Source organism: Mycobacterium sp. WUMAC-067 (assembly GCF_020217485.1).
Classification (GTDB): Bacteria; Actinomycetota; Actinomycetes; order Mycobacteriales; family Mycobacteriaceae; genus Mycobacterium.
In genome coordinates this window covers 115344-172015 of the sequence record NZ_JAEKMI010000004.1, presented here as the reverse complement: position 1 = coordinate 172015, position 56672 = coordinate 115344, and the positions used below count along the sequence as shown (strand labels likewise).

Annotated in this window: 55 protein-coding genes, 1 tRNA gene and 1 pseudogene (2 of these 57 cut by a window edge); 25 read left to right on the top strand and 32 right to left on the bottom strand. The window is 67.8% G+C overall.

The window, feature by feature from the left end:
- A protein-coding gene (locus JF781_RS04415; protein WP_225341145.1) for a non-ribosomal peptide synthase/polyketide synthase crosses the window boundary here: on the bottom strand, positions 1-586 show its start. It extends 30716 nt beyond the left edge of the window; only the first 586 of its 31302 coding nucleotides appear in the window; it begins with the start codon at positions 584-586; the stop codon falls past the left edge of the window.
- An 18-nt stretch (positions 587-604) separates the two neighbouring features.
- A complete protein-coding gene (locus tag JF781_RS04410; protein ID WP_225328532.1) occupies positions 605-826 on the bottom strand; it encodes an MbtH family protein in 222 nt (73 codons plus the stop codon).
- A 1031-nt stretch (positions 827-1857) separates the two neighbouring features.
- Between JF781_RS04410 and JF781_RS04405 the strand changes: the two genes are divergently transcribed.
- Positions 1858-2649: a GAP family protein gene (locus JF781_RS04405; RefSeq protein WP_238955957.1), complete on the top strand. Its 792-nt coding sequence runs from the start codon at positions 1858-1860 to the stop codon at positions 2647-2649.
- A 30-nt stretch (positions 2650-2679) separates the two neighbouring features.
- Here the strand turns inward: JF781_RS04405 and JF781_RS04400 are convergent, their stop codons facing one another.
- Positions 2680-3426 (bottom strand): ANTAR domain-containing protein, encoded by a 747-nt coding sequence (locus JF781_RS04400; RefSeq protein WP_225328530.1) that lies wholly within the window; start codon positions 3424-3426, stop codon positions 2680-2682.
- Positions 3427-3565: 139 nt separating this feature from the next.
- Here JF781_RS04400 and JF781_RS04395 point away from each other — a divergent pair, with 139 nt between their 5' ends.
- The 4 genes from JF781_RS04395 to JF781_RS04385 all read left to right on the top strand — a co-directional run bounded on the left by JF781_RS04395 (position 3566) and on the right by JF781_RS04385 (position 5805).
- Complete coding sequence (locus JF781_RS04395) at positions 3566-4357, top strand: transglutaminase family protein (RefSeq protein ID WP_225328529.1); 792 nt, start codon at positions 3566-3568, stop codon at positions 4355-4357.
- 247 nt (positions 4358-4604) lie between these two features.
- Positions 4605-5072, top strand: a complete 468-nt coding sequence (locus JF781_RS04390) for a DUF5994 family protein (protein WP_225328528.1) — start codon at positions 4605-4607, stop codon at positions 5070-5072.
- A gap of 234 nt (positions 5073-5306) precedes the next feature.
- Positions 5307-5441, top strand: a complete 135-nt coding sequence (locus tag JF781_RS28405; RefSeq protein WP_255641019.1) for a hypothetical protein — start codon at positions 5307-5309, stop codon at positions 5439-5441.
- Positions 5442-5601: 160 nt separating this feature from the next.
- Complete coding sequence (locus JF781_RS04385) at positions 5602-5805, top strand: cold-shock protein (protein ID WP_225328527.1); 204 nt, start codon at positions 5602-5604, stop codon at positions 5803-5805.
- Between the two features lie 151 nt (positions 5806-5956).
- Here JF781_RS04385 and JF781_RS04380 read toward each other — a convergent pair whose 3' ends face one another.
- On the bottom strand, positions 5957-7195 hold the full coding sequence (locus JF781_RS04380; protein WP_225328526.1) for a fatty acid desaturase: 1239 nt from the start codon (positions 7193-7195) through the stop codon (positions 5957-5959).
- Between the two features lie 427 nt (positions 7196-7622).
- Here JF781_RS04380 and JF781_RS04375 point away from each other — a divergent pair, with 427 nt between their 5' ends.
- The 3 genes from JF781_RS04375 to JF781_RS28400 all read left to right on the top strand — a co-directional run bounded on the left by JF781_RS04375 (position 7623) and on the right by JF781_RS28400 (position 9887).
- The gene (locus JF781_RS04375) at positions 7623-9179 is read left to right on the top strand and encodes a succinic semialdehyde dehydrogenase (protein ID WP_225328525.1); all 1557 of its coding nucleotides are present in this window, start codon (positions 7623-7625) and stop codon (positions 9177-9179) included.
- Between the two features lie 85 nt (positions 9180-9264).
- The gene (locus JF781_RS04370; RefSeq protein WP_225328524.1) at positions 9265-9699 is read left to right on the top strand and encodes a DUF4383 domain-containing protein; all 435 of its coding nucleotides are present in this window, start codon (positions 9265-9267) and stop codon (positions 9697-9699) included.
- A gap of 53 nt (positions 9700-9752) precedes the next feature.
- Entirely contained in the window at positions 9753-9887 is a 135-nt protein-coding gene (locus tag JF781_RS28400) for a hypothetical protein (RefSeq protein WP_008257331.1), read from the top strand.
- Between the two features lie 11 nt (positions 9888-9898).
- Here JF781_RS28400 and JF781_RS04365 read toward each other — a convergent pair whose 3' ends face one another.
- Positions 9899-10243: a hypothetical protein gene (locus JF781_RS04365; protein WP_308011559.1), complete on the bottom strand. Its 345-nt coding sequence runs from the start codon at positions 10241-10243 to the stop codon at positions 9899-9901.
- A gap of 341 nt (positions 10244-10584) precedes the next feature.
- Here JF781_RS04365 and JF781_RS04360 point away from each other — a divergent pair, with 341 nt between their 5' ends.
- The 3 genes from JF781_RS04360 to JF781_RS04350 all read left to right on the top strand — a co-directional run bounded on the left by JF781_RS04360 (position 10585) and on the right by JF781_RS04350 (position 13774).
- On the top strand, positions 10585-10854 hold the full coding sequence (locus tag JF781_RS04360; protein WP_023869322.1) for a DUF1778 domain-containing protein: 270 nt from the start codon (positions 10585-10587) through the stop codon (positions 10852-10854).
- Between the two features lie 3 nt (positions 10855-10857).
- Positions 10858-11370 (top strand): GNAT family N-acetyltransferase, encoded by a 513-nt coding sequence (locus tag JF781_RS04355; RefSeq protein ID WP_225328522.1) that lies wholly within the window; start codon positions 10858-10860, stop codon positions 11368-11370.
- A gap of 118 nt (positions 11371-11488) precedes the next feature.
- Positions 11489-13774 carry a DEAD/DEAH box helicase gene (locus JF781_RS04350; RefSeq protein ID WP_225341144.1) on the top strand — a complete coding sequence of 762 codons (2286 nt, stop codon included), beginning with the start codon at positions 11489-11491 and terminating at the stop codon, positions 13772-13774.
- Positions 13775-13820: 46 nt separating this feature from the next.
- On the opposite strand, the pseudogene JF781_RS28680 reads toward JF781_RS04350, so the two are convergent.
- A pseudogene (locus JF781_RS28680) lies at positions 13821-15649 on the bottom strand (IS481 family transposase).
- Positions 15650-15761: 112 nt separating this feature from the next.
- Between JF781_RS28680 and JF781_RS04335 the strand changes: the two are divergent.
- Positions 15762-16070: a tyrosine-type recombinase/integrase gene (locus JF781_RS04335; RefSeq protein ID WP_225328519.1), complete on the top strand. Its 309-nt coding sequence runs from the start codon at positions 15762-15764 to the stop codon at positions 16068-16070.
- 37 nt (positions 16071-16107) lie between these two features.
- On the opposite strand, the gene JF781_RS04330 is transcribed toward JF781_RS04335, so the two are convergent.
- The 7 genes from JF781_RS04330 to JF781_RS04300 form a co-directional block, all read right to left on the bottom strand.
- A tRNA-Pro gene (locus tag JF781_RS04330) sits at positions 16108-16184 on the bottom strand.
- A gap of 196 nt (positions 16185-16380) precedes the next feature.
- A complete protein-coding gene (der, locus tag JF781_RS04325; protein ID WP_225328518.1) occupies positions 16381-17781 on the bottom strand; it encodes a ribosome biogenesis GTPase Der in 1401 nt (466 codons plus the stop codon).
- Complete coding sequence (gene cmk / locus JF781_RS04320) at positions 17778-18449, bottom strand: (d)CMP kinase (RefSeq protein ID WP_225328517.1); 672 nt, start codon at positions 18447-18449, stop codon at positions 17778-17780. The genes der and cmk overlap by 4 nt, the downstream gene beginning before the upstream one ends.
- The gene (locus tag JF781_RS04315) at positions 18446-19189 is read right to left on the bottom strand and encodes a pseudouridine synthase (protein ID WP_014380296.1); all 744 of its coding nucleotides are present in this window, start codon (positions 19187-19189) and stop codon (positions 18446-18448) included. Before JF781_RS04315 ends, cmk begins: the two co-directional genes overlap by 4 nt.
- Positions 19189-20016 (bottom strand): SMC-Scp complex subunit ScpB, encoded by an 828-nt coding sequence (gene scpB / locus JF781_RS04310; protein WP_225328516.1) that lies wholly within the window; start codon positions 20014-20016, stop codon positions 19189-19191. Before scpB ends, JF781_RS04315 begins: the two co-directional genes overlap by 1 nt.
- Positions 20013-20831, bottom strand: coding sequence for a segregation/condensation protein A (locus JF781_RS04305; protein ID WP_225328515.1), 819 nt, complete (start codon positions 20829-20831; stop codon positions 20013-20015). Before JF781_RS04305 ends, scpB begins: the two co-directional genes overlap by 4 nt.
- Positions 20828-21691, bottom strand: a complete 864-nt coding sequence (locus JF781_RS04300; RefSeq protein ID WP_225328514.1) for a ParA family protein — start codon at positions 21689-21691, stop codon at positions 20828-20830. The genes JF781_RS04305 and JF781_RS04300 overlap by 4 nt, the downstream gene beginning before the upstream one ends.
- A gap of 236 nt (positions 21692-21927) precedes the next feature.
- Between JF781_RS04300 and JF781_RS04295 the strand changes: the two genes are divergently transcribed.
- Complete coding sequence (locus tag JF781_RS04295; RefSeq protein WP_225328513.1) at positions 21928-22677, top strand: O-methyltransferase; 750 nt, start codon at positions 21928-21930, stop codon at positions 22675-22677.
- 32 nt (positions 22678-22709) lie between these two features.
- Here the strand turns inward: JF781_RS04295 and xerD are convergent, their stop codons facing one another.
- From xerD to JF781_RS04225, 14 genes are all read right to left on the bottom strand, one after another.
- Positions 22710-23651, bottom strand: a complete 942-nt coding sequence (gene xerD / locus JF781_RS04290) for a site-specific tyrosine recombinase XerD (RefSeq protein WP_225328512.1) — start codon at positions 23649-23651, stop codon at positions 22710-22712.
- The gene (locus JF781_RS04285) at positions 23648-24271 is read right to left on the bottom strand and encodes an NUDIX hydrolase (RefSeq protein ID WP_225328511.1); all 624 of its coding nucleotides are present in this window, start codon (positions 24269-24271) and stop codon (positions 23648-23650) included. The genes xerD and JF781_RS04285 overlap by 4 nt, the downstream gene beginning before the upstream one ends.
- Positions 24264-26015, bottom strand: coding sequence for a CTP synthase (locus tag JF781_RS04280; RefSeq protein WP_225328510.1), 1752 nt, complete (start codon positions 26013-26015; stop codon positions 24264-24266). The genes JF781_RS04285 and JF781_RS04280 overlap by 8 nt, the downstream gene beginning before the upstream one ends.
- Positions 26016-26139: 124 nt before the next feature.
- Positions 26140-27093, bottom strand: a complete 954-nt coding sequence (locus JF781_RS04275; protein WP_225328509.1) for a copper transporter — start codon at positions 27091-27093, stop codon at positions 26140-26142.
- A complete protein-coding gene (steA, locus tag JF781_RS04270; RefSeq protein ID WP_225328508.1) occupies positions 27094-28275 on the bottom strand; it encodes a putative cytokinetic ring protein SteA in 1182 nt (393 codons plus the stop codon).
- A gap of 192 nt (positions 28276-28467) precedes the next feature.
- Positions 28468-30240, bottom strand: a complete 1773-nt coding sequence (gene recN / locus JF781_RS04265; protein WP_225328507.1) for a DNA repair protein RecN — start codon at positions 30238-30240, stop codon at positions 28468-28470.
- Between the two features lie 25 nt (positions 30241-30265).
- Entirely contained in the window at positions 30266-31192 is a 927-nt protein-coding gene (locus JF781_RS04260) for an NAD kinase (RefSeq protein WP_225328506.1), read from the bottom strand.
- Positions 31189-31998, bottom strand: coding sequence for a TlyA family RNA methyltransferase (locus JF781_RS04255; RefSeq protein WP_225328505.1), 810 nt, complete (start codon positions 31996-31998; stop codon positions 31189-31191). Before JF781_RS04255 ends, JF781_RS04260 begins: the two co-directional genes overlap by 4 nt.
- A gap of 8 nt (positions 31999-32006) precedes the next feature.
- Positions 32007-32192: a hypothetical protein gene (locus JF781_RS04250; protein ID WP_225328504.1), complete on the bottom strand. Its 186-nt coding sequence runs from the start codon at positions 32190-32192 to the stop codon at positions 32007-32009.
- Positions 32193-32215: 23 nt separating this feature from the next.
- Positions 32216-33223, bottom strand: a complete 1008-nt coding sequence (locus tag JF781_RS04245) for an HAD-IIA family hydrolase (RefSeq protein WP_225328503.1) — start codon at positions 33221-33223, stop codon at positions 32216-32218.
- 18 nt (positions 33224-33241) lie between these two features.
- Positions 33242-34042, bottom strand: coding sequence for a tetratricopeptide repeat protein (locus JF781_RS04240; protein WP_225341143.1), 801 nt, complete (start codon positions 34040-34042; stop codon positions 33242-33244).
- Positions 34043-34070: 28 nt separating this feature from the next.
- Positions 34071-34445, bottom strand: coding sequence for a DUF732 domain-containing protein (locus JF781_RS04235; protein WP_225327545.1), 375 nt, complete (start codon positions 34443-34445; stop codon positions 34071-34073).
- A gap of 99 nt (positions 34446-34544) precedes the next feature.
- Positions 34545-35807 carry a tyrosine--tRNA ligase gene (gene tyrS / locus JF781_RS04230; RefSeq protein ID WP_225327551.1) on the bottom strand — a complete coding sequence of 421 codons (1263 nt, stop codon included), beginning with the start codon at positions 35805-35807 and terminating at the stop codon, positions 34545-34547.
- A gap of 93 nt (positions 35808-35900) precedes the next feature.
- Positions 35901-36545: a DNA-3-methyladenine glycosylase gene (locus JF781_RS04225; RefSeq protein ID WP_225327544.1), complete on the bottom strand. Its 645-nt coding sequence runs from the start codon at positions 36543-36545 to the stop codon at positions 35901-35903.
- Between the two features lie 95 nt (positions 36546-36640).
- Between JF781_RS04225 and JF781_RS04220 the strand changes: the two genes are divergently transcribed.
- The 4 genes from JF781_RS04220 (at position 36641) to JF781_RS04205 (ending at position 40219) form a co-directional block, all read left to right on the top strand.
- The gene (locus JF781_RS04220) at positions 36641-37918 is read left to right on the top strand and encodes an ammonium transporter (protein ID WP_225327543.1); all 1278 of its coding nucleotides are present in this window, start codon (positions 36641-36643) and stop codon (positions 37916-37918) included.
- Positions 37919-38060: 142 nt separating this feature from the next.
- A complete protein-coding gene (locus tag JF781_RS04215) occupies positions 38061-38825 on the top strand; it encodes an ABC transporter ATP-binding protein (protein ID WP_225327542.1) in 765 nt (254 codons plus the stop codon).
- Positions 38759-39577, top strand: coding sequence for an ABC transporter permease (locus tag JF781_RS04210; RefSeq protein WP_225327541.1), 819 nt, complete (start codon positions 38759-38761; stop codon positions 39575-39577). Before JF781_RS04215 ends, JF781_RS04210 begins: the two co-directional genes overlap by 67 nt.
- Positions 39578-39595: 18 nt before the next feature.
- Positions 39596-40219 carry a TetR/AcrR family transcriptional regulator gene (locus JF781_RS04205; RefSeq protein WP_225327540.1) on the top strand — a complete coding sequence of 208 codons (624 nt, stop codon included), beginning with the start codon at positions 39596-39598 and terminating at the stop codon, positions 40217-40219.
- On the opposite strand, the gene JF781_RS04200 is transcribed toward JF781_RS04205, so the two are convergent.
- Complete coding sequence (locus JF781_RS04200) at positions 40185-40412, bottom strand: Trm112 family protein (protein ID WP_225327539.1); 228 nt, start codon at positions 40410-40412, stop codon at positions 40185-40187. The genes JF781_RS04205 and JF781_RS04200 overlap by 35 nt on opposite strands.
- On the bottom strand, positions 40409-43456 hold the full coding sequence (locus tag JF781_RS04195; protein ID WP_225327538.1) for an acyl-CoA synthetase: 3048 nt from the start codon (positions 43454-43456) through the stop codon (positions 40409-40411). The genes JF781_RS04200 and JF781_RS04195 overlap by 4 nt, the downstream gene beginning before the upstream one ends.
- 511 nt (positions 43457-43967) lie before the next feature.
- Between JF781_RS04195 and JF781_RS04190 the strand changes: the two genes are divergently transcribed.
- The 8 genes from JF781_RS04190 (at position 43968) to JF781_RS04155 (ending at position 53521) form a co-directional block, all read left to right on the top strand.
- Positions 43968-44474: a hypothetical protein gene (locus JF781_RS04190; protein WP_067168027.1), complete on the top strand. Its 507-nt coding sequence runs from the start codon at positions 43968-43970 to the stop codon at positions 44472-44474.
- 17 nt (positions 44475-44491) lie between these two features.
- Positions 44492-45238 (top strand): gluconate 2-dehydrogenase subunit 3 family protein, encoded by a 747-nt coding sequence (locus JF781_RS04185; RefSeq protein WP_225327537.1) that lies wholly within the window; start codon positions 44492-44494, stop codon positions 45236-45238.
- On the top strand, positions 45238-46935 hold the full coding sequence (locus tag JF781_RS04180; protein ID WP_225327536.1) for a GMC family oxidoreductase: 1698 nt from the start codon (positions 45238-45240) through the stop codon (positions 46933-46935). The genes JF781_RS04185 and JF781_RS04180 overlap by 1 nt, the downstream gene beginning before the upstream one ends.
- Positions 46928-48718 (top strand): glycoside hydrolase family 15 protein, encoded by a 1791-nt coding sequence (locus JF781_RS04175; protein ID WP_225327535.1) that lies wholly within the window; start codon positions 46928-46930, stop codon positions 48716-48718. Before JF781_RS04180 ends, JF781_RS04175 begins: the two co-directional genes overlap by 8 nt.
- 36 nt (positions 48719-48754) lie before the next feature.
- Positions 48755-49771: an SDR family oxidoreductase gene (locus JF781_RS04170; RefSeq protein WP_225327534.1), complete on the top strand. Its 1017-nt coding sequence runs from the start codon at positions 48755-48757 to the stop codon at positions 49769-49771.
- Positions 49768-50886, top strand: a complete 1119-nt coding sequence (locus JF781_RS04165) for an enolase C-terminal domain-like protein (RefSeq protein WP_225327533.1) — start codon at positions 49768-49770, stop codon at positions 50884-50886. Before JF781_RS04170 ends, JF781_RS04165 begins: the two co-directional genes overlap by 4 nt.
- Before the next feature lie 89 nt (positions 50887-50975).
- Positions 50976-51662 carry a PAS and ANTAR domain-containing protein gene (locus JF781_RS04160; protein ID WP_225327532.1) on the top strand — a complete coding sequence of 229 codons (687 nt, stop codon included), beginning with the start codon at positions 50976-50978 and terminating at the stop codon, positions 51660-51662.
- Between the two features lie 32 nt (positions 51663-51694).
- The gene (locus JF781_RS04155) at positions 51695-53521 is read left to right on the top strand and encodes an ABC-F family ATP-binding cassette domain-containing protein (protein ID WP_225327531.1); all 1827 of its coding nucleotides are present in this window, start codon (positions 51695-51697) and stop codon (positions 53519-53521) included.
- A gap of 205 nt (positions 53522-53726) precedes the next feature.
- Here the strand turns inward: JF781_RS04155 and JF781_RS04150 are convergent, their stop codons facing one another.
- The 3 genes from JF781_RS04150 to JF781_RS04140 form a co-directional block, all read right to left on the bottom strand.
- Entirely contained in the window at positions 53727-54977 is a 1251-nt protein-coding gene (locus JF781_RS04150; protein WP_225327530.1) for an HNH endonuclease signature motif containing protein, read from the bottom strand.
- A gap of 57 nt (positions 54978-55034) precedes the next feature.
- A complete protein-coding gene (locus JF781_RS04145; RefSeq protein WP_225327529.1) occupies positions 55035-56096 on the bottom strand; it encodes a type III polyketide synthase in 1062 nt (353 codons plus the stop codon).
- A gap of 160 nt (positions 56097-56256) precedes the next feature.
- Positions 56257-56672, bottom strand: the final stretch of a protein-coding gene (locus tag JF781_RS04140) for a type I polyketide synthase (RefSeq protein ID WP_225327528.1). 2692 nt of this gene lie beyond the right edge of the window; 416 of the gene's 3108 nt are visible here — the last part of the coding sequence; its start codon lies off the right edge, out of view; it ends in the stop codon at positions 56257-56259.

The following is a 56672-nucleotide window of genomic DNA, read 5'->3' as shown; positions in this document are numbered from 1 at the left end:
AGTCCAGCTCGCCGCTCACGAGGTCGTGCAACGAGCCGAAGAAGGCGGGTGGAACCGGTTTGCCGGCGGCCAGCGCGGAGTAGACGGCGGCGATCCGTCGGCCGATCAGCGCGATGCCCATGCCGTCGATGGCGATGTGATGGCACACCGAGAACCAGTAGTACTGGTCAGGACCCGTACGGAATAAAGCGAATTTGATCTTCGGGCCGGTCAGCGGCATCGGCGTCCGCTGGATCGATGATGCGGTCTCTCGGACTTCCCGCTCCGGATCCTGCGATTCGGTCAGGTCGTAGAAGACCAGATCGACATCGTCGTAGTCGACGGCCTTCTGGAAGACCTGGCCATCGGCCTCGAAGAAGGAGGCCCGCAGGCTTTCGGCCTCGTTGACCACGTGCCGCATGGCCTGATGCAACAGACCGGGGTCGATCGCCCCGTCGATACGGACCAGCACGCCCAGCTGCCACGCCGCATCGAAGTGGCCGGTCTGCTGTGCCAGCCAGATATCGAGCTGGCCTCGCGTCACCGGGAGTGCCCGGTCACCACCACGCGCCACTGAACCCCCCCAAGCTCTACCGAAGTCCTTCATATGACATCGGTCTAAACATCACAAACCGGCGCGGGTCGGCGTGTCGCGGAGGCTTTTCGCCCGGATATCGGGCCAGTGTTCATCGATGTAGTGCAGGCATGCGGCGCGGTCGGCTTCCCCAAAAACTACTCTCCAACCGGCGGGAACGGTAGTGAAAGTTGGCCAAAGGCTGTGCTGTTCTTCGTTATTGACTAGGACGAAAAAACTGCCGCCGTCGTCATCGAACGGATTGAGCTGCATTGGATGGACCCCCTAACACCGAAACGAAAACTCCAAAGCGCGCCAGGCCGCACGAACGTCCGTGCAGCACTTAAGGATTGAGCCGTCAGGCTCGTTCAGTATCTCGACCGGCGGATGCGGTCGAACGCGGCGCCCGTGAGTTTGGACGCGGTGGCAACTGAGCCATGACGGCCATGGCAGACCCCCTACCCGGGGTGGCCCTACGACCGTCAATGTCGCCATTCACGCTCGCGGTGTACCCCGACCGCGCGGTTCGAAACATTTGAATTGCGTTCTTACGTAAGACATTAACAGCGACCATTGTTGCACTCGTGTCTCGCTGTCCAGCAAAACAACGTTGAGCGCCGTTGCCGACGACATCGCCGCGACATGTGTGCCATAGCGCCTCCTTTCACACACCCCTATCGAAAGTACTGGATTTGCCGGCGTGCAGACCCGGACATCGCTTACGCAATCGCAAAATATTTGCCTTCCGGCCCCTCGGTCCGCTCGACGCGACGGCGCACGCCGTGAAATATCCGATTATGCCGCCGCAAGTGCGTTCCCAATCACGCGCTCAGCAGCATATTCACGGCGCAAGCGTTCGGAGCATGACATCGATGCCCGGCCGACCGGACCGCTCGCCCCCACCGTGCAAAAACGTACGGACGCTTGCTAAGCCGATACCGACGGCATGACGATCGACATGGCGCGACCTTGCTTCGCCGTAGCTGTCGTGAGTCGGTTTGCCGCGGCGTTGGTTCAACGAGAGGCGCTCTGCGTTTCGTGGTTGGCGAAGCGCACCCGCCGCTGGCTACATCCGGGTCCCGATTCGCCGAGCCCTGACGGCCGGCGGGACCGGACAACCCGCGCGCGGGCTGCTTGTGATTGATCTCACGGCCGCCCGCCGGCTTCGCCGAATCCGTTGACCAAGATCAACATTGAGCACGCACAGCCGGTCCATAGCTTGGGCGGACGGCGGCCTCGGGGAGCCGGGCCGGGATCGTCCCGTCGGCGTTTAAGCGTCGACGGGCGCGGGTAGAGCTGCGGCCATGTGGGGGTCAGTGCTGGGCTTGGGAATCCTGGCTGCGCTCAACCCGGTTCGTCTCGGGCTCGCCCTCCTGATGATCTCGCGGCCACGGCCGGGACCGAGCCTGCTCGCCTACTGGGTCGGCGGGTTGACGGTATGCGTGCCCGAGCTCGTGCTCCCCCTGATGCTGCTGAACTTCACCCCCTTGTTCGGCCACGTTGCGCATGGTTCGTCTTCTCCTTCCACGGGGGCGACCCTCGGGAAAGTTCAAATCGGCCTCGGCGTGATCGGGCTGTCGATTGCGGCGGCGATGACGGTGCGCTTCGTGACGCGCGAGCGGACGGCGCAACTCTCCCCGGACGACCGATCGTCGGCACCGTCGTCGGCCTCGGGGGCCCCCATCGCCATGCCGCGGCTGCTGACCCGCGTGCAAGACGTCTCGAGCGACGACGGCTCTCCCTTCCGGCGCCTGCTCGGCCGCATCCACGACGCATGGGAGAGCGGGTCGTCGTGGGTCGCGTGGGTGATCGGCCTGATCTCGGTGCCGGTCGACGGCGTCCTCTTCATTGTCGCGATCATCGCGGCGTCGGGCGCGTCGCTCACCGCGCAGATCGGCGCCTCCGTCGCGTTCATCGCCCTGATGTACGCCGTCGTCGAGGTGATCCTCGTGGGCTATGTGGCGACGCCGGCAAAGACCCAATCCCTGCTGCGGGTGCTGCACGACTGGGTGCGCACCTATCACCGCCAGATCCTGGTCATCCTCTTCACGGTGGTCGGGGTGTCACAGCTGGCCCAGGGCCTGCACATCGTCTGAGCCACGAGTGCGTCGGGCCGCGCCGACGGCTCAGCCCGAACGCGGCGGGCGTTTCGTCTGGACCAGCTTGCGAGCGATCGGCTCGACCCGGGTGTTCGTCTCCTGCGACAGCCGGGTCAACAGGTCGAACGCGCGTTCGGCGTCGATATTGAATCGTTCCATCAGCACGCCCTTGGCCTGCCCGATCACGTCCCGGGTCTCGATCGCGCGCAGCAGTTGCTTGTTCTCGAGAGCCAGCGACTGCTGGCGTTGGAGGTGAAGGCGGGCTTCGACGGCGCTGACCGCCTCGAATGTGTGCAGCAGCTCGGCCGGATCCCAGGAGTCACCGTGCTCGACCTCGCGTGCCACCTCGGCAAGGAGCTGCCGGCTTTGGGAGACTTCCTTCACGGAGTGCACCACCCCCACCAGCTCGCCGTGGTCGAGCAGCGGCGAGTTGGTGGGGCTCCACACCTTGGGCAGGAATTCGTCGGGCGCGGCGGGGTCCGGAATGTCGTAGCGTTGCAGCCGCATCTTGTGGGTGTGACCGCTGCGCATCGCGATTTCCAGGGACGACGCAAGGTTCGACGTCCCATTCGCCTGCGGATCCTTGGGGTTGTCGGGGAATGCGTCAAACAGGTATTGCCCGGACAACTCGCCGTGTTCCCGCAGCGCCACGCGCTCGTAGCCTCGACTCGCCGCCCGGATCCGCAGGTCGCGATCAAGAAGCACGCAACAGACGCCCGAGACCCCTTGGACCATTTCTCGGGCTATCGCATCGAACTGATCTTGGCTGTGCACCGTTTATGCCACTACCCGTTTGTAGAAACGCTCAACCGCCGACGATCGCCTCGCTGCCGACCGCCGCTGCGTCATCCGCGCCGGCGCCCGGCTGGCGATCTGGTCGGGTCGGGCGCACTATCTCGCTATGAGACGAGAAGTGGGCGCCGAGATTGAAGTCGAAATCACCGCGGCCACGACGCTGGAGTTCCAGATTGCCGTAGCGCCGCACCCGCATGCCGAGGTCTTCGAGTCGCTGCGCTTCGTCTTGAACGGAGAGCGAATCTGGCCCTTGGAGGTCAGCGGATTGCACGGCAACCGCATCCATAAATTCGACGCGCAGGTCGGCACGCTGCGCGTGGACTACGCAGCGACGATCGTGGGGCACACCGATCCGGCTCCGGTGACCGAATACGACCAGTCGATGTACCTGCGGCCGAGTCGTTACGCCGAGGCCGACAAGTTTTATGGTTTCGCCGCTACAGAATTCGGCAACGACCGCGATTCGACGGCCCTGCTGGAGCACGTCAGTTCCTGGGTGGGCACCAGACTCAACTATGTACCCGGCTCGAGCGATCCGATTGACGGGGCGGTGGACACCCTGCTCGCCGGCGAAGGTGTGTGCCGTGACTACGCGCATCTGGTCGTGGCACTCCTGCGAGCGGTCAGCGTGCCGGCCCGCTTGGTATCCGTCTACGCGCCGGGCGTGAATCCGATGGACTTCCACGCGGTCGCCGAAGCTTTCGTCGAGGGGCAATGGCGGGTGGTCGACGCGACGCTGCTGGCGCCACGACAGGCACTGGTGCGCATAGCCACCGGTCGCGACGCGGCCGACACGGCCTTCCTGGATAACCACAAAGGCGCGATCACGCTGGATCGGCTGGTGGTGAGCGCCCTGGTGGACGGCGAATTGCCCCGCGACTCGATCGACCAACTGGTTTCGATCCGCTGAGGTCAGCCGCAAACCGGAACTCCGGGCATCGTATTCACGCTGAAATCCGCTGTGCCACGGCATGTTTGCGCCACGGCGACGGTGAGAGCGCCTCGCGAGCCGGTGGCAATGACGATTCGCGCTCGCGTTCGGACACGACCGGAGTAGGGTAAGACCATCGGCGATACCTCGAACGTGACGATTCAAAGCCATGTCATCGTCGATTCGAGTGATTGGCCCGCTTGGCGGCCAAGACGGGAGCGTCACTATGGCGCCGCATGACGACCACACCAATGCCGGGGGCCGGCACGCCCCGCCGCTACACACACCGCGCCTGCGCCTGAAACCGAAGTCGCCCCGCAGCGGGTATGTCGATGGAGCGTGGTGGCCGCACAGTGACGACCTGACGGCGGAGCTGCCAGATCTACTCGCAGTGCTATCGGTTCGGCTTGGTCCGGTGGGCCGTGTCATCTACAACCTCGCCGAATGGGCAACGGCACCAGCAAAATTGGCGTTCGGTCCGCAGACGGTACGGCTCGACGGGTACCACCGCCAGCCGGTCCACACCGTCGAGGTGCTCGGGCTCAATCGCCAGAGAATCACCCTCCTGGTGGTTTCACCGCACACTGACGAACACCATGCGCACGCCGTCATGATGACCGCGGCCGGCCCGAACAACAGCTTGACCGTCGCGAGCCTGATGATCAGCGGGGAAAAAGTCGGCGCCCGCGAGTAGACCATGTCGGCCACAGCACGCATCAGCGCCTGATTCGACTGAAACCTGATTTATCCTGATTTCGCGGTGCATTTTCGCCGGTTATGCATGTTGCGGGCGGCGCGACTTATTTTGATGTGGAAATTTAGGTCGGATTAGTTGGCGGCCGCTTTGGTGGCGGAGGCCCGGGCGCGCAGGAGGGGTGTACGCTCGGTTAAACCGGGACCTGCCAGGCCCCCAAATCAAAGGGCCGCGATGTCTGATAAATCTCCCCGGCAAACCATGGGCAAGAAATCGGGTAAATCCCTGAAAGAGAAACGCGCCGCGAAGCGCGGCAAGGCCGCCGAGATCTCGCAGGCGGAACCCCTGCTGGTCACCAAGAAGCGCTGAGGCGACGATCTTCCTCGATACCGCCCCGGCCATGCGTGATTGCATGCCACAGGGCCCCCGTATGCCCGGCAATTAACGCCCGCTATTTTGTCGCTGGATTGTGTTACGGTTGACCCGGATGTAGCTAAATACATCCGCTCCGAAAGAAAGCGAAGTTCGTATGACACAGGGAACTGTGAAATGGTTCAACAGCGAGAAGGGCTTCGGATTTATCGCCCCTGACGGCGGTGAAAAGGATGTATTTGTCCACCATTCTGAGATCCAGGAAAGCGGCTTCCGCACCCTCGAGGAGAATCAGCGCGTCCAGTTCGAGATCAGCCAGGGGCCTAAAGGCCCCCAGGCGGTGGGAGTGACCGCCGTCTAGCGGTGGAGCACGAAAACCCCTGGGGCTGACCGCTATTCACACGGCCCAGGGGCCGGGCGATGCTGTTTCTCGGCCCCGGGGTTCGTGCGTCCGTCGAGATACGCGGCGCGCCAATCCAAAAGCCGCCTGGTATTGCGGTCTGCTCGGCGCGCTAGGCGGTCCGGCCCCTCGGCTGGCCTCGTCTACTGCGGGTGAGCATCGCCGTCGCCAACCCGCGTCGCCTCACGTCATCGTCCGCGATTGCTACTTGCGGCCGGCCCGCGGCGTCACGAAATCTATGCTCGGATGCTGTCTCTGGCGCGTCGTCGGCGGTCGCGGACAAAAATCGGTCGGGCAGCGCCAATTTGCAGATTGTGCGGACGGTGAGCAGGTACTGCCGGAGCAGCGGACCGGTGGTGTAGGGCAAGTCGTATGTGACGCACAGCGCGCGTACCCGTTGGGCGATCTCGGGGTAACGATTGCTCGGCAGATCGGGAAACAGATGGTGTTCGATTTGATAGCAGAGGTTTCCGCTCATGAACGCCAACGCCGGACCGGCTCGGAAGTTGGCGGTCCCGAGCATCTGCCGGAGATACCATTCGGGTTTCGTCTCGTTCTCCACGACCGACGGGGTGAACTTTTCCGCGCCGTCCGCGAAGTGACCGCAGACGATGACCGCGTACGCCCACACGTTGCGTAACCCGTTGGCCACCACGTTCGCACCGAGTGTGCGGCGCCATCGCCGTCGGCCCAGCGCGGGAAAGAAGACATAATCCTTAGCGGCCTGGCGAGCCATCTTGCGGATCATCACCCGTTTGTGGGCAGATCTACCGGCCTCTGTTGTCTCGCGATCCCGCACCGCGTACAGGCCATGCAGCGCGACGCCCCATTCGAATGCCAGCGCCAGCAACACCGCGCGCAACGGCTGCGCCAGGGCGCTCGGCTCCCACTCCTGATCACGCGTGACCCGCAGGACTCCGAATCCGAGGTCGTCGTCCATGCCCACGACGTTGGTGTACACGTGGTGCAGGTGGTTGTGAGAGGACTGCCAGTGCTTCGAGGGACCGACCATGTCCCATTCCCAGGTACTGGAATGGATTTCCGGATCGTTCATCCAATCCCACTGACCGTGGCTGATGTTGTGGCTGAGTTCCATGTTCTCGATGCACTTGGCCGCCGCGAGCGCTGCGGTTCCGACAGCCCATCCGGTCTTCTTTTTGCTGCCGATGAGGGTCAGTCTGGCCGCGACCTCCAGGCATCGCTGAAAGGCGATGGCGCGCCGGATGTAGTCACGGTCCTTGGCGCCGCGCGACCTTTCGACGTCGCAACGGATGGTGTCCAGCGCGGCCGCGAAGTTCTCGAGGTCTTCATCGCTCAGGTGGGCGTATTCAGGTACTTCGGTAATCGCCATGGAATCAGTGAGATTCGGGCTGGACGGAGGCATGCGGACAGGGCGGGTTTACGAACCGCGGCAAAGGGGGTCACGTCCGATCTTGTGGATGGTTTACGCGCGAGTGGCGAGGATCGACGCGAGGTCAGATAAGCGGCGAACTTCTCGATCTAGAAAACCGGCCCGCGGGTATGGGGCGGCACGGCGACGCGTCCGGTACCCACCGGTCCGGTGGACGGCCGTATCATATGTGTGAGAGCACCTGCCTGATCGGCTCGTGGGTTGGTCGATACCTGAGGCTACATGACTTCTCAGACCCTTCGGACTCACCAGCGTCTTCCTCACGGCGATAGCAGCTCAAAACAAGCCCACGGGCACCGGACACGCCTGACATCGCAGAGCCAATAGTCTGGTGTTTTGGACGCCTGCGCTTTTGAGAGGTGACGACATGCCCGCACCGTCAGCCGAGGTCTTCGACCGCCTGCGCCAGTTGGCCGCGATCAAGGACGCCACCGCACGCCAGACCAAGACGATCGACGAAGTCTTCACCGGCAAGCCGCTGACCACCATCCCCATCGGCACGGCCGAAGACGTCGAAGCCGCGTTCGGCGACGCGCGCGCGGCGCAGGCCGACTGGGCGAACCGCCCGGTCAGCGAGCGCATCGATGTCATCAGCCGGTATCGCGACCTGGTCGTCGAGAACCGCGAGTTCCTGATGGATCTGCTGCAGGCCGAGGCGGGCAAGGCCCGATGGGCGGCGCAGGAGGAGATCGTCGACCTGGTGGCGAACGCGAATTACTACGCGCGGGTCTCGGCGGACCTGCTGAAGCCGCGCACGGTGCAGGCGCTGCTCCCGGGAATCGGCAAGACCACGGTGGGTTATCAACCCAAGGGCGTGGTCGGGGTGATTTCGCCCTGGAACTACCCGATGACCCTGACGGCGTCGGACTCGGTGCCCGCGCTGCTGGCCGGTAACGCGGTGGTGCTCAAGCCCGACAGCCAGACCCCGTATTGCGCGCTCGCGTGCGCCGAACTGCTCTATGAGGCCGGCCTGCCGCGGGCGCTCTACGCGATCGTGCCCGGGCCGGGCTCGGTGGTCGGCACCGCGATCATCGACAACTGCGACTACCTGATGTTCACCGGCTCGACCGCCACCGGCAAGCAACTCGCGGAGCACGCGGGCCGCCGGCTGATCGGCTTCTCCGCCGAACTCGGGGGCAAGAACGCGATGATCGTCACGCGCGGCGCCAACCTCGACAAGGCCGCCAAGGCGGCCACCCGCGCGTGCTTCTCGAACGCGGGCCAGTTGTGCATCTCCATCGAGCGGATCTACGTCGAGAAGGACATCGCCGACGATTTCATCGGCAAGTTCGGCGCCGCGGTGCGCAACATGAAGCTGGGCTCCGCGTATGACTTCTCGATCGACATGGGAAGTCTGATCTCCGCGGGTCAGCTGGACACCGTGACGGACCATGTGGACGACGCGAAAGCCAAGGGCGCCAAGGTGATTGCCGGCGGAAAGGCCCGACCGGACGTTGGGCCGCTGTTCTACGAGCCCACGGTGCTGACCGACGTCACGCCGGAGATGGAGTGCGCGGCCAACGAGACGTTCGGCCCGGTCGTCTCGATCTATCCGGTGGCCGACGTGGATGAGGCCGTCGAGAAGGCCAACGCCACCGAGTACGGGCTGAACGCCAGCGTGTGGGCGGGCTCGTCCGCGGAAGGCCAGCAAATCGCCTCCCGGCTGCGGTCGGGGACCGTGAACGTCAACGAGGGTTATGCGTTCGCGTGGGGCAGCCTCGGCGCACCGATGGGCGGGATGGGCCAGTCCGGCGTCGGGCGCCGCCACGGTCCCGAGGGCCTGTTGAAGTACACCGAATCTCAGACGATCGCGACCGCACGCGTGTTCAATCTTGATCCGCCGCTTGGCATTCCGTCGACCCTCTGGCAGAAGTCGCTGCTGCCCATCGTGCGGACGGTGATGAAGATTCCCGGGCGGAACTGACGCTCGCCGATTCCAGCGCCCCATTGCCAGGCGCTACTACAGCACGTAGTATTCGGGCATCTTGCCGCGCACAAGGGGGTGCCATGTGAGGTGGAGTTTCGCCCAGGTCGGGCTGCTGATCATTTGCGTTTTCCACGTCATTCAGGCGGTGATCGGCTTCATCATGAATCCCAGCTTCGCGATCGGGCCCACCGCACCGACGGTCCAGCTGTTCGGAATGGACTACAACGGGTGGCACGCCGTCGCCGGCCTCGCCTTGTTCGCTCCCGGCCTGGTCTTCGCGATGCGCAAGTCGTGGTCGGTGTTGTATCTGCTGCTCGCCGCGATAGCCGGTGCGCTGCCGGGCATTTGGGCCTTCTTTTCCCATCGGGTCGCGTTCGTGTTCACGTTTCCCAACAACGTCACCGACGCGGTGGTGCACCTGGTAACCGCGGCGATCATGGTGGCGGTGGCGGGCGTGCAGATCCGGATGGACGGCGGGCTCAAGCGTTCGCTCGCCGACCTCCGGAAGGCACCGTAGGTCTTCAAATCGCGCCGTTGCGGGTAGTCCTTCGGTCGACGAAGGAGATTGCGATGGGCAAGCACTCGGAAAAAGATGACGACGAGCCTAAGGGCGGCCGCCCCGGCCCCGCGGACCACGGCCACGAAGGTGGCATGGCGACCCGCGAGAACGCGCCGGAACTCACCGAGCCGGACCGTGAGGACTGACGGGGTAGAACCTACTTGGAGCGGTTGCGGCCTTCCTCGTAGCGGAAGGATGCCACCAACCCCACGGCCAGCAGGAACAGCAACGGCACGAACACCATCGGATACGCGGCGACCGCGGCCATGGCGATGAGCGAGCCGGGCACCCCCAACGTCAACGCGGCCGTCGGGTGCTTCTCGCCCAGGCTGACGATCCTCGCGGGCGCCGCAAGGGCGACCGCGGCCTGCTGATACCGATCCGGCCAATCCCCGTAGTACGAGCAGCGGGTCTCTAGCCCGCAGCCCACGCAGTTGCGCCCGTAGGAGTAGCGGGTTTTGAGGCCGCAGCCCATGCAGGTGTGGGTGATCATCCGGCCCATGCTCTCATCGCGGCCAGTGGCCGCCGCGGGCGAGGCGTTCGACGCGCCCGCCGCGCTCCCATTCGTAGACCTGTGTCGGGCTGACAGGATTTGAACCTGCAACCACTTGACCCCCAGGAAGTGGGGTAGCGCGTTTTCCGAGGTCGCCGGCGGTTTCCGCCGCCATCGCATCGAGCTTCAAGTTAATGGACGTGCAGGCCGTTCGGCATCGCGCATCGCGTGTGGTCCTTGGGTGGTCCCCAGTGCCGATCGCAGCCGTGGCTAGCCCTGTACGTACATCCGCCGTACAATCAGCTAGTCGACAGTGCAGGCAGAGATAGCTTGAGGGGAAGGATGTCGCTGTGGCAGTCAAAACGAAGCGCATCGAGCTTCGCGCGGAGCAAGCGACCTTGGACCGCATCCAGCGCGCCGCCAACCTTGTCCATGAGCAGACCTCGGAGTTCGTGCGGAAAGCTGCGATGCAACGGGCCGAAGACATCCTGCGCCAAGAGCTGGTAACGGCAATGGAGCCCGAACAGTTCGACAAACTGATGTCCTCGCTGGATGCTGCCGACGATGCGCCGCGGCTGGCGGCAGCAGCACGCAAACCAGCGGTCTTCACAAGGCGTTGAACAGTGTTCGAGTCCGCCCGACTCGCTGACGCCCACACGCTGGAAGGGTTCGACTGCGGTAAGGAGTCGCTGAATACCTGGCTCATCGCCCATGCCCGTCGCGCGGACAGCAGCGGGGTCGCGCACGTCTACGTGTGGACCCCGCTCGGCGAACCGAAAGTCAGTGCCTATTTCGCCATCTGCCCCACCGAAGTAGTACGCAACGACGACGGCGTCTCGGGATCCATGGCCGGTGGCTATTCCCGCGTACCCGGATACTTGATTGCCCGCCTGGCGATCGACACGTCGCTGCGGGGTCAGGGATATGGCGAGCAACTGCTTCTGGACGCACTGGGCAAAGCCGTCGCCGCATCGGAAATCGGCGGCGGCCGGCTCATCGTCGTTGATGCTATAGACGACGAGGCGCAATCCTTCTACGAGCACTACCATTTCGTCCCCATCACGAACCGCGAGCGTCGTCTGGTCATGAAGGTATCCACAGCGGCGAAAGCGCTCGGGGAGCGCTGGCGGCAGTAGACCCTTCCGCCGAAGAGTATGCTGCACAAAGGAGTTGGCCGTTAGCGGTGTCGAGAGTTTCCCCGGTGAGTTAGACACGCTGCGTGCCGACAACGCGCGTTTGCGTCATCTCCTTCAATTGAGTGAGGAACAGGCACGCGCGGCCTCCAGTGACCAGGCGACGCTGACGGGTGCGCCGGCCTCACCGGTGACCATGGGCTCCAGCTCCGCTCATAAGGTGCGGTTCTTCTTCGATTTGTTCCGTTGTCGCACCGATGTTTACGCGCTGCGCTGGGAAAATCGTCGAGATGGCCGTTCAGGTTGGATGCCGGCGATCAAAGGATATTGGCGCAAGGGTATGAACCGGGCCGACGCGCCTTACCTACCACTGACCCCCGAGGTCGTTGATGCCCACCTGCGAGGCGAAACACATATCGGCCTATATCCACTCAGCGATGACGACACCTGCTGGTGGGTCGCGGCCGATTTCGATAAGGAAGCCGCGATGCTCGACGCGCTCGCGTACATGAAAGCGGCTCGGTCCTATGGTATTCCGGCTGCGCTGGAGGTATCACAATCCGGGCGCGGAGCTCACGTGTGGATCTTCTTTGCTCATGCGATCTCGGCGTCGGTCGCCCGCAGCATCGCGACAAGTCTGCTCAGTGAGGCATTTCGCCTGCGTGGCAGCATGCATCTGAGTAGTTATGACCGCTTGTTCCCGTCCCAGGACGTACACACCGGGCGAGGGGTGGGCAATCTGATTGCCGCACCCATGAACGGTAAGCGCCGTCAACACGGCACCACCGTCTTCCTCGATCCCGCTACCCTTGAGCCCTACGAGGATCAGTGGGCATACCTGTCAAGCATCGCCAGATTGTCCACCAAAGAAGTGATCGCGTTGGCGCGTCAACTTCCCGAGCCGCAGATCGGCCATCGCGTCCGGCGTTTGCAGCTGCCGACGTCGTCGCGGATCATCCCGCGGCCGGCGGCAATCGTGCGCGCCGAGTTCACTTCACGACTCACTTTGACTGCTAACGATCTTGGCCCAGCAATGATCTCGGCTATTAAACATGCCGCGTCGATTCGCAATCCGGAATTCGATGCCCGCCAACGTGCTCGCCGCAGCACTTGGGACACACCGCGGTTCCTCTACAGCTACGACGAAACCGCTGAAGGTGATCTCGTCCTGCCGCGCGGCCTCCATCCGCTGCTCACTGAACTCGTCGAATCGGCCGACAGCACGCTACGCATTGACGATAAACGCGTCGCCGGACAAAACCATAACTTCACCTGCGGTACGCCGTTGCGCACCGCGCAGACCAGCGCACTGCGCCAACTCCTCGAACAAGACACCAGCGTCCTTGTCGCACCACCGGGTACCGGCAAGACGGTGATAGCCTGCGCGGCAATCGAATCGCGGTCCACCTCCACTCTGGTCCTCGTCGATCGCAAAGCCCTGGCCGACCAATGGCGCGACCGGATCAGCAGCCACCTCAGTTTCAAGTGCGGTCAAATCGGCGGTGGGCGATCGAAAACCACAGGCATTCTTGATATCGCCTTACTGCCAACGCTTGCCCGCCGCGACAACGTCGAGGAAATCACCGCCAACTACGGATTCGTAATCGTGGACGAATGCCACCACGTCGCAGCGAACGCATTCTTCGGCGTCCTGAGCCGCATGGCCGCGCGGTACTGGCTCGGCCTGACCGCCACCCCGGAACGCCGCGACGGGCTCGAAGACCTGATCTATCACCAACTCGGATCACACCACGTAGCGATCGACCAGTCGGGTACTGGACAACTTCCGGTCGACAGCTCCGACCTCTTTACGCCCCACCCAGTTCTGCACCTGCACCCGACCAAATTCCGTTACCGCGGCGACGCCGACCCCGCCGCACCCGGTGGAATGGCCGAAATCTATCGAGCTCTCGTCGCCGATCACGCACGACTCGACCAAATCGTGGCCGACGTCCTGACCGCCGCCGAAACCGGCGCCAACATCCTGGTGCTCACCACATGGGTCGAGCACCTCAACGCCATCACTGATCGACTACGTACCGCCGGAAAAACTGTCACCGTGCTCAGCGGCGGCATGAAGGCTCGCGAACGCCGCCAGATCGCCGACCAACTTGCCAACCACACGCCCGATTCGGATCCACTCCTCATCGTCGGCACCAGTTCGTTCATCGGGGAAGGCTTCGACTGCCGCGCTCTCGACACACTGTTCCTGGCCGCGCCAATCACCTTCAAGAATCGCCTGGTGCAATACATCGGTCGCGTCACCCGTCCCTACCCCTCGAAGACCACCGCAACCGTGCACGACTACCACGACGAACTCACTCCCGTCATCGCCTCATCGCTAAAGAAACGAGCACCCGGCTACCTCAAGATGGGCTTCCCCGACCCGCGCAAGGTGAGCGGATAGAACAGCGCGCCACCCCACTTGACCAGCGGTCTGTCGGTGTAAGGACTCAGGACATTCTTGACGGGTTGTCGTCAGGAGATGCTTGACGACTTTGGCCGTTAGCTCCTGCCCCTGTGACGTGAAACCGAGTGATGGGTTTGAGGTTTCGCCGCGGGCGTACGGCGATCTCTTCTTCGCCGTGCAGGACGCGTAGATGGGTGTCCTCGATGATGACGGTGACGATCTTGCCGCGGTGGCGTGGGCCAAGCTTGATGTTCTGACCGGCGACCATGATGCGGCCGCTTTCGTGAACCTTTCGCTGGGCACGAAGCGAGCCCGGTGGCAACGGTGGCGGTGGCAGCGGGGTGGATGGTGTTCGCGCACCCGTCAGACGGCCGAGCTGATTGGCGCCAACGGGGCAAGGCCAGGTGCCGACGAGCGCGTTGTCGATCACGGCGTGCATCAGGTGCCCATCCAGTCGCAGCGTCACACGCCGCCCCGCCCAGGCGAACCCGATCAGATGCGTGGAGCCGGCGATGGAGACCATGCCGTCCTTGGTGACCGTCCTGTCGATCTCCACTGCGTCGCCGGGCCGGACCACGGCCGTGCCGTTGGCGCGCCGCAGCGCGGGCCGGTCGGGCTCGGGGCCTGCTGGTCGCGCGCCACGCATCGCCAGGTGGGTCAAGTCCTCGGGCATCAAACGAGACCGCACCGTGCGTAGGACCTCACCGTCGAGGCTCACATGGATGCTGCGCAGGTCGGCCCACACGCTCAGGGTGCGTCCGGCCAGGCTCTTGTGCACCGACACCGACTGACGCCCGGAGCGGATCTTGACCTCGCCGCTGGGCGGGACCCGCACCTCGAACTCCACTGCCGTACTGGCCGTCGGTAGCTGACGGGCGGTGCGATGACATCGATGATCAGCGACGCCGATGGCGCGTCCTGCACCTCGGTCGAACGGTTCGCAGCCTCGAGGCGGGTCGGGCCGTTGGGCCGAAACAGGCTAGCGGGCACCGCCATATCCAGGGCCTGGTGCGGGCGTTGATGGTTATAGGCGTGCACCCAGGCGTCGACGGCTTCCTGCGCGGCAGCGATCGACTCGAACGGCGCCACGTGGTCGAAGAACTCCGTGCGCAAGGTCTTGTGGAAACGTTCGATCTTGCCGGTCGTGGTCGGTGATCGGGGCTTGGTCAGCCGCTGTTTGATGCCGTTGTCACGGCAAATCTTTTCGAAGAGCACCTCAACCGGAAGCGGCTTGATGTACCGGCCGGTGAACTGACCACCGTTGTCGCTCAACACTTCCGAGGGCACTCCGTAGCGGCGCATCGCGGCGATGAACGCCTCTGCCACCTCCCGCGCCGAGGGGGTGGTCAGCACGGTGGCAAGCACCACGAACCGGGAATGATCGTCGATACCGGTCAGCAGCTTGCATTCGCGCCCATCGGCTAACGGCACCCCGCCGACGATGTCGAGCTGCCACAGATGCATCGGCGCTTGCCGTTGCCAGCGTTTGTAGGTGCGTTTGTGCTGCTGCGCTTGTGGATCGATCAGCCCATTGCGAACCAACACTCGATGCACCGTCGCCCGTGACGGCACCCGCTCCAAGCCGTGATTACCCAGCTCATGGCTGATCCGGCGCGCGCCCCAGCGTGGATGCTCGCGGCGCATCCGACAAATCAACGCCTCGACGTCGGCGTCGAGCTTGGTCGGGCTGGTATGCGGGCGGCGCGACCGATCAGCAAGCCCGGCCATGCCCTCCTGCTTGAACCGGTCCCGCCACGTGTCCACCGACTGACGCGTCGTGCCATAGCGCGCCGCCACCTCACCGATCGGGGAGCCGCCCAACACCTCACAAACCGCCCGATACCGGTACTCCACCAACGCCTCTTGATCCACAACCCGCCCAACCCCGACACCGACAAAGCCGGACGAAACAAGATCATGATCAAGGCCGAAACGTCAAGCGTCACTTGAGAACAGACCGTCAAGCATCTCTTGAGACCAAACATTGACAGGCCCCAGGGGCGGAAGGATCACCACAGCCACGCTGCGCGACGCCACTTCTTGGGACGCCGTGGTCACCCAGCTCGGCTACGAAAAGCTCACGCGCCATGGCTTACGGCATACGGGACTGACGTGGATGGCCGATGCAGGTGTCCCGGTACACATCCTCCGCAAGATCGCCGGTCACGGAGCGCTGACAACGACCCAGCGCTATCTGCACCCCGACCGGCAATCCGCCATCAATGCGGGCGACCTGCTTGAGCGGCACTTGTGGTCCCCAAGTGGTCCCCAACTCCGCGTCATCTCATCCTGACCTAATCGCGTCACCGCAGATCAAGACACGTCCTTTCTGGTCGGGCTGACAGGATTTGAACCTGCGACCACTTGACCCCCAGTCAAGTGCGCTACCAAACTGCGCCACAGCCCGCGCGCCAGTGGTTCCACCGGCAGCAGGTCGAAAGCCTACCGCAAGCGCTCCGCCAATCCGCCAGGCGCCCATTCGTGGAAGGCCCGGTATCTCTCGGCACCATGAGGTGATGCGCAAACGTGCTAGCGCATGCGCTATCGGATTCGAGAGTCACCACTCGGTTCGGGAGAGGCGCCACCTTCCAAACGCCCAGCGCTCAGCGCCGCCGGGCACCCCGCTTTTCGCGCACCCGCACGTTGATCCGGATCGGCGACCCCTCGAAACCGAAGGTCTCGCGCAACCGGCGCTCCAGGAAACGCCGATACCCCGCCTCGAGAAACCCGGTGGTGAACAACACGAACGTCGGGGGCCGGGCGGTGGCCTGGGTGGCGAACAGGATGCGCGGCTGCTTGCCGCCGCGCACCGGGGGCGGGGTGGCGGCCACCACCTCTTTCAGCCAGGAATTGAGTGGGCCTGTGGCGATCCGCGCGTCCCACGACGCCAGTGAGGTCTCCATCGCCGGCACCAGCTTTTGCACGGCGCGGCCGGTCTTGGCCGAGATGTTGACGCGCGGCGCCCACCGCAACTGCGCCAGCTCGCGGTCGATCTCACGCTCCAGCAACTCGCGCCGGTCCTCGTCGACCAGATCCCACTTGTTGAAGGCCAGCACCAAAGCCCGGCCGGCTTCGATGACCATCGACAGCACCCGCTGATCCTGTTCGGTCAGCGGGTCCGACGCATCGATCAGCACGATCACCACCTCGGCCGCGTCGATGGCCGAGTGCGTGCGCACCGAGGCGTAGAACTCGTGTCCGCTGGCCTGACCGACCTTGCGCCGCAACCCGGCGGTGTCGACGAACCGCCACACCCGGTCGCCCAGCTCGATGAGCGAGTCCACCGGGTCCACCGTCGTCCCCGCGACATCGTGCACCACCGAGCGCTGATCGCCGGCCAGCTTGTTCAGCAGCGAGCTCTTGCCGACGTTGGGTTTACCGACCAGCGCCACCCGGCGCGGCCCACCGGGTTTGGGCCCCACCTCCGACACCGCGGGCAGCGCGGCCAGCACCTCGTCGAGCAGGTCGGCGACCCCGCGGCCGTGGATCGCGCTGACCGCGTGCGGCTCACCGAGCCCCAGCGACCACAACATCGCCGCGTCCGCTTCGGCCTTGTCGCTGTCAACTTTGTTGGCCGCCAAGAACACTGGCTTTCCCGACCGCAGCAGGATCCGGGCGGCGGCTTCATCGGCCGAGGTGGCGCCGACGACGGCGTCCACCACCAGGATCACCGCATCCGCGGTGCGCATGGCCACCGAGGCCTGCTCGGCCACCAGCTGTTGCAGCCCCTTCGCGTCCGGCTCCCATCCCCCGGTGTCCTGCACGACGAACCGCCGGCCGGTCCACAGCGCGTCGTAGGAGACCCGGTCGCGGGTGACGCCCGGGATGTCCTGAACCACCGCTTCGCGACGGCCCAGAATCCGGTTCACCAGCGTCGACTTGCCGACGTTGGGCCGGCCGACCACCGCCACCACGGGCGCCGGGCCGGCCTCCTCCTGTTCGTCGAGGCCGAATTCGACGGATTCCCAGTCGCTTTCGTCGCTCCACGTGCCGTCCTGAGTCACCGCACCGCCCCGCTTCGCTGCTTGACCAAGTCCCGTAGGTGGGTGATCACCTGCGCCTCGGTCATCTCACTGGTGTCGACGATCACCGCGTCGGGGGCCGCCCGCAGCGGCGACACCGCCCGGGTGGAATCCAGATGGTCGCGGCGGCGGACGTCGGCGAGCACGGCGTCGTAGTCGTCTGCCAGCCCGGCCGCCACGTTCTGATCGTTGCGCCGACGCGCCCGCGTTTCGGCGGACGCGGTCAAAAATATCTTTACCGGTGCGTCGGGCAGGACGACGGTGCCGATGTCGCGGCCCTCGACGACGACATCGCCCGGCCCAGCGGCCATCTCACGCTGCAGCTCGACCAGCCGGGCGCGCACCGCGGGCACCGCCGACACCGCCGAGACGGCGCCGGTGACGGCATCCCCCCGAATCTCGGTCGAAACATCCTCTCCGCCAAGGAAACACCGATCGCCGTCCACCGACAGCTGCGCTGTCGACCCGATCCGGCCGACCGCGTCGGCGTCGCCCGGATCGACGCCCGCACGCAACGCGGCCAGCGTCACCATCCGGTACATCGCCCCGGTGTCGAGGTAGCGGGCTCCTAAGGCGCGCGCCAATCCCTTTGACACCGAAGACTTTCCGGTCCCCGCCGGGCCGTCGATGGCCACCACAACCCCACTCACAGGCCCACCGCCTTGTAGAGCTGCCCGATCTCGTCGCGACCCAGCGCCCGGAAGCTGCCCGGCCGCTGCTTGCCGAGCGACACGGGTCCAATGTCGGTGCGCACCAACGCTTCCACCGGGAATCCGGCGGCCGCCAGGAGCCGACGCACGATGCGATTGCGGCCCTCGTGCAACGTGACCCGCACCAGCGTCTTGCCCGGGATCGCATCCACCACCGCGAACTCGTCGACCCGCGCGGGCCCGTCGTCCAACTCGATCCCGGCGCGCAGCGCCTTGCCGACCCCGCGGGGCACCGACCCGGTCACCGTGGCCAGATAGGTCTTGGGCACCTCGTGGGAGGGATGCATCAGCCGGTGCGCGAGTTCGCCGTCATTGGTCAGCAGGATCAGCCCTTCGGTGTCGGCGTCCAACCGACCGACGTGAAACAGGTTCTTGTTACCGCGAACTCGGCGTTCGATCAGATCACCGATACACGGCCGGCCGCGGTCGTCCGACATGGTCGAGTGCACGCCGCGCGGCTTGTTCAGCGCCAGATACACCTGCGAATCGTCCAGGACGATCCGGGCCCCGTCGACACGGATCACCGAGGCGTCCGGGTCGACGCGGGTGCCCAATTCGGTCACCACCTGCCCGTCGACCTCGACGCGGCCCTCGATGATCAACTTCTCGGCGGCCCGCCGCGACGCAATTCCGGCTTGGGACAACACCTTTTGCAGCCGGATCCCCTCAGCTTCGACCATCAATCCTGGTCCACGTCGAATGTCAGCGCCGGGTCGGCCGCCTGGCCACCGGAAAGTTTGATGAAACGTGGCTCGCTGTCCAGGGATTCGCTGAGGTCCTCGATCGTGTCCACGTCGGGCAGCAGCGGCGCGATGTCGGGCAGGTCGGCGAGCGACGTCAGCCCCAGGCGCTCCAAGAAGAGCTCGGTGGTGGCGAACGTCGTCGCGCCGCTGTCGTCGTCCACCCCGGCTTCGGTGATCAGGCCGCGCGCCAGCAGCGTGCGCATCACGGCGTCGACGTTGACGCCGCGGACCGCGCTCACCCGCGCGCGTGTCACGGGCTGGCGGTAGGCGACCACGGCCAGTGTCTCCAGCGCGGCCCGGGTGAGCTTGGACCGCGCCCCGTCCAGCAGCAGCTTCTCCACATACGGCGCGAACCGGGCGCGGGTGTACATGCGCCAGCCCTCGCTGTTCTTCCGCAGGTCGATCCCGCTGTCGCGGGCGGTCAGTTCCTCGGCCAGCTCCTGCAGCCTGGTGGCGATCCGATACACCGGCTGTTGCGTGGCCGACGCCAGCGCCTCCGCGGTGACCGGCGTGTCCACCACCAGCAGCAGCGCCTCCAGCACGGAGCCGAGTTCCTCGGACTCCATCGGCGCGGCCTCGGCGATGTCCGGGATGCCGACGTCGAGGTCGGAATCCAGGTCGACGTCGGGATCGATGTCGTCGCTGGGTTCGGCACCGTTCAGATGCCGTTCCTCCGCATCGCTGCGCTCTGCGTCGTCACCGGCAGTGCCGAAGCGCCGTTCCTCCGCATCGCTGCGCTCTGCGTCGTCACCGGCGCCGTTCATGATTCGTCCCGCACTTCTACCAAGGCTTCACTGACCGGACGTTCCCCGGTCCACGAAATTTGGAGCACGCCAAGCGGCTCTGACTGGTCGAATGCTACCGCCCGCGACCGATACAGTTCGAGAAGCGCCAGGAACCGCCCGACCACCTCCATCGACGCCTCACAGTCGGCCACCAGCTCGGAGAACGTCGCCCACGCCCCGCTGCCCCGCGCCTGAAGGATCGCCAACAGCTTCTTGGCCTGCTCGGGAACCGAGACCTGCACCTCGTGCAGGTGGGCCACCGACACCGTCGGGACGGGCCGCGGGCTGAACGCGATCGCCGCGATCTGGGCGAAGCGGTCGGCGTCGACGCCGATCATCACCTCGGGTAGCAGCTCGGTGAACCGGTCCTCCAGCGACACGGCGCGCGGGTAGCTGCGCAGCGCGGTGGCCTCCAGCTCGGCGAACATCTCGGCGACGTGTTTGAACGCGCGGTACTGCAGCAACCGGGCGAACAAAAGGTCGCGCACCTCCAGCAGCGCCAGGTCCTCGTCGTCGTCGACCTGCCCGGCCGGCAGCAACCGGGCGGCCTTCAAGTCGAGCAGGGTGGCGGCCACCACCAGGAACGCGGTGGTCTCCTCGAGCTCCATCTGGGGACCGATTTCGCGGGTGTAGGCGATGAAGTCGTCGGTGACCTGGTGCAGCGCCACCTCGGTCACGTCGAGGCGATGGGCGAAGATCAGCTGCAGCAGCAGATCGAACGGCCCCTCGAAATTGGTCAGGCGGACCTGAAAGCCATTCTGTTGGGGCGCCTCACCATTTGCGGTCGCGTTCACGCGCCGAATCGGTCGATGAACTCGCGGGCCAGCGCGCGATAGGCGACGGCCCCGGTGGATCGCGGGGCCCACGTGGTGATGGGTTCGCCGGCCACGCTGGTCTCCGGGAACCGGACGGTTCGGGTGATGACGGTGTCGAACACCAGGTCGCCGAACCGCTCCACCACCCGGGCCATCACTTCGCGCGAGTTGACCGTGCGCGGGTCGTACCGCGTCAGCAGGATCCCGCTGATCTCCAGCTTCGGGTTGAGCCGGTCGCGTACCTTGTCGACGGTGTCGGTGAGCAGCGCCAGGCCGCGCAGCGAGAAGTACTCGCACTCGGTGGGAATCACCACCCCGTCGGAACAGGCCAGGCCGTTGACGGTGAGCAGGCCCAGCGACGGCTGGCAGTCGATCAGCACGTAGTCGTAGCGATCCAGCACCGGGTGCAGCGCCCGGCCCAGCGTCTGCTCGCGTCCCACCTCGTTGACCAGCTGGATCTCGGCTGCCGACAGGTCGATGTTGGACGGCACCAGATCCATGTGCTTGACCCGGGTTTGCAGCAGCACGTCGTCGATCGACACCCGCGGCTCCACCAGCACGTTGTGGATGGTCTTTTCCAGCTCGTAGTGCGGGACGCCCAGGCCGGCGGACAGCGCGCCCTGCGGATCCATGTCCACCAACAGCACCCGGCGGCCGTACTCGGCGAGCGCGGCACCCAGGTTGATGGTCGACGTGGTTTTCCCGACGCCACCCTTCTGGTTGCACATGGCGACGACTTTGGCCGGGCCGTGCGAGGTGCGCGGCTGTGGCTCCGGGATCGCCCGCGGCGGCCGCCCGGTCAGGCCGAGCTCGACGCCGTTGTCCGGCTGCTCGGTCATGGCGGGGGTGTTCGGGAGGTGAACATCGACCGAAAGTCTAACGGGTCCGCGCGCCGAAACCCGGCGACCCGCAGGCAATTAACCAGCCAATACGAGGGGAAATCGGTGGTGAAACGCACATCCCGACAGCCTATTCACTCCAGTCACAGCAGCACCAGTTTGGGGGGGCGATGCGCCTGCCGAAAAATGCTGTCGCCGGTGCTAGCACTGTCGGCGATCGGCCTATCGTGGCCCCTATGGATCTCAAGCGACGGATACCCCTGCTGCGGTGGTCGGTCTGGCGGATGGCCCCCGGGGTCAAGAACATCAACACCACGGGTCAGATCGGTGACGGGCGCGAAGCGGCCGCCGTCGAGTACGTCCTGCGCAACGCCCGGGCGGGCGACGTCGACGACGTGCTGGCCACCATCGACAAGTTCGCCTACGAGAAGTCGATGCTGATCAACGTCGGCGACGAGAAGGGGCTGCTGCTCGACGCCGCCGTGCGGCGCGCCGATCCGGCGCTGGCCCTCGAATTGGGCACTTACTGCGGCTACGGCGCGCTGCGCATCGCCCGGGCCGCGCCGAAGGCGAAGGTGTACTCGGTCGAACTCGCCGAGGCCAACGCGGCCAACGCCCGCCAGATCTGGGCGCATGCCGGCGTCGCCGACCGCGTGACCTGTGTGGTCGGGACCGTCGGCGACGGTGGCCGCACCCTGGATGCGCTGGCCGATCACGGGTTTGCCGCCGGCGCACTCGATTTCGTGTTCCTCGATCACGACAAGGACGCCTACCTGGACGACCTGAAGAGCATCCTCGATCGGGGCTGGCTGCATCCGGGGTCGATCGTGGTCGCCGACAACGTGCGGGTGCCGGGCGCGCCGAAGTACCGCGCGTACATGCGCCAACAGCAGGACAGACTGTGGAACACCGTCGAACACAAGACCCACCTCGAGTACCAGTCGCTGATGGCCGACCTGGTGCTGGAGTCGGAATACCTGGGCTGAAAAGAGCGGGGGTTACCGCGCCCGAGCGGGGGTTACCGCGCCCGCGGGTGGGCCTCGGCCCACACTTCGCGCAGCGCGTGCACGGTCACCATTGTGTAGATCTGCGTCGTCGTCACCGAGGCGTGCCCGAGCAACTCCTGCACGACGCGCACGTCGGCGCCGCCCTCGAGCAGGTGGGTGGCAAACGAATGCCGCAGCATGTGCGGCGACACCCCCGAGGTGATCCCGGCGCGCTCGGCCGCGTCCTGCAGGACCTGCCACGCGCTCTGGCGCGACAGCCGCCCGCCACGCACATTGAGGAAGATGGCCGGCGTCCCGCGCCCGCGGCGCGCCAGATCCGAACGCCCGCGCACCAGATAGGCGTCCAGCGCGGCCACGGCGGGCCGCCCGATCGGGACCAGTCGCTGCTTACCGCCCTTGCCGCGCAACAACACTGACCTGGCCTGGGTGTCGACGTCGTCCACGTCGAGGCCGACGGCTTCGGAGATGCGCGCGCCGGTGGAGTACAGGAGTTCCAGCAGCGCGCGGTTGCGCAGGGTCAGCGGGCCGTCGGCCGGGCTCTCGCCCCCCGCACCCTCCAGCAACGCCAGGACCTGGTCGATGGTCAGGCTTTTGGGCAGCCGGCGGCCGGGCGTGGGCGGGCGGACCGCGCGCGCCACGTCGAGTTCGGCCAGCCCTTCGGCCGCGGCGAAGCGGTGCAGGCCGCGCACCGCGATCAGCGCCCGAGCCGCCGACACCGCCGACAGCGCCGCCGCCCCGGTCTCGGGGTCGCCGCGGCGCAGCGCCACCAGGAACTCGCTGACATCGTCCTCGCCCACCTTGGCCAGATCGTGAATTCCGCGGTCCGACAGGTGTTTTGTGTAGCGGCGCAAGTCGCGGCGATACGAGCTCAGGGTGTTCGCCGCGACGCCGCGCTCGATCGTGAGGTGGTCGAGGTAACCCTGGAGTTGGGTATCCAGCGCCACCGTCGTCATGGCCCGGCCTTTCGGGCCGCGAACGCCGTCGGCCTGTCTATCCAGGGACTGTCCACCGGCCGCGGCCGCGCAAACCCTTCGGTGACGGCATGGGCCGCCAAGATCCCGGCGATGGCAATGGAATTCACGACCTCGCCGCTGAAGACCCGGCGGGCGGCCTCCGCGATGGGAACCCAGCTCATCGTCATGTCGGCTTCCTCGTGATGCGCCTCGGGCCTGCCCACCTCGGTCAGGTCGGTGGCCAGATAGATCCGCACCGATTCGTCGCTGAAGCCGGGCGCGGAGTTGAGGTCGACCAGCACCTGCCAGGTGCCCGCCCGCAGCCCGACCTCCTCGTGGAGTTCACGGGCCGCCGTCTGCTGCGGCGGCTCCCCCGCGACGTCGAGCAGCCCGGCGGGCAACTCCCAGAGCCGCCGGCCGAACGCGTGCCGGTATTGGTAGACCAACGCGATGTTGTTGTCGGCGTCCAGCGCCGCGATGGCGACCGCCCCGTAGTGCTCGACGACCTCACGCACCGCGGTGGTGTCGCCCGGCATCCGCACCCGGTCGCTGCGCAGCGCGAAAATCTTTCCGGTGTACAGCGTTTCGGAGGACGCCGTTTCGAAGACGTGTTCAGCCACGGGACGCGGGCTCAGGTATGGGCCGCGCGGCGCTGTCCCGATGCTGGATGCCGTTGGACGACTGCTCGGGGATTTCCACCGGCAACCGTTCGCCGGCTTTGTATTCGAGGGCCGCCCCGACGAATGCGACGAACAACGGGTGCGGCCGGGTGGGCCGGCTCTTGAGCTCCGGATGAGCCTGCGTGCCGACGATGAAAGGGTGCACGTCCGGCGGGTACTCGACGAACTCGACCAGGTGGCCGTCGGGTGAGGTGCCGGAAAACCTGAGGCCGCTTTCCGCGATCTTGTCGCGGTAGGCGTTGTTGACCTCGTAGCGGTGCCGGTGCCGTTCGGACACCTGCGTCGCGCCATACGCCTGGGCCACGATCGAATCCGGTTCCAGCACGGCGGGATAGGCGCCCAGCCGCATGGTGCCGCCGAGGTCCGCCTCCCCGGCGACGATGTCGACCTGGTCGGCCATCGTGGAGATGACGGGATCCGGTGTGTCCGGGTCGAATTCGGCCGAGTTGGCCTCGGTCAGGCCGGCCGAGCGGGCGGCCTCGATCACGATGCATTGCAGCCCGAGGCACAGGCCCAGCACCGGCAGGCCCCGGGCGCGCGCGTAGTGGATCGCGCCGAGCTTGCCCTCGATGCCGCGGATGCCGAACCCGCCCGGAATCAGCACACCCTGCACGTCGGCCAGCGCCGCCGCGGCACCGGGCCCGGTCTCGCAGTCATCGGACGCCACCCAGAGCAACTCGACCTTGGCGTGGTGCTTGAAACCGCCGGCGCGCAGCGCCTCGGTGACCGACAAGTAGGCGTCGGAGAGCTCAACATACTTGCCCACCAAGGCGATTCGCACCGTTTCATGGGGCTCATGCACCCGGCGCAGCAGGTCGTCCCATTCGGTCCAGTCGACGTCGCGGAACGGCAGGTTGAGCCGGCGCACCACATAGGCGTCGAGTTCTTCGCGGTGCAGCACCTTCGGAATGTCATAGATCGACGGCGCGTCCGGGGTGGAGATCACACCGTCGATGTCGACGTCGCACATCAGCGCGATCTTGTTCTTCAGCGCCTCGGGAACGTCGCGGTCGCAGCGCAGGATCAGCGCGTCCGGGGTGATACCGATGCTGCGCAGCGCGGCCACCGAGTGCTGGGTGGGTTTGGTCTTGAGCTCGCCCGACGGGGCCAGATACGGCACCAGCGAGACGTGCAGGAAGAAGACGTTCTCGCGGCCCAGGTCGTGACGCACCTGGCGGGCCGCCTCCAGGAAGGGCTGCGACTCGATGTCGCCGACGGTGCCGCCGATTTCGGTGATCACCACATCGGGGCGGTTGCCCTGCGCGTCGGGCTGGGCCATCGCCATGATGCGCCCTTTGATCTCGTCGGTGATGTGCGGGATCACCTGGACGGTGTCGCCGAGGTACTCACCGCGTCGTTCCTTGGCGATGACGCTCGAATACACCTGCCCCGTAGTGACATTCGCCGAACCGGACAGATCGCGATCCAGGAACCGCTCGTAGTGGCCGACGTCGAGGTCGGTCTCGGCGCCGTCCTCGGTGACGAAGACCTCGCCGTGCTGGAACGGGTTCATGGTGCCCGGGTCGACATTGAGGTACGGATCGAGCTTTTGCATCGTCACGTACAGCCCGCGCGCCGTCAGTAGCTGACCGAGGCTGCTGGCGGTCAATCCCTTACCCAACGAGGATGCGACGCCCCCGCTGACGAAGAGGTGCTTGGTGGCGGTTTGCGGGTGCTTTCGCAACAGGCGACCTCCGTGAAGACGGGCAGGGCTTGAAAAATGTTTCTAGCGAACAACTAGATGGGCCTGCCGACCCACGGAAACCCACCCTAACATCCACGGCGCCGAGCGGCGTTGAACACGCCCGCTACTGCGGCACCGTGATCGACGTCGCCCCATGACCCGTGCCGTACTGGCCCGCGTGACCGCCGCCCAGCAGGTCATGCAGACCAAGCACCGCGGTGATGCGTCCCGGCGCGGCGTCCACGTCGTCGACCGTGCTGATCGCGGAGTTCAGGGCGGCGTCGGCGCGGGCCACGGCGACGGCGGCACCGCCGGTCGCCGAACCGTCGCGCCCGGCGAGCAGCGTGCCCGAGCCGTGCGGGGCCAGCGCGGCCGCGAACCGTGCCACGCTCGCCCCCTGGTTCCCGGCGTCCTGAGGCAGCGATCCGCCGGTGACGACCAGCGCGGCGTTGGCCGCGCCCATGTGATCGGTGGCCTGATACGTGATGAAGCCGGTGTCGCGCAGCGCCGCCAGCACGGTGTTGCGCTGGGTGTCTGACACTTCTGGCACCGCCGGACCTGCGGGGTTGGGGTTGGCCAGCAGCGCGATGCCCATCAGGTCACCCGCCTGCGAACCCTGGTCGACGAGCTTGGTGCTCAGCTGCTGACCGGCGGGCAGCACCGACGAGTTCACCACCGTCTGCAGCTTCTCCGCCGAGTTGGCCTCGACGAATTCCTGGGTCAGCGACACCGTCCCGGTCACCGTGCCGCCGGCCTGACCGATGAACTTCGACACCGTAGCCACGTCGTCGTCCTTGGCGTCCGGGGTGCGAAACACCACCACCGACTTGCCGGCCAGCGCGTCGTGCACGATCCGGCCGACCAGCTGGGTGTCGAAATTGTTTGCCGCGCTGAGCTTTTCGTTCAGCACGTTCTTCTGGTCGTTGAGCCCGCTGATCTGGGTGTTCAGGTCCTTCTTCTCGTCACGCAGGCTCGACAACAAGGTGTCCGACAGGAAGCCGGAGCCCAGCACGACGCCCACGGCCAGCGCCAAGAACACGGCGGCCAGCGACAACGCATGTTGGCGTAACGAGATCATCTAGGTCACCCACTTCTGCACCATCAGGCAGAAGTGGTTCCAGTAGTCGGTGACCCAGTGCAGCACCACGCCGTCGGTGCGCGACACCCACAGCGCGACGATGACGGCGATCAGCATCGTCAGCGCCAGCAGCGCGATGGCCCCCGCCGAGATGTGGTTGCGGTACAGGGTGGCCACGGCCTTGGCGTCCACCACCTTCTCCCCCACCCGCAGCCGGGTCAGGAAAGTGGACGGGTTGCTGTGGGCGCGGGTGCGGTCGAAGAACGTCTCGATGTTGGCGGTGTGGCCGGCGGTCACCAGCAGCGCGGCGCCGTGGTGGTCGGCCAGCAGCAGGGCGAGGTCGATCGCCGACCCCGCGGCCGGGAACGTCATCGCCCCGACGCCGAGATCCTGGATGCGTTCGAGCCCGGGCGCGTGCCCGTCGGCGTCGGCGGGCAGCACGACCTGGGCCCCGCACTTGAGCGCGTCGGTGCTGATCTGGTCCGGGTCGCCGACGATCACCTGCGGCCGATAACCCGCCTTGCGCAACACGTCCGCGCCGGTGCCCACACCGATCAGCGCCGGCTGATACTCCTTGATGAACGGCTTGAGCGACTTCAGGTCGTCCTCGGCGCTGGGCTCGTCGGCGACGATCACCACGTGTCGGCGGCGCAGGTCGACGTCCACGTCGGGGATGCCGATGCCGTCGATCAGCAGCGGGCTCTCGCTCTTGATGAACTCGATGGTGTTGCCGGCGAACGCCTCCAGATGGGCCGACAGGCCGCTCTTGGCCTCCCGCATCAGGTCGGCGATGTCATGGTCGGTGCGTTCGGTGCCGCGGACCAGCCGGCGATCGCCGGCGTACACGCCGCCCTCGTGCAGGCGGATCTTGGCGCCGTCCTTGACCTTCTTGAAGATGTCGGGTCCGGCCTCGTCGATCAGGGTCACCCCGTTGTTGACCAGCACCTCGGGTCCCAGGTTGGGGTAGCGGCCCGACACCGACGGGGATGCGTTGACGACCGCGGCGATATCGGCCTCCACCAGGGCGTCCGCGGTGATGCGATCCAGGTCCAAAATGTCGAGCACGACGATGTCGCCGGGGCAGACCCTGCGCAGCAATCGATCGATGTTCCGGTCGACGCGCGCGGTGCCGACGAGGCCCGGCCGGGCGGGATTACGGGAAAGCAGGCCTGACATCTTCATGGGGGCGATTCTGTCGGTGATGCCCGGACGACGCGGGGAGGCGCGCCGTAACATTAGCCCCAGAAGTTATCTAGAGTCCTATTAGTAACAGCTGGGTGCCGAACCGGTCTCGAACGTCGGCTTGATGCGGCGACACGCCGTCGATGCCCGCCACACGTCCACGCTCGCGGAGAAGGGGCGGCCGCTCGGGCCTCAGATCTCGTCCTTCTGCGCCGCCTCGAGCAGCTCGCGGGCGTGCGCGCGGCCGCTGTCGGATTCGCCCAGCCCGGCCAGCATCCGCGCCAGCTCGGCGACCCGCTCGTCGCCGCCCAGGCGCCGCACCACGCTGGTCCCCTTCGGCCCGGCCGCATGCACCACCAGGTGCACGTCGGCGTACGCCGCCACCTGCGGCAGATGCGTGACCACGATGACCTGGTGGGTGCGCGCCAACCGCGCCAGCCGGCGCCCGATCTGCACCGCCGCCCGTCCGCCCACCCCGGCGTCGACCTCGTCGAACACCATCGTGGTGCCCGCGGCCTCCTTGCGGGACGTGGCCAGCACCACCTCCAAGGCGAGCATCACCCGGGACAGCTCGCCACCGGAGGCGCTCTTGGCCAGCGGCAGCTGGTCCATGCCGCGGTGCGCCGCGAAGCCGAACTCGACCTGGTCGACGCCGTCGGCGCCGGCCCGGACGAGCTCGCCCGACGGAAGCCGCAGCGCGGCCGAGTCGTCGGAGGCCGACGCGGCATCCGTTGCGGCATCCAACGTCACGTCGATGCTGAATTGGGCGTCAGCCATCGCCAGCCCGGACAGCTCGGCGGTGACCTCCTTGGCGAGTCGCTTGGCGGCCTTGCGCCGTATGTTGCTGAGATCGACCGCGGCCCCGGCCAATTCGCGGCCGAGCTCATCGACCCGGGCCGCCAGCGCCGCCAACCCCTCCTCGGAGACGTCGAGCTGGGCCAGCCGCTGCCGCGACTCCTGTGCCCACCCGAGCACCCCGTCGACGTCCGCGGCGTACTTGCGGGTCAGGGTGCGCAGTTCGGCTTGCCGGGCCAGCTTGGATTCCAGCGCACTGGCGTCGACCGGCAGCTCCTCGAGGAACCCGCCCAGTTCGCCCGCCGCGTCGACGAGCACGGTCAGCACCTCGCCGATCTGGCCGGCCAACGCCACCAGCTTTGCGTCATCGGTGGATTCCAGTGCGGCCCTTGCCTTTCCCAGGCTGTCGGTCGCACTGAGGCCCGAGCCGTCCGTCTCCTCGGAGGACAGCGCCGCGCGGGCGGTGGCCGCGGCCTCGCGCAGGGTGTCCAGTTCGGAGAGCCGCACGATCTCGGCGACCAGGGCTTCGTCCTCACCGGGTTGCGGGTCGACGGCGTCGATCTCGTTGAGGGCGAACGTCAGCCGGTCGGCCTCCAGCGCGAGCTCGCGCATGCGGTTGCGGCGGTCGAGCAGGTCGCGCCGCGCCGACAACCAGGCGTCGCGCAGTTTGCAGTACCGCTCGAGCGCGGGCCCGGCCTTGGCGAACCGGTCCAGCGCGCCGCACTGCTCCTCGGGCCGGATGAGGCGCAGTTGGTCGTTCTGCCCGTGCAAGGTCAGCAGCCCGGCGGTGAAGTCGCCCAGTGACTTTGCGGGCACGCTGCGCCCGCCGAGGTAGGCCCGCGACGGCCCGTCACGGCTGACCGAGCGCAGCGCGATCACGCTGCCGTCCTCGTCGCGTTCCGCGCCCGACGCGTCCAGCATCTCGTCGAGCTTCGCGACCATGGCCTCGTCGAGATCGGCTGTGGCAAAACGTCCTTCGACGACCGCCCGCTCGGCCCCCGACCGGACCCGGGTGGCGTCGGCGCGGGCGCCGCCGAGCAGGTGCAACCCGGTGACCACCATGGTCTTTCCGGTCCCGGTCTCCCCCGTCAGCACGGTCAGGCCGCGGTCGAACTCGCCGACCGCCGAGCTGATCGCCCCGAGCGACTCGATACGGATTTCAGTCAGCATTCAGTCAGGATCCTGTGCTGCGCCGTCAGTTTCCGCGCCACCCGGTCACCGGCAGCCGGAACTTGCGCACCAACCGGTCCGTGAACGGGGCGCTGTCCAGCCGGGCCCACTTCACCGCCGTGTCACAACGTTTCACCTCGATCCGGCTGCCGGCGGGGATCAGCATCTCCCGGCGGCCGTCACAGAACACCAGGGCGTCGTGGCCGTCCGCCTCCACCTCGATCGCGATGGTGGCGTTCGGGCTGGTGACCATGGGGCGACCGAACAGCGCGTGAGCGTTGTTGGGTACCACCAGGATTGCCTCGAGGTCGGGCCAGAGCACCGGACCGCCCGCGGAGAACGCATAGGCGGTGGAGCCCGTCGGCGTCGACACCAGGACGCCGTCGCAGCCGAAGGCGGACACCGGCCGCCCGTCGATCTCGACCACCACCCCGAGCACGCCGAGCCGGGGACCCTTTTCCAGGCTGACTTCGTTGAGCGCCCAGCCGTGCGCGGAGACTTTCCCGCCCTGGCGCACGACCACGTCGAGCGTCAGGCGGTTCTCCACCCGGTAGTCCTGTGCGACAACGTGATCCAGCACCCGGTCGATGGCTTCGGCCTCGGCCTCGGCCAAAAAGCCGATCCGCCCGAGGTTCACGCCCAGCACCGGGATGTCGGCGTTGCGCGCCAGCTCGGCGGCCCGCAGGAACGTCCCGTCGCCGCCGAGGACCAGCACCAGTTCGCAGCCTTCGGCGGCCTGCGGGTCGGCGTTGACGACCTCGATCTCGACACCCATCGCCCGCATGTCGTCGGGGGCCAGGTGCAACGGTCCCCTGTCGACCGCCTCGGCGGACAGCACCCGGAGCCCGATTCCGTTGTCGCCCAGCGTTTTCTGTACGCGGCGGGCCGTCTCGGTGGCTTCTTCGCGGCCGGTGTGGACGACCATCAAGACGGTACGTTCGGCTGGAGTCACTGCGGCCCGCTTTCCACCGCGTGCCGCACCGCCGCCACCAGGGCGTCGCCGACGAGCGGACGATCGGCCCGGGCGCGCAGCCGAAGAAAGTATTCGACGTTGCCCGACGGACCCGGTAGCGGGCTCGCCGTGACGTCGACGGTGTGCCAACCCAGCTCGGCGGCGCGGCGCGCGACGGACGACACGGCGTCGGCGCGCAGGCCCGGGTCGTGCACCACACCGCCCGCACCGACCTGGCCCTTCCCCACCTCAAACTGTGGCTTCACCATGGGAACGATATCCGCGTTCGGTGCGGCGCATCCAGCCAGCGCCGGCAACACCGTGGCCAGCGAGATGAACGACAGGTCGGCCACGACGAGGTCGGCGGGCCCGCCGATCGCCTCGGGTGTCAGGTCGCGAACGTTGGTCCGCTCGACGACGACGACCCGCGCATCGCTGCGCAGGGACCACGCCAACTGGCCGTATCCCACATCCACGGCGACCACCTCGGTGGCCCCGCGATCCAGCAGGACTTCGGTGAAGCCGCCCGTCGACGCGCCGGCATCCAGGCAGCGGCGGCCCGCGACGGAAATCCCGAAGGCGTCCAGGGCGCCGATGAGTTTGTGCGCCCCGCGCGAGACCCAGCCGCGTTCGCCGTCGGTGACCACGGTCAGGGCGGCGGTGACGGCGACGGCGGTGCCGGGCTTGCGCGCGGGCATCCCGTCGATGCTGACCTTGCCGGCGTCGATCAACTCCGCGGCCTGCTGACGCGACCGGGCCAGGCCGCGCCGCACCAGCTCGGCGTCAACGCGGGCGCGTCGAGACATGCGCGCACTCAGCCCCTCTCCGCCGACTCCAGCGCGGCCAGCAGGACGTCGTGCGCCTCGGAGAGCCGGCGCGCGATCTCTTGGAGCTCGTCGAGCGAGGGCGCCTTCTCGGGATCCTCCTGGTCGCCGGGTTGAGGCAGCCGGGCCAGCAGGGCATCGATTTCGGCGCGAATCTGATCGGGGTCGATACTCATCGCGTTCCTACGCTAGTCACCCGTCAGTCAGTGTGCACCAAAGACCAGCGTTGCAGCGCGGCGCGCGCCCGGTCGTCGGCGGCCGCGATGCGCACGGCGTCAGGGTCCGGTGTGCCCCACAGCGCGCCGGCGACCGCGCGGACGATCGACAGGCCGTCACCCTCGTCCGGCCCATTGCCCCTGACCGTGATCGCCCCGTCCGCGACGTCGACGCGCCAGCCCGGCTGCGGACCCACCGCGAGTTGCTCGGCGTCGGCGTGCAGCGAGCGCAGATCGTGGCCGATGTAGGTGGGGCGCTGGGCGGGCTTGGCGTACACCGCGTCCCGCGCGGAGTTGACCCCGGTGAGCACCATCAGGCTGGGCAACTCGGCGGCGTTGGCGCCCTCGATGTCGGTGTCGAGCCGGTCGCCGATCACCAGGGGCGCGCGGAAGTCGCCCCGGGCCGCCGCGTCGCGCAGCAGGGCGGGCGCCGGTTTGCCCGCGACCTGGGGCTCGGCGCCGGTGGCCGCCCGCAGCGCGGCCACGAACGATCCGTTGCCGGGCAGCAGCCCGCGTTCGGTGGGCAGGGTGAGGTCGACGTTGGAGGCCACCCACCGCGCGCCGGCCCGGATGGCCAGCGCCGCCTCGGCCAGTTCCGGCCACCCGATGGTCTGGGACAGACCCTGCACGACGGCGGCCGGGCCGTCGTCGTAGCTGCGCACCGGGCGCAGCCCGACGGCGGAGATCTCGCCGGCCAGGGCCTCGGTGCCCACGATCAAGACCGGCGAGCCTTGCGGTAGTTGGTCGGCCAACAGCCGGGCCGCGCTCTGGGCGCTGGTGGCGACGTCCTCGGCGGTGGCGGTGAAGCCGAGTTCGCTCAGGTGCGCGGCGACCTCGTCGGCGCTGCGGGAGGCGTTGTTGGTGACGAAATACGCGCGGCTGCGCACCTCGGCCAGCGCCTGCACCGCGCCGTCGGTGGGCCGGCGACCGCGGAACATCGTGCCGTCCAGGTCGATCAGCAGGCAATCATATTCCTGCGCAAGGCTTTTCACGTCGTCAATTCCGTCGCGTCAGCCGAGTTCACTGACCCGGTCTTCGGCGTCGGTGACGCCGTCGACGTCGGCGGCCGCCGAACGCAGGAACCATTGCAGCGCCTCGTCGGCGCGGTCGAGCGCGAGCAGCGTGTCCGCGTAGGCGTAGAACAGCCGCGCCGCCGTGGAGCCGGTGCGGCTGGGATCCAGTTGCGGCGTGGACAACACGGTCAGCGCCTGCTCCAGCTGGCCGAGGTCCGCGCGCGCCCCGGCGGCGACGATGCGGAGCTCGTCGGCGTCGTCACCGGACAGCTCGGCGGCCTCCGGTCCGCGCGCGAGTTCGATGGCCCGCTCCGGACGGCCAAGTCCGCGTTCGCAATCGGCGATCAGCGGCAGCAACGAGGACTTGCTACCCATGCGGCGGGCGGCGCGAAACTCCGCCAGCGCCTGCGACCAGTCGCCGCAGTGGTAGGCGGCGATCCCGACCGCCTCCCGGATGGTGGCGATCCGGCTGGACCGGGCCCTTGCCGCGCGGGCGTGACGCAACGCCGCCTCCGGGTCCTCGTCGAGCAGCTCGCCCGCGGCGACGAGGTGGCGCGCCACCGCGTCGGCGGTGGCGCGGTCCAGGGTGCTCAGTTCGCGGCGAACGTCGGGCGCCAGCTGCTTGGCTTCCACGCCGGGCGGGATCGGCGGCCCGTCCTGCGGCGCGCGATCGGCCCGGGCGTCGCGGCGCGCGCCGCTCTGCGGCTGAGCCGGCCGCGCGCGACCCGGACCGGACCAGCTGCCGGATGCCGGCCGCGCCCCCCGCTCGCCGCGGTGCCTCTGCCTGTCGTCGACCACGCTGCCGAGAATACGGGCAGCCCTACACCTAGCTCGGCAGCCGGTTGCCCAGCAGCGGCGCGATCAACGCCGGGCAGTAGGTCGCGATCGCGACGATCGTGAACCGGCCGGCCGTCTCGTACGACATGCCGTTGCCCTCGGCCATCTTGGACGTCACCGCGTCGAAGGACCCGCCGGGCTCGAACAGCATCGGGCACACCGACTGGCCCATCGCCGTGGTGCCGGTCGGCTGGCTATAGGAGATCCCGGCATTCGTCAGCGCCGACAGGAACGCGTTGCTGAGCATGTCCGCGCGGATCGGCGCCGACAACGCCCCCGACAACGCCGCCGTCAGCGCCACCAAGCTGGTAATCACCCCCAGGCTCCGCAGGACGGTCAACCGCACACGCGTCGCGAAAATCACCGTGACAACAGTGGTCCCCGTGGGTCACGCCCACGACACGGTGAGGTAAAGATCTGTGCACGCACGTGTTTTGCGGAGGCCGTCTGGCGCCCGGGCGGTCTAGACCTTCTCGACCCCGGCGACGGTCCGTTTGCCGCGGCGCAGCACCAGCCATCGGCCGTGCAGGAAGTCCGACGGCTGCGGGGCCCACTCCTCGCTCTCGATGCGGACGTTGTTGACCGAGACGCCGCCTTCGCCGATGGTGCGCCGCGCGGCCTTCTTGCTCTCGGACAGGCCGCTGGCGACCAGCAGGTCGACGATGCCGTCGGGGCCACCGGGTTTGAGCTCGGCGACCGACGTCTCGCGCAGCGCCGCGGACAGCGTGGCCTCGTCCAGCCGGTCCAGCTCGCCCTGCCCGAACAGCGCCCGGCTGGCGTGCTCGACGGCCTCGGTGGCCGCCTCGCCGTGCACCAGAACCGTGAGTTCGCGCGCCAGCCGCCGCTGCGCGGCGCGTTGTTGGGGACGCTCTGCCGTGGCCGCTTCCAGCTCGGCCAGCTCGTCGGCCGACAGGAAGGTGAACCAGCGCAGGTAGCGGATGACGTCGGCGTCGGCGGTGTTGAAGAAGTACTGGTACCAGGCGTACGGGGTGGTCAGCGCCGGGTCGAGCCACAGGCTGCCGCCGCCGGTGGACTTGCCGAACTTGGTGCCGTCGGCAGCGGTCACCAGCGGCACGGTCAGGGCGTGGACCGAGGCGCCGAGCTGCTGACGGACCAGCCGGACCCCGGCGATGATGTTGCCCCACTGGTCGGAGCCGCCGATCTGCAGCGTGCAGCCGTAGCGGCGGTGCAGTTCGACGTAGTCGTTGGCCTGCAGCAGCATGTAGCTGAATTCGGTGTAGGAGATGCCGTCGCCGTCCAGGCGGCGCCGGACGGTGTCGCGGTCCAGCATGACGTTGACCGAGAAATGCTTGCCGACGTCGCGCAGGAACTCGATCGCCGACATCGGGCGCGTCCAGTCCAGGTTGTTGACGACGACGGCGCCGGTCGGTGTGTCGTCAAAGTCGACGAAGCGTCGCAGCTGTCCGCCGATCCGTTCGGTCCACTCGGCGACGGTGTCGGCCTCGTTGAGGGTGCGCTCACCGACCTCGCGGGGGTCGCCGATCATCCCGGTGGCGCCGCCGGCGAGCACGATCGGGCGGTGGCCGGCGCGCTGAAACCGGCGCAACGCCAGCAGGGGCACCAGGTGCCCGGCGTGCAGGCTCGGCGCGGTGGGGTCGAAGCCGGCGTACACCGTCATCGGCGCGCGCTGGGCTTCGGCCGCCAGCGCATCGAGGTCGGTGGACTGCGCGATCAGGCCGCGCCAGCCCAGCTCGTCGAGGATCATGGTGTACGAGTCTTCCAGAGCGCCGCCGCCGAGCGCCGACTTGTGGTGCGGTTCCGCGGGGTTCTCGCCCAACAACTCGACGTTCGGCGCGCCTTAGTCGCTGGCGCCCGGGGCCGGCGCGCGGGGGCTGCGGCGGTATGCCGAGACCTCCGGGCGCCCGGGAAGCCACAACCGCCACGGCCGGTCGGCGGCCTGGCTGACACCGACGCGTGGGCCGGACAGGGAGCTCAGCGGTTCGTGCAGCTCGAGGGTCACGGGACTGTTGCCGTCGAACAGGTCGATTCCGTTGTCGTCCATGGTGATTCCCATGGCCGCGCACAGGTTTCCCGGTCCCCGCGCCAGCGCCGCGGTGTGCACCAGCTCGCCGCGGCGGGCCCGGGCGGTGTCGGTGCCGTCCTCGATGGCGGCGGCTCGCAGCAACACCGCGGCCGCGGTGCCGTCGGGTCCGCACGAGACGTTGGCGCAGACGTGGATGCCGTGGCTGCGGTAGGTGTAGAGGCGCCCGGGCGGCCCGAACATGACGAAGTTGCGGGCGCGCAGCCCCTTGTACGAGTGCGCGGCGGCGTCCGGCCACGGACCGTCGGGCACTCCCCCGTACGCCTCGACCTCGACGACGACGGCCGTCACGCCCCGCGCGGTGAGGGTGGCGCCCAACAAGCGGCGCGCGGCCTCGACGGGGTCGACCAACAGCTGAGCCGCGGCCCTGCTTGCGCGAGATCGTCGTCCAGCCTCGACCAATTGAAGATCCTGAATCCTCGTTTCAGTAACCCAACGAACCTACCGGCGGCCCGAACATGGCAGTATCCCGGTGTCCGGGACCCGAAGGAGCCCACATGCACGCGATAGACCCTGCCGCCACGGCGTGGCTGCTGGCCAGCACCGCGCTGGTCTTGCTGATGACCCCCGGCCTGGCGATCTTCTACGGCGGCATGGTCCGCACCACCGGGGTGCTCAACATGATGATGATGAGCTTCATCTCCATCCCCCTGGTGACCGTGGCGTGGCTGCTGATCGGCTACACCCTCGCGTTCTCCGAGGACGGGGTCGGCGGGCTCGTCGGCAACCTCAGGCATTTCGGGATGCTCGGCATCACGCCCGACACCGTGCACGGGACCGTGCCCGAACTGCTGTACGCCACGTTCCAGTTGACGTTCGCGATCATCACGGCCGCGCTGGTCAGCGGCGCGATCGCCGACCGCGCCAAGTTCGCCGCCTGGATGGTGTTCGTCCCGGTGTGGACCATCGTCGTGTATTCGGTTGTGGCGCACTGGGTGTGGGGCCCCCGCGGCTGGCTGGCCCGGCTGGGCGTCCTCGACTATGCGGGCGGGCTGGTCGTCGAGATCGTCTCGGGTTCCTCCGCGCTGGCGCTGGCGCTGGTGCTCGGGCCGCGCATCGGCTTCAAGAAAGACGCCATGCGGCCACACAATCTGCCGCTGCTGTTTGTCGGGGTCGGGCTGCTGTGGTTCGGCTGGTTCGGGTTCAACGCCGGTTCCGCCCTGGCCGCCAACGGAACCGCTGCCGCCATCTTCCTCAACACCCTGGTTGCGGGGTGCCTGGGCATGCTCGGTTGGCTTGCGGTCGAACAGATTCGCGACGGCAGGCCCACGACTTTCGGTGCGGCATCCGGTGTGGTCGCCGGCCTGGTGGCCATCACCCCGTCGTGCGGGACCGTCAACACCCTCGGCGCGACGGTCGTCGGCCTCGCCGCGGGGGTCGTGTGCTCGTTCGCGGTGGGCGCGAAATTGCGCTTCAACTATGACGATTCGCTCGACGTGGTGGGCGTGCACTTCGTCGGTGGCGTCGTCGGCGTGTCCTTGATCGGGCTGCTGGCCACGGCGGTCATGACCGCCGGCCCGCGCGGCCTGTTGTACGGGGGCGGCGTCGGCCAGCTGGGCAAGCAGACGCTGGCGATCGTGGCCGTGGCGTTCTACGCGTTCACCATGTCGTTTGTGCTGGCCAAGGTGATCGATCGGGTGATGGGCTTCCGGCTCAGCACGGAAGACGAGACCACCGGTGCCGACCTCACACAGCACGCCGAAACCGCGTACGCCGAAGGCGTGCACGGACATCTGCCGCAGCGCCGCCCGCCTCTCGGGGAACGTTTCAACTAGTCGCTTTGGGCCGCGAAGGCCCGGATGCCGCGAGACTGTAACTACCGACGCATTTCGCGAGTGCGACCGTCGGTAGTTACAGCCTCGCGGCGTTGGACCCACCCCCTTGACAGCGCGGCCGCGCGCGACGAATATTCATCACATGATGAGTTCATCCCGTGATGAATTAATCTCCGGGGCCACTGCTCCGGCGGTAGAGATCGATCACCTGCGCGTGATCCGGGGCAAACGCCCGGCTCTGCACGACTTCTCCGTGCGGATCGCCACGGGCAGCATCACCGGCCTGCTCGGCCCGTCGGGCTGCGGCAAGACCACGCTGATCCGCTGCATCGTCGGCACCCAGATCGTGACCTCGGGCGGCGTCTTTGTTCTCGGCAAGCCGGCCGGCTGCGCCGAACTGCGCCGCCGCGTCGGCTACCTGCCGCAGGACCCGACGATCTACAACGACCTGCGCGTCGTCGACAACGTTCGCTACTTCGCCACGCTGTACGGGTTCGACGGCGGGGTCGCCGACGCCGCCATCGAACGGGTCGGGCTCACCGATCACCGAACAGCGTTGTGCGGCAACCTGTCCGGCGGTCAACGCACCCGGGTGTCGCTGGCGTGCGCGCTGGTCTGCCAGCCCGATCTGCTGGTGCTCGACGAACCCACGGTGGGACTCGATCCCGTGCTGCGCGCGGACCTCTGGGATCAGTTCGCCGAACTGGCCCGCGCCGGGACCACACTGCTGGTTTCCAGCCACGTCATGGACGAGGCCGACCACTGCGGGGACCTGCTGCTGATGCGCGAAGGCCGGCTGGTCGCCCACACCACCCCGACCCAACTGCGAGAGGACACCGGATGCACGTCACTGGAGGACGCGTTTCTGTCCATCATCAAGCGCAGCACCATGCGCGAAGCCGGTTAGGGCTCAAGGGATATACGGCGACCACGACGCGGATTCTGCGCCAGTTGGCCGCCGATCACCGCAGCGTCGCGATGATCCTGTTGGTGCCGATCCTGGTGATCACCCTGATGTACTTCATGTTCGAAAACGCCCCGCATCGCCCGGGCGGCCCTACCCCGTTCAACAACGCCTGCCTGATCCTGCTGGGCCTGTTCCCGCTTTTCGTGATGTTCATCATCACGGCGATCACCATGCAACGCGAACGGGCCTCCGGAACGCTGGAGCGCATCTTGACCACTCCGCTGCGCCGGCTCGACCTGCTGATCGCCTACGGCACCGCCTTCTCCACGGCCGCTGCGGCACAAGCCGTTCTGGCGTGCATCGTGTCGTTCTGGCTGCTGGGCTTCGACACGGCCGGCAGCCCGCTCTGGGTGTTCGTGATCGCGATCGTCAACGCCGTGCTGGGAGTCGGCCTGGGCCTGTTGTGTAGCGCGTTCGCCCGCACCGAGTTTCAGGCCGTGCAGTTCATCCCGTTGGTGATGGTGCCGCAGCTGTTGTTGGCCGGCATCATCGTGCCGCGGGCGCTGATGCCACACTGGCTGCAATGGATCAGCAACGTGCTGCCGGCCAGCTACGCGCTCGAGGCCCTGCAGCAGGTGGGCGCGCACCCGGAACTGACCTTCATCGCGGTGCGCGACATCATCGTGGTGTTGGGATTCGCCCTGGCGGCGCTGTGCCTGGCCGCGGCGACGCTGCGGCGGCGGACGCCCTGACGTGATGGACGCACTAGCGTGACGGCCACGAACGCCCGGCGCAGGCGGCCGGGGCGACCGGCCGGGAGCTCCGGCACCCGGGAGAAGATCCTGAACAGCGCCCGGGAACTGTTCGCGCGCAACGGAATTCGTAACACGTCGATACGAGCGGTGGCCGCGGCGGCCGGCGTGGATTCGGCCCTGGTGCATCATTACTTCGGCACCAAGGAGCAGCTGTTCGCCGCGGCCGTCCACATCCCCGTCGACCCGATGGACGTCATCGGCCCGCTGCGCGAGGTGCCCGTCGAGGAGTTGGGCTACCAGATTCCGTCGATGTTGCTGCCGCTGTGGGACTCCGAGATCGGCGCGGCGTTCATCGCGACACTGCGGTCGATCCTGGCGGGATCGGAGATCAACCTGTTTCGCGCGTTCATCCAGGACGTGATCGCCGTCGAAATCGGTAGCCGCGTGGACGATCCGCCGGGAAGCGGAACGATTCGCATCCAATTCGTGGCGTCACAACTGGTGGGTGTGGTGATGGCGCGCTACATCCTGCAACTGGAGCCGTTCGCGTCGCTGCCGCCCGAGCGGATCGCGCGAACCATCGCGCCCAACCTGCAGCGCTACCTCACTGGGGATCTGCCGGAGGGGCTTGCGCCATGAGCCGGGCGTGCTCGTCGTCGTCGACGTCGCGGGCCTCGTCGATGAGCAGCACCGGGATGCCGTCCTCGATCCGGTAAGCGCGGCGCAGCCGGGGGTTGTAAAGCACTTCGCCGCCGCCGGTTTGGGACACCAAGATCAGCGGCCCGCGGTCGGCCGGGCACACCAGGATGTTCAGCAGCGCGTCGTCGATCATGACCGCGCGCCGCTCAGCTCGGAACGCACCCCGGGAGTCAGCCGGCGGTAGTGCCCGGTCTCCGCATCGAAATACCAGACGTGGCGCCCCGCCTTCGGAATCCCGGCGGCCCGCAGCGCGCTGACGGTCGGGCGGTAGGTGGCGCTCAACGTCATCTCCGGGACCACGCAGACGATGTCGGGCCCCAGGCCGATCTGGACCTTGGCGAAGGCGTCGGTCAGGTCGGCCGCCGTGATGGAGGCGCCCGGCAACAGCGTCACCGCCGACACCGCGACTTCGTGGTCGCCCACGGGCACGTTGTAGGTCACCGCGAGGTCGACACCGTTGATGCCGCCCAGGGCGTCGGTCACGGGCTCGGCGTAGACCAGGCCGCGCCGGGTGCGCACCACCGAGCCGCGCCGGCCCGCCAGCCAGTAGTCGCCGTCGTCGTCGCGGTAGAACAGGTACTCGGTCGAGATCCAGGTGTCGCCCGCCGCGAACACCCCGCGCTTGACCGAGGCGCTCGGATCGATGGGGCCGTTGGAGGCCGCGAGCAGGACCCCGACCTGGTTGGGTTCGGCGATCTGCACGAAGCCCCGCTCGTTTTCCAGGATCAGGTCGTGTTCGGTGTCGTAGGCGCCCAATTCGATGCGCCCGGCGCCCGGCAGTGGCCGGCCCTTGCTGCCGACCTTGGCGCCGGAGACGTTGGCCAGCACCGCCTGCCCGTCGGTGGTGGCGAAGAACTCGACGACGTGGGCGGGCGCGAACGCCTCGACGACACGCTCCCACAGCCCGGTCGGCATGCCGGAGCCGATGAACAGGCGCACGGGGTGGTTGCCGTGCAGGGCGAAGGGCGGATCGGCCGGGTTGTCGAGGATCTCGCCGAGCATCGCCCAGGTGTAGGACACCACGGTGACGCCGTACTGGCGGACCTCCTGGATGAACCGGTTCCGGTCGAGGCCGCGCGACAGCGCGATGCGGGTGCCGCCGACCACCGCGCCACCCAGGCTGACCAGCAGCGCGGACTCGTGATGCAGCGGCGTCAGGCAGTAGACGGTGTCGCGGCGGTCGAGGGCGGCCGTCGAGGCCGTACCGAACGCCGACACCGCCCAGCGGTAGTTGGTGATCTGCTTGGCCACCAGTTCGCCGCCGGCCGCGCTGAACGCGATGAACGCCAGGTCCCGGGCCAGTCCCGGGTTGGGTCGATACCAGCCGGGCAGCTCGACGGCGTCCGGGTCGATCTGTTCCATGTCGATGACTTGGGGCTGCCCGTCGGAGTCTTCGGGCAGGTGCAGGTCCCGCGTCTCGCCGCCGCCGAGCACCAGCACCTGGCGCAGCAGTTGACCGTCCGATTCCAGCACCGCGTCCAGGTTGGTGGGGTCGGTCAGGATCTCGGTCACTCCCCCGAGCCGCACCGACGCGGTGAGGTCGCCGTCGGGACGCATCACCACCGCGATGGCGCCCAGGCGGGACAGCGCGGCGATGGCCACCAGCGCGCTGGGCCGCGTCTCCATCAGCACGCCGACGCGGTCGCCCTGGCGCACCCCGACCTCGATGAGGCCGCGCACGACGTTGTTGATGCGCCGGTTCACCGCCTCGTAGGTGTGCACCCGCCCGTCGAACAACAGGAATTCGCCCTGCGGGGCGTCGTGGGCCTGCTCCTCGATGATGCGGCCCAGCGAGATGCGGGTGTGGTCGTTGATCTGTCCCAGCCGGACCAGTCGTGGCAGCGTGCGGACCGTTTCGACGGCCAGGGTGCGCATGGATTTGTTGGCCGCGACGACGGTGTTGGCCGCGCCGCGCACCATGCCCAGCGCCGCCTCGGAGGCTTCCCCGATGCCGTGCGCGAGCCGGGAGCTCAGCGCCACGCCGCTGTCGGTGTGCTCGGCGGGCTGGTCGGCCATCGGCGCGATGCTGGTCGGCTTGTCGCCGCCGGCCGACAGCCACCGCACCCATTCGGCGACGGTCGGCCAGCTTTGCTGGGCCGCCTTGGACCCGACGACGAGGCCGAAGTGGCCCGTGCGGATGGTGGACTCGTAGACGTCGGCGTCCGGTGCCGCGCGCCGGATGCCGCGCACCGACGCCGGCTGGCCGATGTCGTCGACCTCGCCGACGAAGGCCAGCACCGGGCAGGTGATGTCGGTCAGGGTGACCATCTGCCCGTTGACGGCGAAACCGCCGGTCATCATCCGATTGTGGGCGATGAACTGCTTGAGCAGCTCGGAGATCGCGGGGCCGGACCACGCGATCCAGCCTTCGCGTTCGAGGAAGCGGCGCTGCTGCTCGCGCGGCAGCAGCGCCTCGCGGTCGTGCAGCTGGCGAACGAAGTCGACCCGCGCCTTGGCGGTCTTGAGCGGGTCGAGCATCTGGAAGCCCGTGCGCGCCATCCAGCTGGGGATGGCCAGCCGGCTGAAGACGTGGTCGGCCATGAAGTTGGCGGCGGGCGCGGCGAAGTTTGCCGGGATACCCATCGGCAAGGCGGCCAGGGTGTCCACCGGGGACCCGAAGGTGACGATGCTGGCCAGGCTCTTCGAACGCCGGTAGGCGGCGACCTGATAGCACCACATGCCGCCCTGCGAATAGCCGACCAGATGGATGTCGCTGCCCGTGGTGTCCCGGACCGTATCGATGGCCTGACTGAGCGCGACGATGTGATCGGCCAGCGTGCGCCGCATGCCGCCTTCGACCTTGTCGGGTTCGCCGAAGTCGATGACCCAGGGATCAAGCCCGTGGGCGTGCAGGATCCCGACCGCGCCTTCGTCGCGGGTGACGTCCCACATGTCGGCCGACATCATCATCGGATGCACCATCAGCACCGGCGGCCCGACGGGCGACTGGCCGGGCCGGCTGTCCGGCGGGAAGTACCGCCGGAGCTTGTACATCGACACGCTCTCGACGATCTGGGACGGCGACGGCGCCGTGCCCGTTTCCAAGCCCCCCAGTCGCAAGACCTCCAGCCCGTTCTGCGCGGTAGCGATCAGCCGCTCGACCGGTCGTGTGACCATCGAAAAATTGAGATCCACTGCTGCTCCCTGAGTCTTGACAGCTTGGACATCATGGCACATCTGGGCAGCTAGAAGGGCGGTGGTTGTAGCGAATCGGCGTCGGTGATCAGCCGTGCCGGGTCCGAACGCCAACCAGGGGTCGTCCGTCTTGCCGATCGCGTTGCGCTACACAACGGCGGAAGTTCTTCATCCCCGTCGGGTGGTGCCGGGCCACCCGCGCGTCGCGGGTGTGTTTGCGTTCGCGCGCACCGCCTGGTGACTCGCTGTGAATCGCCTGCACGCCAGTTTGTGCAGCAGGGCACCGGGTACGCAGTCGATGCGCTTCGGTCGCGACGCGTCGTCGAGATGACCTCGGTTGAAACACCCAGCCGGACGCTTAACCGTGACCGCCGGACCGTGTTCCTTCCAGCCCGAAGGCGAGGTCGCTCTATGGACACGACGACGGATTTGCTCGGCGAGCACGCTCACAAAACCACCGGCGCGCGCATGGCCGCCAACGATCACACGAAGGAAATCAGCCCGGACCGGTGATTCGCCGGCCCGGCACGACGCGAGCGAAGAAGGGATACACATGTTGTTGCTGGGCAACGGCGGAGGCCGCAAAGGCCGGACCGCCGGCAGCGACGGACTGGGCGAGGTCTCGCACCTGGCCGAGCGAGCACTGTACGACGTCGCACACGGTCGTTTCGAACGCTCACTGTCCGGGTTGACCGCCATTGCGGCGCTCGTCACGACGGCCGAAATCTACTTCGAGCACTACAAGGCGAGCTTCGGCAACAAGTGGATGTGGAGCCCGATCGTCGTGACCCCGCCGGTGGTCGTCGCCGGCATCGGGGGCGTGTTCTCGCGACGCTGGGCCAAGCTCTGGCTGCCGATCACCGCCGGCATCTACACGGCCAACGGGCTGATGGGTGAATACCTGCACGCGCGCGGCGTCGCCCGCAAGCCGGGCGGATGGAAACACGCGTCCTACAACGTGCCCATGGGCCCGCCGATCGCGGCGCCGGGATTGATGTGCATGGTCGGGGGGATGGGGCTGCTGGCGTCGATCCTGCGCCGCGAACGGTTCCGGGGTTAGGCATCGGGATCACTGAGATGGCTGACACCTCACGCCCCGACCACCTGCCCAACCTGCGCCCCGACGGCAAGCCGCCGCACCCGTCCTGGCTTCCCAAACAGCGCCGCGGCACCACGCCGCAGATGATCGGCCGCTACCCCGATTTCGACGTGCTCACAACCGCCGGCACCTGGGACGAGGCCACCCGGAAAGTCGTGCTGGCCCGGCTCAAACCTCCTGGCCCACTGCGGTTTTTCACCGCCGAAGAGGAGCCGTGCCTGCGCGCGTTCTGCGACACGGTGCTGGCGCAGGACGCCGAGCCGCGAGTCCCGGCGGCCGAATCCGTCGACTCCAAGCTCGCCGACGGGCGCCTCGACGGCTATCAGTACGCGGACATGCCCGACGACCGCGACACGTGGCGCTTGGTGCTGCGCGGGCTCGATGAGACCGCGGCGGCCAAATACGGCGCATCGTCCTTCGCCGCCGCCGGGCTGGACACCCGCGAAGAAATCGTCGGCCAGTTCTCGCAGGGCGACCTCGAGGGCGGCGCCTGGGAGAGCCTGAACGTCAAGCGCGCCTGGTCGGTGTGCATGCGAATGACCTTGTCGGGCTTCTACTCCCACCCGTGGGCCTGGAACGAGATCGGGTTCGGCGGCCCCGCCTACCCGCGCGGCTTCATGCGCCTCGGCGGTGCCACCGGACCCGACGCCGCGCGCGAACCGTTCGAGACCCCCGGCGCCACCGACGAAGACCCCGTGCAGGTCGTGCAGAACGGCGAAATCTGATGGGCGACTTCTGGCGAGGCCTGCTCAAAGGAGCCGTCGGCCCCAAGGACAACGACTCGCGGTTCCTGCTCGACGTGCACTCGCGCGACCTGCCCGGCGAGCAGACCATGCGCCGCTACCGCGACGACGACGAGGTCGACCTCGTGGTCGTCGGGGCGGGCGCCGGCGGCTCGGTGCTGGCGCAGCGGCTGGCGCGCGTCGGTTGGCGGGTCGTGATCCTCGAGGCCGGCCCGTTCTGGCACCCCGACGAGGACTGGGTGTCCGACGAGGCCGGCTCCCACGCGCTGTACTGGACGCAGAAGCGCATCATCGGCGGTGACGACCCAATTGAGCTGGGCAAGAACAACTCCGGGCGCGGGGTCGGCGGCTCCATGGTGCACTACGCCGGCTACACCCCGCGGTTCCACCCCAGCGACTTTGCGACCTACACCCTCGACGGGGTGGGCGCCGACTGGCCCATCCGCTACGAGGACTTGCTACCCCATTACGAGCAGGTCGAGCTCGAGCTGCCGGTGGCCGGCCAGAACTGGCCCTGGGGCGATCCGCATCGTTATCCCTTTGCCCCGCATCCTATTTCGGGTGCGGCCGCCAAGATTTGGCGGGGCGCGCTCAAGCTCGGCATCGAGATGCGGGTCGGGCCCGTCGGCATCGTCAACGGCACCTTCGGCAACCGCCCGCACTGCATCTACCGCGGCTACTGCCTGCAGGGCTGCAAGGTCAACGCCAAGGCCAGCCCGTACGTCACGCACCTTCCCGACGCGCTGGCCCACGACGTCGAGATCCGCGCCAACTGCATGGCCTCGCGCGTCGAACTCGACGAGACCGGCGCGGCCCGAGGCGTGGTGTACTACGACGAGGTGGGCGGCAAAGAACGACTGCAACGCGCCAAAGTCATTGCCGTGGCCGGGTATTCGATCGAGACGCCGCGCCTGCTGTTGAACTCGGTCAGCCAGCGCTTCCCGAACGGGTTGGGCAACAACGACGATCAGGTCGGGCGCTACGTGATGGTGCAGGGCGCCACCCAGTCCGCGGGCCGCTGGTCCGAGGAGGTCCGGATGTACAAGGCGCCTCCCCCGGAGGTGACCTCCGAGCAGTTCTACGAGACCGACCTCTCGCGCGGGTTCGCCCGAGGGTTTGCCATCCAGACCGTGTCGCCCATGCCCATTGGCTGGGCCGAACACGTGCTGGCCGACGGGCATTGGGGCCGCGCCCTGCGCGAGTACATGCGCGACTACAACCACTGGGCGACCGTCGGCGTGCTCAACGAGCTGTTGCCGCTGCCGGACAACCGCGTGACGCTGGCCGACGAAAAGGACCCGTACGGCATCCCGGTGGCCCGGTTCGACTACACGCTCTGCGACAACGACAAGGCCAACATGGCCTACTCCACCAAGGTGATCGGCGACATCCTGCACGCCGCCGACGCCCAGGACGTGCTCACCATCGAGCGTTTCGCCCACCTCATCGGCGGTGCCCGGATGGGCACCGGACGTGAGAATTCGGTGGTCGACTCCGACCACCGGGTGTGGGGCGTGCCGAACCTGTTTCTCGCCGACGGCTCGGTGTGTCCCACCCAGGGCTCCGCCAATCCCGCGCTGACGATCATGGCGTTGGCGTCGCGGCTTGCCGAACGGGTGGCCGCCGGAAAGATCGATACCGGCGTGGCACGGGGGTCGAAGGCGGGAGCCCGTGGCTGACCTGAAGGTCGATACCGAGACCACCTTCGCCCCCCGGGTGCTGCGAGAGTATGCGCTGCTCGCCGACGGCGAGCGGGGTGCGCTGATCGGTCCGCAGGGTGACGTGGCATGGATGTGTGCACCGCACTGGGATTCCGACGCCGTCTTCTCGAATCTCATTGGCGGCGGCGGGGTTTACGCCGTCACCCCGACCGACGTGCGGCACGTCTGGGGCGGCTACTACGAGCCGGGCACCCTGATCTGGCGCAACCGCTGGATCACTCGCGACGGCATCGTGGAATGCCGTGACGCGCTGGCCTTTCCGGGGGACCCCGACCGGGTGGTGCTGCTGCGCCGGCTCACCGGCTGCCGCGGTACGGCCCGGGTGCGGGTGCTGCTGGCACCGAGTGCGGGATTCGGCAGGCACGGCCCCGGCAAGCCGACCGTGGATGGCGGGGTGTGGAGCGGGCGCTCGGGGCGGCTGCACTGGCGCTGGCAGGCCGCCTGCGAGGCGCGCCCGGTCCGCGCTGCTCATGAGAAGGGCCAGCTGCTCACCTGTGAGGTCACGCTCGACGAGGACCAGCACCACGACCTGGTGCTGGAACTGTCCGAGCGCACCCTGCCAAAGCAGCCGCCGGACCCCGACCTGGCCTGGGACGCCACCACCGCCGCCTGGCAGCGCAGCGTGCCCGAGCTGACCTGCACCATCGCTCCCCGCGACGGGCGTAACTCCTACGCGGTGCTGCGGGGGCTGACCAGCAGCGGGGGCGGCATGGTCGCCGCCGCCACCATGAGCCTGCCCGAACGCGCGCACTCCAACCAGAACTACGACTACCGCTATTCCTGGATCCGCGACCAGGTGTACGCCGGCATGGCCGCCGCCGCCGTCGGCACGACCGAACTGCTCGACCGGGCGGTGGAGTTCGTCGGCGCCCGGCTGCTCGAGGACGGCCCGAACCTCAAGCCCGCCTACACCGTCACCGGCGGCGCGGTGCCCGGCGAAGAAACGCTCGACCTGCCCGGCTACCCCGGGGGCGCCGACAAGATCGGCAACTGGGTCAATCAGCAATTCCAGCTCGATGCCTTCGGGGAGGCGTTGCAGCTGCTGGCCAAGGCGGGCGCCGCCGACCGGCTGGATGCCGACGGCTGGCGCGCGGCGCAGTCCGCGATCAAGGCGATCGAAAAGCGTTGGCGCGAACCGGATGCCGGCGTCTGGGAGATCGACAACGAGCACTGGACGCAGTCCCGCCTGGCCTGTGTGGCGGGGTTGCGCGCCATCGCGAAGGTGGCCGGCGCCGGTCCCGAGGTTGCCGCGTGCGCGTCGCTGGCCGACGCGATCCTCGCCGAGACCGCGTCGGAAAGCCTGCACCCGCACGGTTATTGGCAACGCAGCCCGCGACTGACCGGTGTCGACGCATCGCTGCTGCTGCCGCCGGTGCGCGGCGCCGTGCCCGCCGACGACCCCAGGACCATCGCCACCCTGGATGCCGTTCGCCGGGAACTCACCGACGACGGGTTCGTCTACCGGTTCCGGCACGACGAGCGCGACCTCGGCGACGCCGAGGGCGCGTTTTTGCTCTGCGGGTTCATGATGGCGCTGGCCGAACATCAACTGGGCCATGCCCATTGCGCGATGCGCTGGTTCGAACGTAACCGTACCGCCTGCGGGCCGCCGGGGCTGTTCTGTGAGGAATACGACGTGCAGCAGCGCCAGCTCCGCGGCAACCTCCCCCAGGCGTTCGCGCACGCGCTGATGCTGGAATGCACCGCCACCCTCACCGACGACGCCGCCCACCATGACTGATCGGGTGTCCGACACCGAGCGAAAGGGATTTGCGCAATGACTCAGACAGTGGTGATCACCGGAGCCAGCGCCGGCATCGGCCGCGCCACCGCGAAGGAGTTCGGGCAGCGCGGCGCGAACGTCGCCCTGCTCGCCCGCGGCGCCGCCGGGCTCGAGGGCGCGGCCCGCGACGTGGAGGCCGGCGGCGGCAAGGCGTTGGCCATCCCGACCGACGTGGCCGACCACGCGGCCGTCGTCGCCGCCGCCGACGAGGCCGAAGCCGCGTTCGGTCCGATCGACGTCTGGGTCAACGTCGCGTTCACCTCGGTGTTCGCGCCGTTCACCGAAATCAGCGCCGAGGAGTTCAAACGGGTGACCGAGGTGTCCTACCTCGGCTACGTGTACGGCACCATGGCGGCGCTGGCCAAGATGCGGCCCCGCGACCGCGGCACCATCGTGCAGGTCGGTTCCGCGCTTGGGCAGCGATCCATCCCGCTGCAGTCGGCCTACTGCGGCGCCAAACACGCCATCAACGGGTTCACCGAGTCGGTGCGCTGCGAACTGTTCCACGAGGGCTCGAAGGTGCGAATCACGGTGGTCCAGATGCCCGCGGTCAACACCCCGCAATTCTCCTGGGTGCTGTCCCGGCTCCCCCGCCATCCCCAACCCGTGCCGCCGATCTATCAGCCCGACGTCGCCGCCCGTGGCGTGCTGTACGCCGCGGATCACCCGGGGCGCAAACAGTATTGGGTCGGCGACTCCACCATGGTGACGCTGCTGGCGCAGAAGTTCGTCGCGCCGCTGCTGGACCGCTATCTCGGCCGCACCGGGTACGACTCGCAGCAGACCGAGGAGCACGTCAGCGCCGGCCGGCCCCACAACCTGTGGGAGCCGCTCGACCAGCAACCCGGCAGCGATCATGGCCCCCGCGGCGAGTTCGACGACGAGTCGCACGCCCACAGCCCCCAGTTGTGGGCGTCGCAGCACCCGGTCGTCAGCGGCACCGGCGCGCTGAGCGCCGCCGGGGTGGGCGCGTGGCTCGCGGCGCGCGCGGGTCGCCGGTGGGCGCGATGACGACCGCCGCGCGGATCGACACGGCCATCGACGAGGTCACCGCGCAGGTCTACGAAATCCCCACCGACGCACCGGAAGCCGACGGGACCCTGGCCTGGTCGTCGACCACGCTGGTGCTGGCCGAGGTGTCGGCAGGGGGCCTGCACGGGATCGGCTACACCTATGGCGACGGCGCCTGCGGCGAGCTCATCACCGGGCCGCTGGCTGGCACCCTCACCGGGCACAACGCCGTGGACATCCCCGCCCGGTGGGAGTCGATGGTCAAGGCGATGCGCAACAACGGGCGGCCGGGGCTGGTGTCGTGCGCGATCTCGGCGGTTGACACCGCGCTGTGGGACCTCAAGGGCAAGCTGCTGGGGCTGCCGGTCTGCCGACTGCTCGGCATGGCGCATCCCAAGGTGCCGGTCTACGGCAGTGGCGGCTTCACCACGTACGACGAACGCACCACCCGCGCCCAGCTCGAACGCTGGGTCGACGAGTGGCAGATCCCGCGCGTCAAAATCAAGATCGGCGAATCATGGGGTTCCGACGAGCGTCGCGACCTTGCTCGAATCGCGTTGGCGCGCAAGGTGATCGGCCCCGACACCGAACTCTACGTCGACGCCAACGGTGCCTACCAACGCAAGCAGGCGATTCGGGTGGCCCACGCCATGGCCGATCACGACGTCACCTGGTTCGAGGAGCCCGTCTCCTCCGACGACCTGGCCGGGCTACGGGAGGTCCGCGACCAGGTGACCCCGGACGTCACCGCCGGCGAATACGGCTACGACCTGGCCTATTTCCATCGAATGCTGGCCGCCGATGCGGTCGACTGCCTGCAGATCGACGTCACCCGCTGCGGGGGCATCACCGACTGGCTGCGCGCCGCCGCCGTGGCCGCCGCGCGCAACGTGGACGTCTCCGGGCACTGCGCCCCCAACCTGCACGCCCACGTCGCCACCGCCATCCCGAATCTGCGTCACCTGGAGTACTTCCACGATCACCACCGCATCGAACACATGCTCTTCGACGGCGCGCTGGCGCCCGAGGGCGGCGCCTTGCGGCCGGATCAGCACCGGCCGGGATTCGGCCTGGAGTTCAAGCGCAGCGACGCCGAGCAGTATCGGGTGGCCTGAGCCGCCGCCGCGACAAGCAGGCATGGATGCGGCCGAAAACGGGAATCGATACGCCAGGGTTTTCACAAAAGCGATTGGAGCTGGGCGCGATGACAGTGAACTCCGACGACCAAACCGTGGAGCGCCAGGAGGCGCTCATGCGTGACGTCGTCGAGGAAAGCGACCTCAGCGCGATCGACTCCGTGCTGGGTCTCGGCGATCCTCAGCGCGTCGGCCGGTTCCGTTTCTATCTGGACGGCCATCGCTGGGAATGGTCGGACGCGGTGGCGCGCATGCACGGCTACAAACCGGGAGAGGTGCAGCCCACCACGGAACTGTTGCTGCAACACAAGCACCCCGAGGACCGCGAACGGGTGGCGGCCGTGCTGGAGCGGGTGATGAAGGGAAAGCCGTTCAGCAGCCGGCACCGCATCATCGACACCGCCGGGCGCACCCACTGCGTCGTCGTCGCCGGCGATCGGATGGTCGACGACGCTGGAGCGCCGGCCGGCACGTCCGGCTTCTACGTCGACGTCACCGACTCGCTGCACACCGACATCACCAACGTGCTCTCGGCGGTCGCCGACGCCCGGGCCCGCATCGAGCAGGCCAAGGGCGTGCTGATGATCGCCTACGGCATTTCCGCCGAGCGTGCGTTCGACATCCTGGTGTGGCGCTCCCAGGAGTCCAACCTCAAGGTGCGCGACGTCGCCGCCCGCTTCCTGGACGCCGTGGCCAGCAAGGCGTCACCGGAAACGCAAAGCCAGGTGGACCAGGCGCTGCTGACGCTGGAGTAGGGACGCGCCAGTAGGCCAGTAGGGTCGGGCCGGTGGCGCACCTACTCGGAGCCGAGGCCGTACACCTCGAATACCCGACCCAGGTGGTGTTCGGGTCGATCACGCTCGGGGTCAACGACGGCGCGCGGATCGGCATCGTCGGGCGCAACGGCGACGGCAAGTCCACCCTGCTGCGCCTGCTCACCGGCCAACAACAGCCCGACTCCGGCCGGGTCACCCGGCGCAGCGGGCTGCGGGTCGGCGCGCTGAGCCAAGCCGACACCCTGGACCCGGACCACACGGTGGGCTGGACTCTGGTCGGCAACGCCCCCGAACACCAGTGGGCCGGTGACCCGCGGGTCCGCGACGTGGTCGCCGGGCTCGTCTCCGACATCGCCTGGGAGGCAACGGTTTCCACGCTGTCCGGCGGCCAGCGCCGGCGGGTGCAGCTGGCCAGGTTGCTGGTGGGCGAATGGGACGTCATCACGCTCGACGAGCCCACCAACCACCTGGACATCGAGGGAATCACCTGGCTGGCCGGCCACCTGAGGGGGCGCTGGGCGCGCAACACCGGCGGGCTGCTGCTGGTCACCCACGACCGCTGGTTCCTCGACGAGGTCGCCACCACGACGTGGGAGGTGCACGACGGGATCGTCGAGCCGTTCGACGGCGGGTACGCGGCCTACGTGCTGCAACGCGTCGAGCGGGACCGAATGGCCGCCGTCGCCGAAGCCAAGCGGCAGAACCTGATGCGCAAGGAACTGGCGTGGCTGCGTCGCGGCGCCCCGGCGCGGACCTCGAAGCCCAAGTTCCGGATCGAGGCCGCCAACCAGCTGATCGCCGACGTGCCCCCGCTGCGCAACAACGTCGAGTTGGCCAAGCTGGCCACCGCGCGGCTCGGCAAGGACGTGATCGATCTGCTCGACGTGTCGGTCGCGTTTGGCGGCCGCCCGGTGCTGCGCGACATCGAGTGGCGGATCGCCCCGGGCGAGCGCACCGGCATCGTCGGGGCCAACGGCGCCGGGAAATCGACCCTGCTGGGACTGATCGACGGCACCATCACGCCCGACACGGGACGCGTCAAACGCGGCAAGACGGTGCGGCTGGCGGTGCTCGACCAGCAGGGCGACGCGCTGGCCGCGGTCGACGGCGACCGGATCGCCGACGTGCTGGGCCGGCTGCCCGGCGGCTACCAGGTCGACGGCCGTGAGGTCACCCCGGCCCAGCTGTTGGAGCGGCTCGGCTTCGGGCGCGGCCACCTGTCCGCCCGCGTGGCGGACCTCTCCGGCGGCGAGCGGCGGCGGCTGCAGCTGATGCTCACGCTGCTGTCCGAGCCCAACGTCTTGCTGCTCGACGAGCCGACCAACGACGTGGACACCGACACGCTGGCCGCCATGGAGGATCTGCTCGACTCCTGGGCGGGCACGCTGATCGTCGTCTCGCACGACCGCTACCTGCTGGAGCGGGTCACCGATCAGCAGTACGCGGTGCTCGACGGCCGGTTGCGGCACCTGCCCGGCGGCATCGACGAATACCTGCGGCTGGCCGAGCGGCGGGCGGACGGGGCGGCCATCGAAGAGCCGCGGCCGTCGCGGCCGTCGGTGGCGTCGCAGGGGTCGGTGGCGTCGCAGCCGTCGCAGGCGTCGCGGCCGTCGATGTCCGGTGCCCAGCGCCGCGCCGCCGAGAAGGAGATGGCGGCCGCCGATCGCCAGCTGGCGCGGCTGGCGGACCGGATCAGGGACAAACACGACGAACTCGCCGCCCACGACCAGTCCGACCACGTCGGCATCACCCGGCTCACCCAGGAGCTGCGCGCGCTCGAAGACGAGGTCGCCGCGACCGAGGGCCGCTGGCTGGAGCTCTCCGAATTGCTCGAATAGCCGTGAGCGGCAACAGTTTTCGGGGGACGGGTCAAGGCGCAACGAACACCGGCCATGGCGGTGCGGATTGGCCGAGACGGATAATGTTAACGAATCCCTTGATACGCCAACGTGTTTGAGCTTTCGGCGCATTGGCCGGTGGCGACCGGTACCACGAACCGGGTTAGTTGTTGGTCGGTGGTGGTTGGGGTTGGAAGGGGTCATATCACCACCAGTCGGCGCGCTCGCCGGTCGGTCCCGGACACGGCGCCACCGCGGGCGGGGGCCCGGTGGGTGGGCGCGCCAACGATCCCGGGCTCAGGATTCGGCCGGTGTCGTCGGTCACGGTCAGGGCGGCCGCGGGTCCGGTGATGGTGATGACACCCCGATGATGCAACCGGTGGTGATACGGGCAGACCAGCACCAGGTTGGCCAACTCCGTGGGGCCACCGTCTTCCCAGTGCCACAGGTGATGGGCGTGCAAGCCCCGGGTGGCCCCACAGCCAGGCACCGCGCACGTGCGGTCGCGGTATTCCAGCGCGCGGCGAAGCCGCCGGTTGATCACCCGCGTCGCCCGCCCGGCACCAATAACCCGCCCGTCACGCTCGAACCACACCTCACAGGTGGCATCACAGGTCAGGAAGCGCCGTTCGGCATCGGAGAGCAGCGGACCCAAATGCAGGGCCGCCACGCGCCGCTCGACGTCGAGGTGGGCCACCACGGTGGTGTGCTGCCCGTGGGGGCGGCGGGTGGCCTCGGCGTCCCACCCGGCCTCGACCAGACGCATCAACGCCTCGACCGTGCTCGGCAGCGGCGGCCGCTGATCGGAAACGCCCGCGCCGTTTGCGTGGTCGTGTTTCCACTCGGCGATCAGCGCCTCACGATGCGAGGCCAACGCGGCATCGAACTTCGCGGCATCCAAGTGGCCCAGCATGATCCGATAACAGGCGCCCCACTCAGTGGCGGTCGCGGTGATCGAACGCTCGCGCTCGGGGGCGGGCCGCGGTTCGGACTCGGACTCGGACTCGGACTCGGACCGAGGTTCAGGTTCGAGTCGCGGCTCCAGCTTGACCGCCGTACGCAGCTGACTGACCGTGGCGACCGCGGCCAACTGCGCGTAATGCTCATCAGATCCCTCGCCCGCGCGTGCCGCAATCACCCCGACCTGATCGGCCGACAACCGACCCTCCCGCAGACCCTGAACACAGCGCGGAAACTCCCGCAGCCGACCCGCAATGGCGCTGAGCGTGTGCGCATTTGCCGACGAACAACCCAGCTTCCAGGCCACCAACGCCGGCACCGACCGCGCCCCGGTCACACCACACAATTGGTCACGATCGATCTCGGCGACGATCTCCACAATGCGCCCATCAATCGCATTGCGCTGACCGGCCAACTCCGCCAACTCCTCGAACAACACCTCAAGACGATCACTCGCAGTGACCACCACAGCGTCAGCGCATGCGGTCGACAACATGACCTCATCATCGCAGCCACCACCGACAAAACCGGGCCATCCACGGAAGTAACGCGCTTAGTGCCAGCGCAGCAGCACCAGTTCGGAACCGAAGCCGGGCCCGGTCGCGATCATCACCCCGGGGCTTCCGCCGGGCGGTGGCTTGGCGATGGTGTCCCGCAGGATATGCAGCACCGACGCCGACGACAGGTTGGCGATTTCGCCGAGCGAGCGCCAGGTCAGCTCGTGCGCCTCGGGCGGCAACTCGAGGCACTTGGCGATGGTGGTGATGACTTTGGGGCCGCCGGGGTGCGTCACCCACGCGGCGATGTCGTCCTTGGTCAGCTGATGCGCGGCGAGGAACCGGCCCACGTCGTCAGCCAGGTAGCGGTCGATGAAGGTGGGCAGTTCGGGAGACATCACCAGCTGGATCCCCGCCGAGCCGACGTTCCAGCCCATGATGTGCAGCGATTCGGGGTACAGCCGGCTGCGCGAATCGAGGATGTCGGGCCCGGCCGAACTCAGCTGCTCGGCGCGACGGTCGCCGACGGCGACCACCGCGGCGGCGCCATCGCCGAACATCGCCGTCCCGACCAGCCCCGACACGGTCGGCCTGACCGCGGGGAAGGTCAGCGAACACAGCTCGACCGACACCAGGGCGGCGACGCCGTCGGGGGCGCCGCGCAGGTAATCGTGCAGCCTGCCGACCCCCGCCGCCCCACCGGCGCAGCCCAGCCCGAACAGCGGCACCCGGCGCACGTCCGGGCGCAGGCCGAGGCGCCCGACGATCCGGGCGTCGAGCGACGGCACCGCGACGCCGGTGACGGTCGTGGTGACGATCGTGTCGATGTCTTGCGGGGTCAGCCCGGCCTCGTCGAGGGCGCCCAGCAGCGCGTCGCAGCCCAGGTCCACGGCCTTGTCGATGAAGATCTCGTTGGCCTCACCGAAGTCGGTCAGCGCGTGGTACCGCTCGAGCGGCAGCACGAAGTGGCGGCTGTTGACCTTGGCGGCGGCGTGCAGGCGCCGCACGACCTCCTCGTGTTCCTTCAGCGCGGGGAACTCGACGATCTGGTCGGTGATTTCGCCTTGGCTGTAGCGGTGCGGCGGCAAAGCGCCGAACACACCCGCGATGACGCTCATGCTCTACTCTCTTGATTGCCAACCAGCTGGAATACGATTCCGCTTAATGCCGGAAGTTTATGCGGTCGATTGGGGTCTCGCAAAAGTTTCGGGTATTCAACACATGTGTCATTAAACCCGCGTCGTGTGCGCGTAATCATGTCCGGCAGCGGGGAATTCGTCATTCGATATCTTCGTCATCCGCCGAATTGAGCGCCATGGCGATTAAATCGTCCGGGCTCAAAGAGTCGATGTCGTCGCCGCCACCACGTGGGTCATTTGCGTCGCCGACGGGCGTTTGCGGCATGCCGGCGAGTAATAGGAGTTTGTCGAGCAATCCCGTTCTCCGAAGCTCACGCACCGGAATCTTGCTCAGCGCGGACCATAGTTTTTCGTCGTCCGATTCCTCGCGATCGTCATGGAGCAGTTGCCGGCGGAGATGATCGGCCAGCGCCGCCGGGGTGGGGTAATCGAAGATCAGCGTTCGTGACAACGCCGTGCCGGTATGCGTGGTGAGGCGGTTGCGCAGTTCGACCCCGATCAGCGAGTCGAATCCGAGGTCGCCGAACGCGCGGTCGTGGTCGATGGCGTGCCCGC

What these genes read in the sequence shown, in the direction of transcription:
- JF781_RS04410 (WP_225328532.1), bottom strand. Translation starts at nt 826, where the DNA reads ATGCAGCTCAATCCGTTCGATGACGACGGCGGCAGTTTTTTCGTCCTA.
- JF781_RS04405 (WP_238955957.1), top strand. Translation starts at nt 1,858, where the DNA reads ATGTGGGGGTCAGTGCTGGGCTTGGGAATCCTGGCTGCGCTCAACCCG.
- JF781_RS04390 (WP_225328528.1), top strand. Translation starts at nt 4,605, where the DNA reads ATGGCGCCGCATGACGACCACACCAATGCCGGGGGCCGGCACGCCCCG.
- JF781_RS28405 (WP_255641019.1), top strand. Translation starts at nt 5,307, where the DNA reads ATGTCTGATAAATCTCCCCGGCAAACCATGGGCAAGAAATCGGGTAAA.
- JF781_RS04385 (WP_225328527.1), top strand. Translation starts at nt 5,602, where the DNA reads ATGACACAGGGAACTGTGAAATGGTTCAACAGCGAGAAGGGCTTCGGA.
- JF781_RS04380 (WP_225328526.1), bottom strand. Translation starts at nt 7,195, where the DNA reads ATGGCGATTACCGAAGTACCTGAATACGCCCACCTGAGCGATGAAGAC.
- JF781_RS04375 (WP_225328525.1), top strand. Translation starts at nt 7,623, where the DNA reads ATGCCCGCACCGTCAGCCGAGGTCTTCGACCGCCTGCGCCAGTTGGCC.
- JF781_RS28400 (WP_008257331.1), top strand. Translation starts at nt 9,753, where the DNA reads ATGGGCAAGCACTCGGAAAAAGATGACGACGAGCCTAAGGGCGGCCGC.
- JF781_RS04365 (WP_308011559.1), bottom strand. Translation starts at nt 10,243, where the DNA reads ATGGGCCGGATGATCACCCACACCTGCATGGGCTGCGGCCTCAAAACC.
- JF781_RS04315 (WP_014380296.1), bottom strand. Translation starts at nt 19,189, where the DNA reads ATGGTCGAAGCTGAGGGGATCCGGCTGCAAAAGGTGTTGTCCCAAGCC.
- scpB (WP_225328516.1), bottom strand. Translation starts at nt 20,016, where the DNA reads ATGAACGGCGCCGGTGACGACGCAGAGCGCAGCGATGCGGAGGAACGG.
- JF781_RS04300 (WP_225328514.1), bottom strand. Translation starts at nt 21,691, where the DNA reads ATGACCGAGCAGCCGGACAACGGCGTCGAGCTCGGCCTGACCGGGCGG.
- JF781_RS04295 (WP_225328513.1), top strand. Translation starts at nt 21,928, where the DNA reads ATGGATCTCAAGCGACGGATACCCCTGCTGCGGTGGTCGGTCTGGCGG.
- xerD (WP_225328512.1), bottom strand. Translation starts at nt 23,651, where the DNA reads ATGACGACGGTGGCGCTGGATACCCAACTCCAGGGTTACCTCGACCAC.
- JF781_RS04275 (WP_225328509.1), bottom strand. Translation starts at nt 27,093, where the DNA reads ATGATCTCGTTACGCCAACATGCGTTGTCGCTGGCCGCCGTGTTCTTG.
- steA (WP_225328508.1), bottom strand. Translation starts at nt 28,275, where the DNA reads ATGAAGATGTCAGGCCTGCTTTCCCGTAATCCCGCCCGGCCGGGCCTC.
- recN (WP_225328507.1), bottom strand. Translation starts at nt 30,240, where the DNA reads ATGCTGACTGAAATCCGTATCGAGTCGCTCGGGGCGATCAGCTCGGCG.
- JF781_RS04255 (WP_225328505.1), bottom strand. Translation starts at nt 31,998, where the DNA reads ATGTCTCGACGCGCCCGCGTTGACGCCGAGCTGGTGCGGCGCGGCCTG.
- JF781_RS04250 (WP_225328504.1), bottom strand. Translation starts at nt 32,192, where the DNA reads ATGAGTATCGACCCCGATCAGATTCGCGCCGAAATCGATGCCCTGCTG.
- tyrS (WP_225327551.1), bottom strand. Translation starts at nt 35,807, where the DNA reads ATGATCCTCGACGAGCTGGGCTGGCGCGGCCTGATCGCGCAGTCCACC.
- JF781_RS04220 (WP_225327543.1), top strand. Translation starts at nt 36,641, where the DNA reads ATGCACGCGATAGACCCTGCCGCCACGGCGTGGCTGCTGGCCAGCACC.
- JF781_RS04215 (WP_225327542.1), top strand. Translation starts at nt 38,061, where the DNA reads ATGATGAGTTCATCCCGTGATGAATTAATCTCCGGGGCCACTGCTCCG.
- JF781_RS04210 (WP_225327541.1), top strand. Translation starts at nt 38,759, where the DNA reads ATGCACGTCACTGGAGGACGCGTTTCTGTCCATCATCAAGCGCAGCAC.
- JF781_RS04200 (WP_225327539.1), bottom strand. Translation starts at nt 40,412, where the DNA reads ATGATCGACGACGCGCTGCTGAACATCCTGGTGTGCCCGGCCGACCGC.
- JF781_RS04195 (WP_225327538.1), bottom strand. Translation starts at nt 43,456, where the DNA reads ATGTGCCATGATGTCCAAGCTGTCAAGACTCAGGGAGCAGCAGTGGAT.
- JF781_RS04190 (WP_067168027.1), top strand. Translation starts at nt 43,968, where the DNA reads ATGTTGTTGCTGGGCAACGGCGGAGGCCGCAAAGGCCGGACCGCCGGC.
- JF781_RS04185 (WP_225327537.1), top strand. Translation starts at nt 44,492, where the DNA reads ATGGCTGACACCTCACGCCCCGACCACCTGCCCAACCTGCGCCCCGAC.
- JF781_RS04180 (WP_225327536.1), top strand. Translation starts at nt 45,238, where the DNA reads ATGGGCGACTTCTGGCGAGGCCTGCTCAAAGGAGCCGTCGGCCCCAAG.
- JF781_RS04170 (WP_225327534.1), top strand. Translation starts at nt 48,755, where the DNA reads ATGACTCAGACAGTGGTGATCACCGGAGCCAGCGCCGGCATCGGCCGC.
- JF781_RS04165 (WP_225327533.1), top strand. Translation starts at nt 49,768, where the DNA reads ATGACGACCGCCGCGCGGATCGACACGGCCATCGACGAGGTCACCGCG.
- JF781_RS04160 (WP_225327532.1), top strand. Translation starts at nt 50,976, where the DNA reads ATGACAGTGAACTCCGACGACCAAACCGTGGAGCGCCAGGAGGCGCTC.
- JF781_RS04150 (WP_225327530.1), bottom strand. Translation starts at nt 54,977, where the DNA reads ATGTTGTCGACCGCATGCGCTGACGCTGTGGTGGTCACTGCGAGTGAT.
- JF781_RS04145 (WP_225327529.1), bottom strand. Translation starts at nt 56,096, where the DNA reads ATGAGCGTCATCGCGGGTGTGTTCGGCGCTTTGCCGCCGCACCGCTAC.